This is a genomic window from Zhongshania guokunii (genome assembly GCF_040892635.1).
In the GTDB taxonomy this organism is placed as follows: Bacteria; Pseudomonadota; Gammaproteobacteria; order Pseudomonadales; family Spongiibacteraceae; genus Spongiibacter; species Spongiibacter guokunii.
On sequence record NZ_JBFRYA010000015.1, the window covers coordinates 1 to 57671 of the forward strand.

Consider the following 57671-nt stretch of genomic DNA (forward strand, 5'->3'; position numbering starts at 1 on the left):
GGGTTTTGATGTCCGCTTAAGTTGTTACCCTTAAGCGAGGAGGCGTATTATATACATCTTAGCCTCGGTAGCAAGTAGTTTTTTAAACTTTCTTACCACCTCAACCGCTTCGTTTTGCTGCTTCCCTCACCTCGGTGAAGTCCGCGTCAGCAGTTGAGGAGGCGCATTATAGAGACGCCAGCTTGGGAGTCAACACTCTTTTGTAATCATTTTGAAATACTTACAAAGACGCACATTAAGCGAACAAATTGACTAAAAATCATACACTTAATCCCTGAATCTGATCATTTAAAGACCAGCATTTGATATTTCTTCTTACCGAGCTTAATTACATAGTACTTCTCAAACAATGCACAACTTGCCGCAAACACCGATTCAGCGGCCATATTGTCAGCCAAACCCACAGACGCACCATTTACCTGCACCGCATTGCGCCCCAAGGCATCTTTAATTTGCTTACCCGCGCCCATTCCGATATCAGCCAAAAGCTGAGTAAGCGGCCGGTCTACGAGCTCACTCCTATCTAATATCGCCGTAGGCAAGCCATCTAACTGCAGCTGCGCAAGATCACTTGCCGATAATTCCGCTAAATCGCCAGAGAATAACGCCTCGGTAATACGCTGCGCGCCAGCCAACTCTTCATCACCATGGATGAGACTCGTCATCTGCTCCGCAAGAATTCGTTGCGCACCAGGGCGCCCCGCCTCTTTGTCTGCCTGCTCAATCGCGTCGATCTCAGCCAGCGACAAAAAAGTAAAGTACCGAAGGAATTTATACACATCAGCGTCAGCCGTACCCAACCAAAACTGGTAAAAAGCATAAGGCGATGTTTTATCCGCATCTAGCCAAACCGTACCCGACTCAGTTTTGCCAAATTTAGCACCATCAGACTTGGTCACCAACGGCATGGTTAATCCATGAACAGCGGCGCCGTGCTGGCGACGAGCAAGATCCACCCCCGCAATTATATTACCCCACTGATCTGAACCACCTAACTGCAATGTGCAACCGTTACGCTTATACAGTTCGGAAAAATCCATACCCTGCAATAAAGAATAGCTAAATTCTGTAAAAGAGATTCCAGAGCCCTCTCTATTAAGTCGCTGCTTAACGGACTCTTTGGCGATCATATTATTAATCGTGAAGTGCTTGCCTACATCGCGCAAAAACTCCAGCGCCGACATAGCACCAAACCAGTCGAGGTTATTAACGACCTCTGCGGAATTTGCTCCGCAATCGAAATCAATAAAGCGCGAAACTTGGCCTTTCAGGCGACCAGCCCAGTTAGCCACGATATCAGGGGTATTTAGCTGACGCTCCTGCGCCTTAAAACTTGGATCACCTATCAAGCCTGTTGCACCACCAACCAAAGCTATTGGTTTATGGCCCGCTTGCTGAAAACGGCGGAGCGCCAACAACGGAACCAAATGGCCGATATGCAAGCTATCTGCAGTGGGGTCAAAGCCGCAGTACAGGGTGCGCATTTCACCGGACAAGTATTCGGATAGCCCGTTTTCACCCGTCATTTGCGCCACGAGCCCTCGAGCCTCTAATTCCGTGAGCAATTCTGCATTTACCGCTGTCATACCGTCGACCTTCATCATCTGAGAAGCGCAAACCGCCACCATACAAGGCGTTTGCTACATTAGGAAACCGATTAAGAAGGCGGCAAGATACAACAACCCAAGCGAAATGCAAACCGGGAAAAGCTGACAGCTTAACGCCTACAAGCTAGAATCTACTTTAACATTCGGTTTATACGGGCTTTAGCGGCTCTGTACATTTGTTATACTGAGTAACAAATCACCAGCAAGGTATGAAGTAGCGAAATTATGCAGAACTGGATCCCCAAAAGGCATGCCGTACGTAGATCCAATAGCGGCAAATTTCCTCGTCGTCACCTAGCACTGGCGGCCTCGACCTTAATTGCCCTAGGATTGGCCCTACTTCTGCTGCCCGGTGAAAATGCCGAGGCAAAACGTACCGCTATTCCACTGAACCTCGAATTAACACCGAGCAGGGTCAGCACAAGCGTCAGCGCACCAGAAGAAGCCCCCATCGAACAAGAAAAACCATGGAAAGAAATTCCCGTCGAAAACGGCGACTCACTATCTGCTATTTTCAGCCGAGCATCTCTAACCCCGCAGGACCTTCACGAGTTAATCACCAGCTCAGCGGAATCCAAAGCACTCAACAAAATTCAGCCTGGCCAAAAACTGTCGTTTAAAATCAGCGACGCAGGACAACTCGATGCAATGAGCTTTCAAATAGACAAGCTGAACAGCCTTGTCTTTGAGCGCGGCGTCACCGGCTTTACCACCACCAAACTGACCGAGACCCCAGAAATTCGCCAGCGTGTTGCCAGTGCAACTATCACGTCATCCCTTTATAAGGCAGCACAGGACGCGGGCGTAAACCAAAGTATTATCATGGAGCTGGCCAATATCTTTGGCGGGGTTTTAGACTTTGTTTACGACGTTCGCAAAAACGACTACTTCATCGTGATTTACGAAGAGCTTTATTTGAATGGCGAGATGCTTGGCAGCGGTCAAATTCTCGCGGCACAGTATTTCAATCAAGGTAAATCATTTGAAGCCTATCGCTACGTAAACACCCACGGAGAAGTTGACTACTTTTCAGAAAGCGGCGAAAGCATGCGCAAAGCTTTTCTGCGCGCACCACTGGACTTCACCCGGATTAGCTCAGGCTTTAACCCCAAACGACTGCACCCAGTTTTTAAAACTGTACGCCCCCACCGAGGCGTCGATTACGCCGCGCCCCGAGGCACGCCAGTGTATGCTGCCGGCGATGGCCGCGTAGCAGATGCTGGCTATTCAAAAGCCAACGGCAACTACGTGTTTATCAAACACGGAGAAGCCTACATGACCAAATATCTGCACTTACACAAGCGTGCGGTATCAAAGGGTGATCGCGTTCGCCAACGGGAAACGATTGGCTGGGTGGGCTCGACCGGCTACGCCACCGGCCCCCACCTACATTATGAATTCTTACTTAATGGTGTGCATCGCAACCCTGCAACCATCGTTAAGCAACTGCCGGCACCAAAGAAAGTCTTGCCTGGCGCAATGCCCGAATTCAAGTCCCAGATTGCTGGCATGCAACTGCAACTGAGGACCTACGCAGCACAGCGCAGCTACACCAACGGCAACGATGCCGGCTAATGAGCACTCACCACTACATCGGCTTAATGTCTGGCACGAGTCTAGACGCCGTAGATGCGGCCCTGATCAGCATAGGCAATGAACAAATTCGTTTAGAGCACGCGCTTTCGACACCCCTGCCGGCAAACCTTAAAGCACAGATTCTAGAACTCTGCGCAGGCACCAGCAACGAAATCGAGCTACTCGGTCAAGTCGATCGAGAGCTGGGCAGCCTGTTCGCCAGCGCCGCCCTTAATCTTTGCCAAGCCGCTGGCGTTAGCCCTACCAACATCACCGCCATTGGCAGCCACGGCCAAACCGTCCGCCACCGGCCACCAGACAAACAGCGCGCTGCGGACGCCGCCTTTAGCCTGCAAATCGGCGACCCCAATACCATTGCTGAACTCACCGGCATCACCACCGTTGCCGACTTCCGCCGCAGAGATATTGCTGCAGGCGGCCAAGGTGCGCCACTGGTACCCGCGTTTCATGCCGCAGCGTTTAGCCAAATAGGCCACGAGCGCGTCATTGTAAATATCGGCGGTATGGCGAACATTAGCTTACTTAAAGCCGATGGCGAAATTTTTGGCTTCGATACCGGCCCCGGCAACGTATTAATGGACAGCTGGATTAACCATTGCCACGGGCAGGCTTTCGATCGCGACGGGGAATGGGCGCAGAGCGGCACTCTGAATCAACAACTATTAGACACCCTGCTCAACGACCCTTACTACGCCGTACTCGGCCCCAAAAGCACCGGCCGCGAGCAATTTAATTTAGCTGGTTTACTAAGTATTTTAGAGAAATTAGACGATATTTCGCCAACAGATGTCCAAGCGACCCTGCTAGAGCTTACCGCTCACAGTATTTGTGCAGCCATTGATCAGTGCAGCCAAGGTCGCGGGGAGGTTTTTATTTGTGGCGGCGGCAGCGCAAATCGCGCACTTTGCTCGCGAATTCAAAGCTTGCTGCCTAACCAAAAGCTAGCGACAACAGACATGCTAGGCATCCACCCCGACTGGGTCGAAGCAGCAGCCTTCGCCTGGCTAGCAAAGCAGAGTATTGCGGGGTTAGCGGGCAATGTGCCTGCCGTCACTGGCGCGAAAGGAGCCCGAATTTTGGGCGCTATTTATCCAAGCTAGCCACCAATACAAACCGATAAGTCAAACCGAAAAAGAAGAACCGCAGCCACAGGTAGTACTGGCGTTAGGATTACTTACAATAAAGCGTGAACCTTCCAGACCTTCCGTGTAATCAACCTGAGCACCGTCGATATACTGATAGCTCAGCGGATCAACGAGCACAAACACCCCATCTTTTTCCACTAAAGTATCGTCTTCTTCGGCCAGCTCATCAAAGGTAAAGCCGTACTGAAAACCAGAACAACCGCCACCCGTCACAAACACACGCAATTTCAGATCTTCATTCGCCTCTTCGGCCACTAAATTTTTTACCTTGGCCACAGCCCGATCCGTTAAGGTCAGCACTGTAGGGGTAAATTGCTCAACTGCAGACATAAGCCCACCTCACAAACTAACGGCACCGCTTGGCACCGTAAATAGGGTGATTATCCAATTCCCGACTAAATCAGTCAAGAATTAACCACGACTGTCTTTACTAGGGCGCCCTTTAGGGCATTAGAGCCAAACCCTGCAAACCCATGGTTTCCGGCAAGCCGAACATCAAGTTCATATTCTGGATTGCCTGCCCTGAAGCACCTTTCACTAGGTTATCAATTGCCGACAGCACCACAACCGTGTTGCGATTCTGCGGCCGATGCAGCGCCAGCCGGCACATATTGCTACCGCGCACGGTCCGCGTCTGAGGAGTACTACCCAGAGGCATTACATCAACAAAGGGCGCATCGGCGTAGCGCTCTTCAAACAAAGACTGCAACTCATCTAAAGATACGGTCGGGTCCAGCAACTCGGTATACATCGTGGCGTGAATGCCGCGAACCTGCGGCAAAAGGTGGGGCGTAAACGTTAAATTGACTGGACCGTTTGCCGCGAGCGCCAACTCCTGCTCAATCTCAGGCAGGTGACGATGCCCCCCAACTCCATACGCCTTAAAACTTTCAGACAACTCAGTGAACAAATTATCAATCTTAGCCTGACGTCCTGCACCACTCACCCCTGAAGCAGCACTAACAATCAAGCGGCTTGGATCAATCAACTTCCGCTCAAGCAAGGGAATCAAGCCCAGCTGAACTGCTGTGGGATAACAGCCCGGGCAGGCAATCAACTTAGCATCGCGAATTTTTGCGATATTGCGCTCAGGCAAACCATAAACTGCCGTTGCCAAAACATCCGGGCAAACATGCTTTTCGTGATACCACTTAGACCACAAGTCGGCATCGGTGATACGAAAATCGGCCGACAAGTCGATAACACGGGTTCCCGCCGCCAGCAGCTCGGGCACCATATTCATTGCCACATTATGGGGTGTAGCAAAAAACACCACATCACAGCTAGCCAGAGCCGCTACATCTGGCGTTGAAAAACGCAGATCCATCGCACCGCGTAAACTTGGAAATAATTCATCCACCGCGACGCCATCTTCCGCCCGCGAAGTAATCATCACCACTTCGGCCTCAGCATGGGTCGCCAATAAACGCAGCAATTCCACACCGGTATAACCCGTACCACCTACAATACCAACCTTTAACACGCCGACTCTCCTTCGCTTATTCAATACTATTCAGCACTTAAAAATCGTGCTTTAAAATTAGTAATTTAAATTAATGAGCAGAGCCATTACGCTCAGCCTCTTCCAACTTCGCCGCCGGCGCTGACTCCTCTTTATCACGAAGAAGATGCTCCCAGCCACGCAGTAAATCCTTCGCCAGTACATGATAGACCGGTTCCGGCATAATTAATTTCGACACCGCCGTTGCGGTGAGCGCACTTACCATCAAGGCCGGCAGTATATCGTGGTTATTACCGGTTAACTCCAGCACGATAACAAAAGCGGTAATCGGTCGTTGGACAACGCCAGCAAAGTAACTCGCCATCCCCACCAAGATCAAGGACACCGTAGGTACCTGCGGAAACAATGGGCTCATGGCCGAACCCAGCTCGGCCCCCGCAGCCAAGCTCGGGGAGAAAATACCACCAGGTATGCCACTAAAATACGTCAACAAAGTGGCCAACATCTTACCAACCGCCGTCAGCCAATTCGCTTCATCCTCGCCCGCCAGCAACATTCGAGCCTCAGCATAACCGCTACCCATCGTTAAACCATCCGACAAGATCGCCATTACCGCCAACAATAAACCCACAACCAAAGCCACCCGCAGCGGCCAGCGCTGCACCAGCGGCGCTACCGCGCGATTACCTTGAACCAAAAAAACGCTAAACAAGCCCCCCAATAAACCACAGGCCGCACTTACGCCAATAATATAGGGGTAATAAGCAAAGGGCATGGCGCTGACTTCAGGCACGCCAAAGTAGCTGTAATGACCGGCAAAGGCCAACACCACCACCCCCGACAGAATAATCGCCATGATAAAGGTACCTGTGGTGCGCGCCTCCATCGACTGTTGCAGTTCTTCAATGGCAAAAACAATACCCGCCAAAGGCGCATTAAAGGCCGCAGACACCCCTGCCGCACCACCCGCAACAATTAAACTGCTTTCAACTTGGCGCTGTTTGAGTTTTGCCCAGCAGCCAAACTTATACATGATTGCCGCGCCAACGTGCACGCTCGGACCCTCACGCCCCACCGTTGCGCCCACCAGCAAGCCTGCACAGGTGAGCAAGACCTTTAAAGTTGCCACTCGCAAAGACAAAAACGGCCCCCGCAACCAGTGGTAACTCTGCTTATGGGCAAGCAAGACTTGGGGAATACCACTCCCCCGCGACGCCTTACCACCATTATTCATAACCCACACAATAGCGGCCAAACCCAAGGGGGTTATCAACAAAAATAAATAGGGGTCGTAGGCAAAAATGGCTTCCGTTAGACCGTAGCTCTCTTCAGACAACCACGCAAAGCCCTGAATCACTAAACCCACCGTTAAGGCGCCCACCCAAAAAACCCCTCGGGTTTTCCAGTCTTCAAGGGTGCCGAACTGACGGCGAGTGTGGCGGTTACCCAAAACCCACCACAGACGAAGCCTGCGAGCAGTTCGGGCACGTTTACTATTGGCGGTCATTATATAAGCGGCCTGTACAGGCAGTTGAGCGAAAACAAATGCCCAGAATGAAAATCAGCACGAAAAAAACCTGCGGCGGGCCGCATTTGGCTATGGGATATTGTATGCTAAATCCCCTATCACACCCAGCACCGACACAGTAATTTTAGCGTCCCAATAGGATAACGCCCCATGCTCTGGCTTAAAGCCTTCCACATTATTACGGTGATCTGCTGGTTTGCCGGCATTTTTTACCTGCCCAGATTATTTGTTTACCACGCCATGAGTGAAGACCAAGCGACTCGCGACCAGTTCAAAATCATGGAGCGTAAGCTCTATCGCTTTGTCACTCCATTTGCCATTTTAACCGTGGTCTTTGGCGCACTTATGATTTATCAGCAGCCCAACTATTATCTCCAAGCCGGCTGGCTACAGTTAAAACTGGTGTTTGTTGTCGGGCTGATCGCCTACCACCTGTATTGCGGTCACCTTGTTAAAGTTTTTGCCAGCGACCAAAATCAGCGCCGACATGTTTTTTATCGATGGTTTAACGAAGCACCGGTATTCGCCTTGTTTGCCATTGTGCTACTCGCCGTGCTGAAACCCTTTTAAGCCAGCGCTCGGCGCGGGATAATAACCCGCCGATATCGCCGAATTTCATTTATTCATTACAAGAAGCCTTTTTATGAGCAGCTCAGAACAGTTATTTGAAGTCGCCCGCCAATTTATCCCCGGCGGTGTTAACAGCCCAGTTCGCGCCTTTAAAGCCGTCGGTGGTATCCCGCGCTTTATCGATCACGCCAAAGGCCCTTACCTCTTTGACGTCGACGGCAAAAAATACATCGATTACGTACTGTCATGGGGGCCGATGCTGCTCGGCCACGCCCACCCCGAAATCATTGCTCGGGTGACGGAGCAACTACAAAAGGGTCTTAGTTTTGGCGCCCCCACCGAAATCGAAACCCAACTCGCCGCCAAACTCTGCGGCATCATGCCCGACATGGACATGGTGCGCATGGTGAACTCCGGCACCGAAGCGACCATGAGCGCCATTCGCTTAGCCCGGGGCTACACCGGCCGCGACAAAATCATTAAATTTGAAGGCTGCTATCACGGCCACTCAGATTCCCTGCTCATTAAAGCAGGCTCTGGCGCGCTTACCATGGGCGTACCCAGCTCACCCGGCGTGCCCGCCTCGCTCGCCGAGCACACCATCACCCTCACCTACAACGACATTGAGGGCGTACAAGCGGCCTTCAAAGAGTTTGGCGAGCAAATTGCCTGCGTCATCGTGGAACCGGTTGCCGGCAACATGAACTGTGTGCCGCCGATTCCCGGCTTTTTAGAATGCCTGCGCGAATGCTGCGACCACAGTGGCAGCGTATTCATTATTGACGAAGTAATGACCGGCTTCCGCCTTGGTCTGCAAGGCGCTCAAGGCTATTACGGCGTCACCGCCGACATCACTTGCCTAGGTAAGGTCATTGGCGGCGGTATGCCTGTAGCAGCCTTTGGCGGCAAACGCGAGATCATGAGTCATATCGCACCCAGCGGGCCGGTGTATCAGGCGGGAACCTTATCTGGCAACCCTATCGCCATGGCCGCAGGCCTGTGTATGTTAGAACACATCGAACAAGCCGGTTTCTACGAGCCACTGTTCAAGCAAACTGACAAATTAGTTGCTGGCCTTCGCGAGCGCGCGGCAGCGGCAGGCATTCCCATGACCAGTAATCACGTCGGCACCATGTTCGGCGTGTTTTTTACCGATGCCGAGCACGTCACCAATTATCAGCAAGTCATGGCCTGCAACATCGAGCGCTTTAACCGCTTTTTCCACGGCATGCTAGAAGGCGGCGTCTACCTTGCCCCTGCATCCTACGAGGCGGGATTTTTATCAGCCGCCCACACCGACGCCGACATTGCCGAAACACTGGCAGTGGCCGAAACAGTATTTGCAAACCTAGGCTGAGAACTACTATGAGCAAGTCACTACACCGCGGCGCATTTCCAGCCACTCGGCTGCGTCGCCTACGCGCTAATGATTTTTCACGCCGTCTAATGCGCGAAAATCAACTTAGCGTTAACGACCTTATTTACCCCATGTTTGTTTGTGAAGGCCGCAATGAGCGCCAAACGGTTGGCTCCATGCCTGGCATTGAGCGCTTAAGCATCGACCTGATCACCGCCGAGGCCAAGCAGCTTGCCGCCCTCGGCATTCCGGCCATCGCTTTATTTCCCGTGGTCGGCGCCGACAAAAAATCGCTCTTCGCGGAAGAAGCTTACAACCCTAATGGCCTTGCCCAGCAAACGATAATGGCCATAAAAGACGCGGCCCCCGAGCTCGGTATTATCACCGACGTCGCCCTCGACCCCTACACGACCCACGGCCAAGACGGCATTATTGATGCTAGCGGCTACGTACTTAACGACCGCACCGTCGAAACCCTTTGCAAACAAGCCGAGGCGCAAGCCAAAGCCGGCGCAGATATTGTCGCACCATCAGATATGATGGATGGCCGCATTGGCGCCATTCGCCACACGTTAGAGAGTAACGGTCATATTAATACCTGCATACTCAGCTACGCGGCCAAATATGCCTCAGCCTATTACGGGCCATTTCGCGACGCGGTCGGTTCTGCAGGCAACCTCGGTAGCGGCAATAAATACACCTACCAAATGGATCCGGCCAATAGCGACGAAGCGCTGCACGAATGCGCACTGGATTTAGCCGAAGGCGCCGACATGATTATGGTCAAACCCGGCATGCCCTATTTGGACATTGTGCGCCGAGTCAAAGAGGAGCTAGCCGTTCCCACCTACGCCTATCAAGTGAGCGGTGAATACGCCATGCACTGCGCCGCCTTTCAAAATGGCTGGCTAGACAAAAATACGGTGATGGCCGAATCCTTACTGGCATTTAAGCGCGCTGGTGCCGATGGAATCCTCACGTATTTCGCCAAGGACATGGCATTATTACTGAACAACTAGTATTTACCCTGTCACAGACAGGGACTATCGTTGAGTCAGCGCCAAATAATTAAAGCATTAAACAAAAATCCAAGGGGGATAAACCATGCAAAAAAGACTTATCGCACTGGCAATACTTGCCGCTAGCGTATCAGTGAGCAGCCAAGCCGACATCATTGGCGCTACGGCTGGCGCCTATATGTGGAAACAGAGCTGGGAAGGTGATGTTAAAGCCGGCTCACAAAGCATCGACATGAATGACGACCTTGGTTACGACGACGAAACCGGCAAAAGTTTTTACGTTGCCCTAGAGCACCCAGTACCCGTGTTACCCAATATTCGTTTACAGCACACCAGCCTCGACATTTCAGAAACGAGCCAATTATCACGCACCTTTACATTTGACGGCGACACTTACACCAACGCCGACTCTGTAAACTCTACGACCGACCTGAGCCATACAGACGGCACCTTGTACTATGAAATTTTAGATAACTGGGTGAACTTAGACGTCGGCTTAACCGTGCGCATGTTCGACGGCGAAGTTCGCTTAGCTGCCACAGGCCGCGACAGCTCTATCGATATTGACGCACCAATTCCGATGGCCTATGTAAACGCCCGCTTTGAATTGCCACTCACCGGTCTTTACGCCTCTGGTCTTGGTAATGTAATTGCCTATGGCGACAATAAAGTTACCGACATGACCCTTGCCCTAGGGTATGAGCTTGGCGTGCTTGGCCTAGAAATCGGTTATCGCAATTTTGACGTTCAGCTCGAAGACGACAACGAAGAAACCAACGTCACCGTTGACGGCTACTTTATCGGCCTCGTTCTCGACATCTAAATATCGGCTAAGCAAGCTGCCAAAAAGGGTGTAGCACTGGCTACGCCCTTTTTTATTGCGGCCATTAAAATAGCGTTCTAAGCAGTATATGATGACCCGCTAACGAACCTGACCAACACCATCGAGCATAATGAGGAAAACCATTGAAAATTGCGCTCATCCTTATCAGCCTGTTCTTTAGTGCAACCACCCTCGCCTGCGAGTGCCTTTGGCAGGGACCGTTTAAAACAGTTTATACCGAAGCCGACCTCGTTGTTTACGGAGAGGTGGGGCGCAGCCAAGGCAATGGTTTTGATTTAAGTATTAAGGAAATCATTCAGGGCAGCGAATACCGTGAGCAAATTCGAATTTGGGGAAAGAAAGACAATTTATGTCGACCAGAAGCCAAGGAGTTTCCCTCAGGCAGCCAATGGATAATGGCCCTGCACCGCATAGACAATCCACCGGCAGATGCCTTCAATCCCTTTAAAGCCAATATCAGCTTTGGCCGCCAAGACGATTTCAGTTTATCTAGCTGCGGGGTTTACTGGCTGCCCGTAAAAGAAGAGCGGGTGTCTGGCAATATTCTTGATGGCTCACGCTGGCAATATATCGACCCGAAGAAAACCCCTGTTATCATGGCGGTGTTTAAAGCTTGGTTGCAAAAATTACTCCCCGACGAAGCTCTTGCGGAAGCCGCTAGACCGCAAAGCCAAGCGCGAAAACTGCTCAACGAGACCAAAATGTTTCTGTGGGAAGATCAGCGCAACTTGCTACCCGAGCCGGAGCAAAGCAGTGACGAGGAGTTTGGTCCGATACGCCCCAATTTGCGACCGGGCTTAGAGGCCACGCGAGCTGAAGATGAATCGGCGAAGCCAGCCGAGAAATCGGAATCCAACTCAAATCAGACCCAGTAACTCGTCGAGCATTCGTAGCGACATACCCCAGATACGACGCTTCTCATAGAAATAGCAGGGCAAGTTCATTTGCAACTTGCCACGCCCCCACGTCATCGTCTCGCGATTACCGCGATCCATTAAAAACCGCAGCGGCACCCACACCGCTTCTGCCACTTCGTGATTGGCCTCGATGCTCACCGCGGTATGCAGGCGAAAAACATAGGGCGTTACTACCATCGGTTGCCGGCCGGAATGGGGCCGACTCACAATATCGGACAGCCGGCCAATACAGTGGCCAGCTTTGTCTAAAAAAATGCCGGTTTCTTCTTCCGTTTCACGGATTGCTGTGCGCAAACCCGTCACATCTTGGCGATCCATTCGTCCACCAGGAAAAGCCATATGCCCAGACCATGGATCACCCTCGCGGTCGGCGCGCTTAATCATAAGAACTTCGATATGATCATCTAGCTCACGCAAAATCAGCGCTACGGCCGAACGCTTTACCCAACGCCGCCACCAGCGCTGACGCGGTTTAAAGCCATCTAGTCGCGTGATGATTTGTTGCAGAGCAAGCGCTTCTTCGCTTGTTTTTTTCAATGCTTACTCCTTCCCGCACTGCCTAAGTTTACTGGCCCCGATAATCAGCCTTGCAGCTCAGCCGTGCTAATATTAGTGAACATGCATAATACCCCATACCCACCGTGCTTCGCATAGTTGCAATATATGACCACCACCAGCAAACCCGACATCCGCAATCGCGGCGATATAGAAACCCTGCTCAGGCATTTCTACGAGCAAGTGCTCAGCGACGACATTATTGGTTTTTATTTCACCGACGTAATGGTCTTCTCACTCGAAGATCACCTGCCGAAGGTCACCGATTTCTGGGTGCAGCAATTGCTGTCTGAACGGGTTTATCAAGGCGAATTATTTAAGCGCCACCAAGAACTCCATCACCGTGCCGCACTGAGCCCACACCACTTTCACCGCTGGCTGTATTTACTCAACAACAGTATCGACCGCTTATTCTACGGCCCGCGCTGCGAGGCAATGAAACAGCGCGCCCAAGCAATTGCGCAATCCATGGCAAGTGCCCTCGCTGCACGCGCCGATGACAGTAGCGGCGAGCTTGGTGTGCAAATTTACAGCAATCCTCAGCCGTAAAGCTTGCGCAGCCGCGCCACACCCTCGGCTAAACGGTCCATACCGGTGGTGTAGGCAAAGCGCACATGCTCATCGGCTCGGTAGCGACCAAAGTCTTCACCAGGGGTAATGGCAATGCCGTGGTCTTCCAGCAATGAGCGGCAAAATTCTGGACTACTCATGTTAAAACGCTTAATACCGGCGTAAAGATAAAGCGCGCCGGCTGGACAGTGGGGAATTTCAAAACCCAAACTCCGCAGTTCCGGCAACAAATAATCGCGGCGCTGGGCAAATTCATCGCGGCGAGCGTTTAGGATAATGCGGGTCTCTGGCGCAAAGGCAGCCAGCGCCGCGTGTTGCGCCATCGTCGACATAGAGATAAACAGATTCTGAGCCAATTTTTCTAATTCCGGCACCGCCTCTTCTGGCGCCACCAACCAGCCTAGACGCCAGCCGGTCATCCCAAAGTATTTAGAAAAACTATTAATCACAAAAGCCTGATCGGTAATCGACAAAATACTCGGCGCATCTACCCCGTAATTCAGGCCGTGATAAATCTCGTCCACAATCAAGTGACCGTGTTTGCGCTCACAGAGGCTGTGTAAATCGCGCAATTGCGGCGCGGTGAGAATTTCGCCGCTGGGATTCGCCGGTGAGGCCACCATAACCCCCTTGGTATTGGCCTGCCAGTGCTGTTCAGCTTTTTCTGCACTGAGCTGAAAGCGGTCCTCTGGCCCCACCGGCACTAGCTGCCCCTCACCTTCGACCAAACGCAGAAAATGGCGATTGCAGGGATAACCGGGGTCGGTCATCAACATGCCGTCACCGGGATTAATTAATAAACCCGCCACCAACAACAGCGCACCCGAGGCGCCTGGAGTTATCATGATTCGGTTCGGCGATATATTTAGCCCATAATCCTGACGGTAATAATTGGAGATTGCCTCGCGCAACGCGGGGATACCCGCGGCGGGGGTATAGCTAGTTTCACCGCGGTCTAACGAGGCCTTTGCCGCGCGAATAATCGGCTCGGCACTGCTAAAATCCGGCTCACCAGCCTCCATATGAATAATATCTCGGCCCTCCGCCGCAAGCGCTTTGGCGCGAGTGAGCACTTCCACTACACGAAACGGCTCTATATCGGCTAAACGACGCGCAAAGGATTTACTCACCTATACTATTCCTATGATCCAAAAACAGGAGTGTAACTTTATCCGCGGGGCCTTAACATCATCACATCAACCCGCTGAATATCCGCAACAGGGCTTTAAGCGTAATTTCGTGTGGCGCAACAGCCTCATATCTGGTAGTTTTGCCGATTTGGCGGCACAGCGTCGCCGCGCATGCCCGCGGTTTGCGGTTAACGGCTTGTAAAAAAGAGGGCCAACCATGCCTGCACAACAGAGCACACCTGAAAACTTGAAAACCTTCGTCCCGTATGTAGAAAAAAAGGGCGAAGAATATATGAACGACAAACAGAAGGAACACTTCCGCCAAATTCTGCTTAACTGGAAGGCAGAGCTAATGGAAGAAGTAGACCGCACTGTGAGTCACATGAAAGATGAAGCGGCCAATTTCCCTGATCCAGCCGACCGCGCCACACAGGAAGAAGAGTTCAGTCTTGAGCTTCGCACCCGTGATCGCGAGCGTAAATTGATTAAGAAAATTGATTCAACCATCAATCTGATCGATGAAGACGACTACGGCTACTGCAATACCTGCGGCGTCGACATTGGCATTAAGCGCTTAGAAGCGCGCCCCACAGCAACGCTGTGCATAGACTGCAAAACCCTAGACGAGATCAAAGAACGTCAAGAACGCGGCTAAAATCTTGCTGGGCGGCACGCCGCCCACAAATACCCCCAATGTCACTCCCTAGCACCCCTTATATCGGCCGATTTGCCCCCTCGCCCAGTGGTCCTCTACATATTGGCTCCCTTGTTACTGCTTTGGCCAGCTATTTAGACGCCCGCGCCAACCGCGGCCAATGGCTGTTGCGCATGGAAGATATAGACCCGCCTCGGGAGCAGGCCGGCGCGACGCAAATCATCCTTAACAGCCTAATAAACCACGGCCTACTGTGGGATGGTGACGTGTTTTGGCAAAGCCAACGCAGCGCCGCCTACGACCAGCAACTTGACCAATTATTAACTAATGATCTCGCCTATTGGTGCGACTGCTCCCGCCGACAACTCGGCCCCGCTAAGGGGCTCCACACTGGCTCGTGCCGCCACCCAGGAGAACCTGAGCAATCCGCTATCCGCCTGCGTATTGGCGACCGGCCGGTGGAGTTTAACGACCGCCTGCAGGGCAAGCAAATTCGCCACGGCGCGGATATTGGCGACCCCATACTCAAACGCAAAGACGGCCTATATGCCTATCAACTCGCGGTGGTAGTTGATGACGCGGCTCAGGGTATTACCGATATTGTGCGTGGCGTCGACCTGCTTGACGCCAGCGCCTGGCAAATTCACCTGCAAAATGCGATCGGTCTTCCCCCCGTACGCTATGGCCATATTCCCGTGATTGTCGGCGAGGACGGCCACAAACTCAGCAAACAGAGCTTTGCACCCGCACTGGATGACAGCAGCGCCTATAACAATCTCTGTTTGGCGCTGCGTTATTTACAGCAAACCCCAGCCCCGGATCACATCGACACCATTCCCGCACTACTGAACTGGGCCACCGAACACTGGCGCCTCCAGAACATACCCACCGGCAGGCAAATTTGCCCACGTTAATCTACCCACTGCGCGAGCCAACCTTGCAATTCAATATCACTTTTCGACACATTCTTTGCAGTTTTGCCGCGCGTCCAGTAACATCAAGCCGACAGTGAACGCGTTTCGGTCGCCATGCAAATTCATTCCCCCCTGCTCCTATTAGTTACCTTTGCCTTTGTCTACGCACCCAGCTTGGGGCGCTGGCTCGATACGGGTAGCAACCTCTGGTATCGCCACCATTTGGTGTGGCTGGCCATTATTCTTTTTGTGTTTTTTAGCCTTCGCCAGCAACGCCGCAATGACCTTTGACATCAATACCCTATTATTTATCGGTATCAGCTACCTGCTGTTACTGTTTGCCATCGCCTATGCAGCCGAGCGCCAATTACTCCCTGCCAAGCTAGTTAACCATCCAGCCACCTATGTTTTATCGCTGGGCATATACGCCAGCGGCTTTGCTGTTTACGGTGCAGTCGGCTTTGCCCAGCACTACGGCTACAGCTTTTTGAATTACTATGTGGGCCTGTCCGCTGCGATGGTTTTACTCCCCATATTACTGGCACCACTGCACCGAATCTGTAAAAGCTATCGCCTGAATTCGCTTGCCGACTTGCTTAGCTTTCGATTTCGCAGCTCGTGGGTGGGTTCGCTTGTTACCGTATTTACCGCCGTCGCGGCATGGCCGCTACTGGCCATTCAAATTCAGACCGTATCGGAATCTACCCTTATTTTAAGTCTCGGCCGCTCGCTAGAAAGCGGTGGCGGTGATTACCGAAATCTTACGGGCTTTTTGTTTTGCGTCATTATCACGGTCTTTACTATTTTATTTGGTTCACGCAATCTCGCCTCAAAAGATAGCCATCGCGGCCTTGTTACGGCGCTGGCTTTTGAATCATTGGTGAAAGTGTTTGCCGTGCTGCTGGTCGGCATAATCAGCACCTACGCGGTATTTGGCAGTTTTGATGGCTTACAAGCTTGGCTAGACAGCAAACCTGAGGCCCTAGCGCTGCTTAACAAGCCCCAAGACGGGGATGTTAACCGCTTAATGCTAATCATGTTTTTTGCCGCCGCAGTGTGTATGCCGCACATATTTCACATGCTTTTTGCAGAAAACCCCAGCAGTAAAAACCTAGCAACCGCAAGCTGGGGGCTACCCTTATTTCTGCTGGTAATGAGCCTCCCTATTCTACCGATTCTGTGGGCGGGGAGCGCTAGCGAACTCAGTCTTCCCGCCGACTACTACGCGCTAGGTTTATCCTTGGAAATTGGCAAGCCATGGCTAAGCGTATTAATTTACCTAGGCGGCCTGTCTGCGGCCAGCGGCGCGATCATAATCACCACCCTCGCCCTAGCATCCATGAGCCTAAACCATATCGTTCTGCCAATGCTGCGCCCCAAAGGTCGCAATATCGATATTTATCGCTGGCTACTAATGACCCGCCAGCTATTAATATGCGTGATCATTCTGATTGGCTTTGTCTTTTATGAGTTGATCGGTGAATCCCAAAGCCTGACCAATTTAACCATGACCTCGGCCAGTGGCTGCATCCAGTTTTTACCTGGAGTACTGGCCGTTTTATATTGGCCTAGAGCCAATCGCAACGGTTTTATTAGCGGCCTCTGCGCCGGTTTTACGGTGTGGACAATTGGCCTCGTCGTGCCAATGTTTACGGGAATCCAGCCCAGCTTTCTAAAAGAGATGTATATCTACCCGGTAACGGACGATCAATTTTGGGTCGTGGTAACCAGCCTCTCGCTAGCACTAAACGGCTTGGTATTTATTGTTGTATCCCTACTCAGCGATGTATCTCCCGAAGAGCGTCGCGCAGCTGAAGCCTGCACCCTAGACGACCTGAATAGGCCCACCAGACAAACTCTAAATTTACATTACGCCAGCGAAATTCGATTGCGCCTGCAGGAAGTTTTAGGTGACAGCGCCGCCGCTCAGGAATTTAAACGCGCCCTCGATGAGCTAAAGCTCAACGAGCTAGAAACGCGACCATACGCCCTGCGCCGGATCAGAGATCGCATTGAAATCAACCTCTCATCACTAATAGGGCCGTCCAGCGCCCGCCGAGTAATCGACCGCGCCCTACCCTATACCGACAATCTTATTGGCAGCAGTGAAGACATCACCTACATAGAAGAACGCCTAGAGCGCTACCAAGCCAATCTTACCGGCTTAGCGGCTGACTTAGACAGCCTCCGCCGCTACCACCGCCAAACCCTAGAAGACCTCCCTATTGGCGTCTGCGCGCTAGGCCGCGACCAAGAGATACTGCTGTGGAATACCACCATGGCAGACATCACCAAAATAAAAGCCAATACCGTTACCGGCTCGCGACTAACTGGACTGCCCGAACCCTGGTCTAACTGCCTACTTAGCTTTTTGGCTAGCAGCGACTTACACCGTAGTAAATTCAGCGTTGAAACCAATAAGGGCCTGCGCTGGCTAAACCTGCATCGCACCGAATCGCAAATGCTCGGCCGCGATGAATTGATCGTGGTGGTGGAAGACATCACCGACACCCAACTATTAGAGCACGAGCTAACCCACCAAGAGCGCCTAGCGTCAATTGGCCGCTTAGCCGCTGGCGTCGCCCACGAGATTGGCAACCCGGTTACCGGCATTGCCTGCCTTGCCCAGAATTTGCGCTTTGAGAGCAACAACCCCGACACCCTAGAAGCCGCCTCGCAAATTGTAAAACAAACCCAACGCATCAGTAGTATTGTGCATAGCCTAGTCAACTTTGCCCACACCGGCCGCGAAGATCCCACCCAAGCCTTTGAAGCTGTCACTGTGCGTGACTGCGTAATGGAGGCCGTACAATTACTCAGCTTAGATCAGCAAGCCCGCCATATTCACTACAACAATAATTGCCCCAGCGACATTGTCGTAGCCGGTGACAATCAACGTTTGATGCAGGTATTTATTAATCTGCTATCCAATGCCCGCGACGCCAGTCCCGAAGACAGCATGATCACCATTGATGCCCAACGCGACAATGGCAGCGCCCATATTATGGTTACCGATCAAGGCACCGGTATCGACGAAAAGCTGCACGACCAAATCTTTGAGCCTTTCTTTACGACCAAAGAGCCGGGCAAAGGCACCGGCCTCGGCTTGGCACTGGTCTACAGCATTATTGGCGACCTCGGCGGCGACATCAGCATTGAGAGCCCAGTCCCCGAATTTGGTAGCAATGGCACCCGAATCCATATTCACCTCAAACTAATCAGCGATGAGGCGCCTTAGATCGTCCACCCAGCCCACCCTAGAAATAATCGGCTGATCGCGTTATGTTGTCCGGCTAAGCAAGCCGACGCGCTGGCCGTATGCAAGCAACGGAGAGAATTATGCCCAAGATCCTTTTAGTCGAAGACGAAGACGTCATCCGCGTGGCACTGCGTCGCCTATTAGAGCGCCATGACTATCAGGTAGACGAGGCCGATTCAGTTCAAAAAGCACTGAGCACCTACAACGTTAACGACTACGCTCTGATTATTAGCGACCTTAGACTCCCCGGCGCACCAGGCACTGACCTCATCAGCAAAACCGACGCTCCAGTGCTGATCATGACCAGTTACGCCAGCCTCAAATCAGCTGTCGACTCCATGAAAAAAGGTGCCATTGACTACATAGCCAAGCCCTTCGACCACGACGAGATGCTCGAAACCGTAGAGCGCATCATTCAAAACACAGCTAGTGAAAAACCCCCAGCCGGAAGTAGCCCAGAACCCAGCAGCAGCCAACGCAAGCAAATTGCCGATGCTAACGGTATGATTGGCAGCTGCAAAGCCATGCAACAGCTCTACGACCATATTCGGCGCGCCGCGCCCACCGACGCCACAGTCCTAGTCCATGGTGAAACCGGCACCGGTAAGGAGCTAGTGGCTCGAGCTATTCACAATCAAAGTACACGGGTAAACAAACCCATCATTTGCGTAAACTGCGCAGCAATACCCGAATCATTAATTGAATCCGAGCTGTTTGGCTATGAAAAAGGTGCATTCACCGGCGCCAACAGCAGCCGCATCGGTTTAATTGAAGCCGCCGATGGCGGCACCTTGTTTTTAGACGAAATCGGCGAACTGCCCTTAGAAGCTCAAGCGCGATTACTGCGCTTTATACAAGAAGACGAAATACGTCGTATCGGCTCGGTTGAGTCGAGCAAGGTTAATGTTAGGTTGATTTGCGCGACCCACCGCGACCTAAAAGAAATGGCTCATGCAGGGCACTTCCGAGAGGATCTTTACTACCGCATCAATGTAATGAAGCTTGAGCTGCCGCCACTGCGCGAGCGCGGCAAAGACATTCTCGAACTAGCAGAAACCCTGCTCAAGCATCGCTGCGAAAAAATGAAAAAACCATTAATGCATTTCAGCCCCAAAGCAATTCAGGCCATCACCACCTATATCTGGCCAGGCAATATTCGGGAATTGGAAAATGCCATTGAACGCGCAGTCATACTCTGTGACAGCAAAGAAATTGATAATGAGCTCCTCGATATCGACCTCGAACTAGTTGACATCAGCCAAATTCGCGGCCGCGGCAGTGAATTTAACAATCGCTCCAGCAATAACAACACCACCGGCATGGAGCGCAAAGACAGCCGCAGCAAACCCAGCCGCAGCAATAATGATCCCAGCGAAGACCTGTCCTTAGAGGACTATTTCCAACGCTTTGTTTTAGAACACCAAGACTCAATGAGCGAAACCGAGCTTGCCCAGAAACTTGGAGTCAGTCGCAAATGCCTGTGGGAACGTCGTCAGCGCCTAGGGATTCCGCGCAAAAAGGTAGCCACCAGAAGCAATGCTTAAGTAGCATTTAAGCATTACGCCCATCGTTACCCCACGCAAGGAATTGTAACAAAGGGCGTATAGTAAGGTAACAGTTCACAAATATGTAAGGGCTTTCCACAATAGGGTAAATACCTAAATCATTGAAAAACAAAGAATTTAATAACTTGGCACGGCATATGCTCTCTTTACTGTCAAACAACAATAAGAAAACAAAATAATAATAAAAAAAGAGAAACAATAATAATAATACAACAGCAAAGAGACCTGGGTGGGGAAGACATTGTTTTCCCCTTCTTCATTTTAGAAACACCGAAAATTCCCCCTGAGCATTTCCCGCACACTCTAAATCCCTGTGCTAGAATACTGCCTTTCCAACTAACGGCCGACCCCCAAATTCAATGACATCAAGCTCCGTTACCGGGCTGTGGAAAAAGCTGACCGGCAAATTTTCCAAATCCAGCCAAGGCTCCGCACATCAAGTGGCTATAATCTCCCGCGATGAACACTGCGTGTCTCGCAAGCACATCAGCGATGCCGCATTGAAAGTCATCCGCAGACTCAACGAAGAAGGCTTCGAAGCCTTTCTGGTTGGCGGTGGCGTTCGCGACCTACTCCTTGGCGGCCAGCCCAAAGATTTTGACATTGCCACCGACGCCACCCCCGAGCAAGTTCGCGGCGTCTTTCGCAACAGCCGCATCATCGGCCGACGCTTTCGCATTGTTCACGTTCGCTTTGGCCGCGAAATTATCGAAGTCACCACTTTCCGTGGCAGCCACGACGCCCCAGCCAGCAATCCCCAGCGCAGCAAGCACTCCGCGCAAACTGAATCGGGCATGCTGACCAGAGACAATGTTTACGGCTCCGTTGACGAGGATGCCGCGCGCCGCGATCTCACCATCAATGCACTGTATTACTCTAGTCGCGACTTCAGCGTTTACGACTTTGTCGGCGGCATGCAGGACCTCAACGACAAACTCATCCGCATTATCGGCGACCCTGAGACCCGCTACCGGGAAGATCCGGTACGCATGCTGCGCGTGGTGCGCTTTGCAGCCAAACTCGACTTTGATATTGAGCGCCACAGCGAAGAGCCGCTAAAGCGCCTTGCGCCACTGCTCTGCGATATCGCTGCGGCCAGAATGTTTGACGAAGTCATCAAACTGTTTATGTCAGGTCAAGGCCTACACACCTACGCCCTAATGCAGCGCTATGGCTTATTTGCGCCACTCTTCCCTGCCACCCAAAAAATGCTCAACCAGCGGGAACCTGCGGCAGAAGAGATTATTAAGCAGGGCTTGATCAACACTGACGCCCGCATTGCCGATGGCAAACCCGTCACCCCTGCTTTTATCTACGCAGTGATCTTATGGCCGATGGTAAAACACCTTCACCAAGAAATTATGGCATCTGGCACACCTGAGATTGCCGCGCTGCACCAAGCGGCAGAGCGGGTGCTTCACAAGCAACAGCAAACCGTTGCCATACCCAAGCGCTTCTCGCTGCCCATGCGCGACATCTGGGAACTGCAGTGCCGCCTAACCCGTCGCTCTGGCAAACGGCCCGAGCAACTATTAGAGCACCGCTACTTCCGCGCCGGTTTCGACTTTCTATTACTCCGCGAGCAAGCTGGCGAAATAAAACCCGAACTCGGACAGTGGTGGCTGGCATTCCAAGAAGCCCACGTCGACACCCGTGGCGCCATGCTCAGCCAAGTTCCCGCTAGCGAAAAGCCCCGCAGCAACCCTCGCCGCCGGCGCGGACCTCGCAAACCGCGATGATTCGTTGCTATATAGGCCTAGGCAGCAATCTCGAAAATCCGCTGCAGCAAGTTTTAAGTGCACTCAATGAATTGGCAGCGCTGCCTGACTGCCAATTCATTGAAAGCTCACAACTCTACGGCTCACAAGCCGTCGGACCGGGCCAGCAAGACAACTACGTCAACGCCGCGGCCGCTATCGACACCAATTTAACGGCCGAGCAATTGCTGCTCGCCATGCAAGGTATTGAAGCCCAACACCAGCGCCGCCGCGAATTACACTGGGGGCCACGCACCCTCGACCTCGATCTCTTGCTCTACGGCCAGCAGCGCATTGCCAATGAATTACTGTGTGTGCCCCACCCACGCATGCATCAGCGCGACTTTGTGCTGCGTCCGCTATGCGATATTGCGCAAAAAAAACTGTTACAGTCAGTCTTCGGCGACAGCTTAAACCTAGACTTTAAAGACACTGATACTCTGTGGGTTTTAAACAGCAATGACGAATCACAATCTCGTTAACGAGCCGATTATCAACCCTCACAAACCGCCACGCTTTATTGCGGTTGAAGGTCCAATTGGCGTCGGCAAAACCACCCTAGCGCGCCGCCTGGCCGACTCCCTAGGCTTTCACCAACTACTAGAAAAGGCTGACGACAACCCTTTCCTAGCGCGCTTTTACGCAAATCAGCGCCACGCAGCCCTATCTGCCCAGCTGTTTTTTTTATTTCAGCGCGCCCAGCAACTCAGCGACTTGCGCCAAAGCGATTTATTTGAACAAACCCACGTCGCCGACTTTGTTTTTCAGAAAGACCCGCTATTTGCCCAAATCACCCTTGATGCTAACGAGCTTGAGCTCTACCGCAAGGTTTACCAGCAGGTTCAAATCGATGTGCCAACCCCAGACCTAGTAATCTATTTACAGGCACCGGCCAAAACCCTGCGCGAGCGCATCCATCAGCGCGGCGTAAATTTTGAGCGCAATATCGACATAGACTACCTAGAGAAAATTAACGGCGCCTACAGTGAGTATTTTCACTCCTACCAAGACTCGCCACTGCTCATTATTAACGCTGCAGAAATAGATTTTGCCCATAACGACCAACAATATGAGCAGTTATTGCAATATCTGCTGGAAATTCGCAGCGGTCGCCATTACTTTAACCCCACTTTTTTTTAAGCACCGTCGAGGCGCGCTATGAGTAAGGTCAACATCCTCAGCTTGCTTGCCAAAAAGCAAAGCCAGCAAAAATTTGCCGTCGTCACCTGCTATGACGCCAGCTTTGCCAAATTAGTCGAAAAAGCCGGCATTGACGCCATTTTGGTGGGCGACTCACTAGGCATGGTTCTACAGGGGCATGACTCCACCCTCCCTGTCACCGTTGACGACATGGCCTACCACACCGCTTGCGTAAGCCGCGGCTGCCAGCGCCCGCTAATCATTAGCGACATGCCCTTTGGCAGCTATAACACACCCGAGCAGTGCCTAAACAATGCCACCCAACTGATGCGCGCCGGAGCGCAAATGATCAAACTTGAGGGTGGCAGCTGGCTCTGCACTAGCATTACGCAACTCAATCATGCCGGCATCCCTGTTTGCGGCCACCTGGGCCTGACCCCACAATCCGTCAACGTTCTCGGCGGTTACCGCGTGCAAGGCCGTGAAGACAGCCAAGCACAAGCCATCCTTGACGATGCGCTTGCGCTAGAAGCCGCCGGCGCTGCAATGTTAGTACTCGAGTGCGTGCCCCGAAAATTAGGCGCCGAAATCAGCAACGCCTTAAAAATTCCTGTTATCGGCATTGGCGCAGGCAATGAAACCGACGCCCAAGTACTCGTCATGCACGACCTACTGGGCGTGACCGAGAAAACTGCCCGCTTTGTCCGCAACTTTGCCGAAGGCAGCAGTAGCATTGGCGACGCGCTAGGCCGCTACAATGACGCCGTAGCCGACGGCAGCTTTCCGGCCGATGAGCACAGTTTTGACTGATAGCAAAAAGGTGTAAACTGTTACCTTGAGGAACAATTTACGAGGTAACAATCTCGTGAATTTTTTGTTACCAAAGCATTGAACGGCCATTCCGATTCGGGCATACTTGCCCGCCACTGGCCAAACTGATCAGATTATGAACAATCCATCAGTGCTTTTAAAAGGCTTTATGCCAGTGTTTTGGTCGCCAGCCCGCGGTGTGCGCGGACTGACTTCACAGCAAACTACCTTCGCAACCGGCGAAGTATGAGATTGGGAAGTTAGGGGTATGAAAACTTACAGCACAGCCGCAGCATTAAGGGCCGCCCTTAATTCGGGAAAACGCGCCGGAAAAACCGTCGCCTTTGTTCCGACTATGGGTAATTTGCATGAAGGCCATTTGCGCTTGGTACGTCGAGCGCGCCAACATGCCGATATTGTGGTTGTCAGCATTTTCGTCAATCCACTGCAATTCGGTGCCAACGAAGATCTGAGTAACTACCCGCGAACGCTCGCCGCAGACAAAGAAAAATTGTTTGCCGAAGGCGCGCAGTTTTTATTCCTTCCTCAAGTAGACGAAATCTACCCCGAGGGAATGGACAGCCACTGCAAGGTCTCAGTGCCCGAGCTGTCTAATGAGCATTGCGGCGCAAGCCGACCCGGTCATTTCACCGGTGTTGCCACCGTTGTGGCCAAGCTTTTGAATATTGTGCAGCCAGACACCGCGGTGTTTGGTGAAAAGGATTTCCAGCAGCTTAGCGTTATCCGTAAAATGGTGCGCGATTTATGTATGCCTATCGATGTGGTTGGTGTTGCCACCGCCCGCGCCGACGACGGCCTTGCACTGAGCTCTCGCAACGGCTATCTCAATGCCGAGCAGCGCCAAATTGCACCCGTTTTGCACAAGGTATTACAGGAGTGTCGCGAGGCGATTGCCTGCGGCTTTGACAGTTATTGCAAACTAGAGCAGCACGCCAAAACCAGCCTTAACCAGGCCGGCTTAGAGGCGGACTACTTCAGTATTTGCGATTCCCGTACCCTGCGTCCGGTAACAGCGGACACCGAGGAAGTTGTAATTCTGGCGGCGGCCAAGCTTGGCACTACCCGCCTGATTGACAACGTCACCCTGAACGTTAACTCCAGCGCCGACTGGGGAATGCTGGCCAGCAATTAAGCCAGCAGCGACCGAAGAGAAAGGAACAGCGTTATGCAGTCCGTTATGCTGAAAGCGAAACTCCATAAAGCCTGCGTTACTCACGCGGTGCTCAATTATGAAGGCTCCTGCGCGATAGACGGTAAATTGCTCGATATGTCGGGCATCCGTGAGTTCGAACAGATTCAGATTTACAACGTCACCAATGGCGAGCGCTTTACCACCTATGCTATTCGTGGCGAAGACAATAGTGGCATTATTTCGATTAATGGCGCGGCGGCTCACAAGGCCAATGTCGAGGACATTATTATTATCTGCGCCTATGCTACATATTCCGAAGTTGAACTTATCAACTTCAAACCACGCTTGATCTATATGAATCCAGACAATACCGTCAGCCACGCCAGCAACGCTATCCCCGTTCAAGTCGCCTGACCCCGAGCGGGAGCTCGGCCACAAGCCAAAACTCCCGCACACCCCATTGTTCCGCCACTTGCCAGTAAGTTATGGCTAGGCACCCCTTCGCAATTTTCCCCAACATCTCCGTGAATACGCTCAGCAAAATCCTTACCCGACTTTAGTCGTAGGGGGCTTCAATCGCTGTCGCCAAGCCGTTATCCTGCAAGTTGAAAATCCGCAATTTGACGCGCCACGCCGTCCAACGATAACAATCGCGCATTTGAGAGTTCTGCTATGAGTAAAGTCAACGTACACCCCGTGCCAAGCAATTTCGCGGCCGATGCCCATATCAACCGCGAGCAATACAATGCCATGTATGAACAGTCCCTCGCAGACCCAGATACTTTCTGGTCCAACCAGGCAAAGACCTTTTTGAGCTGGGACCAAGACTGGCACACCGTCAACAGCTACGATTTTAGCAAGGGCGAAGCCAGCTGGTTTGAAGGCGGCGAGCTCAATGTTGCCTACAACTGCATAGACCGACACCTTGGAACCCGCGCCGAGCAGACTGCCATAATATGGGAAGGCGACGACCCCAGCGAATCCAAACATATTAGCTACCGCGAATTACACGGGGAAGTATCCAAGCTCGCCAATGTGCTAAAGGCCCGCGGCATTAACAAAGGCGACCGAGTTTGTCTTTATATGCCGATGATTCCCGAAACGGCTTATGCAATGTTGGCCTGCGCCCGCATTGGCGCCATCCACTCGGTAGTATTCGGCGGTTTTTCACCCGAGGCTTTAAAAGACCGCATTCAAAACGCCGATTGCAAAATGCTGATCACCGCCGACGAAGGCCTGCGCAGCGGTAAAAAAATCCCTTTGAAAGCCAACGCAGATAAAGCACTTGAACACTGCCCAGGCATTGAAAGCTGCCTAGTGGTTAAGCGCACCGGCGGCCAAGTAAACTGGCAGGATGGCCGCGACCTTTGGTATCACGACGAAATGGCCAATGCGAGCACCGACTGCCCAGCCGTCGCCATGCCCAGTGAAACGCCACTCTTTATTTTGTACACCTCCGGCTCCACCGGTAAACCCAAGGGCGTAATGCACACCAGTGCCGGCTATTTACTGCAGTCGGCCATGAGCCATAAATACGTTTTCGACTACAAAGACGGCGAAGTGTTTTGGTGTACCGCCGATGTCGGCTGGATCACCGGCCACAGCTATATTGTCTACGGCCCACTGACCAACGGCGCCACCACCCTACTTTTTGAAGGCGTGCCCACTTACCCCGACGCCTCGCGGTGCTGGCAGGTGGTCGACAAACACAAGGTAAATATTTTCTACACCGCGCCTACCGCGCTGCGCGCTTTAATGGGCGCTGGCGACGAGTACGTGGACGGTACCGACCGCAGCAGCATGCGTGTGCTTGGCACGGTGGGCGAACCAATAAACCCAGAGGCCTGGGAGTGGTATCACCGCGTAATCGGCGAACATCGCTGCCCGATCGTCGATACTTGGTGGCAGACTGAAACCGGTGCCCACATGCTTACACCCCTGCCTGGCGCCATCGACATGAAGCCCGGCTCGGCAACCAAACCCTTCTTTGGCGTTGAACCAGCACTGCTCGATAATGATGACAAGGAAATCGTCGGCCCAGGCGAAGGCCTACTCGTTATTAAGCGTTCTTGGCCCGGCCAGATTCGCAGTGTTTATGGCGACCATCAGCGCCTGATCGAAACCTATTTCAGCACCCACCCCGGCTACTACTTTACCGGCGACGGCGCCCGCCGCGATGCAGACGGTGATTACTGGATTACTGGGCGGGTAGATGACGTATTGAATATATCTGGGCACCGCATGGGCACCGCTGAGATTGAAAGTGCGCTAGTACTCCATGAAGCAGTTGCCGAAGCGGCTGTGGCGGGCTACCCCCACGACGTTAAGGGACAAGGTATTTACGCCTATGTGACGCTGATGCACGATATTGAAGGTAGCGAAGAATTACTTAAAGAATTAACGGCACTTTGCGTCAAGGAAATCGGCCCCATTGCCAAACCAGATTTGGTGCAGTGGGCTCCAGGTTTACCGAAGACTCGCTCAGGAAAAATCATGCGCCGGATTTTGCGCAAAATTGCCGCCAATGAGCTCGACAACCTTGGCGACACCTCGACGCTAGCCGACCCGAGCGTGGTTGACGAGCTTATCGAGCACCGCCTAAACCGCTAAGCGTCCCTTAGCGGCTATCGCCACCCGACGCTTGGAACCAACAATAGGCGTAGGGTGGCAACTTAATACTGCCCACATCCCCCATTACCTGGCCGCCGCTGAGTAAATCCGTCCACTCCAGCCGTGGATCGAGGTTCAACTCTGACAGGGGAATCGCCTGCGCCTCAGCGCTAATATTATACAAAGCAACGATAGTTTGCGGTGCGCGTAAATCCTTGCTTCGTGTCTCGCGCCGAATACCAAATATTTGATCGCCAAGATGCAGCGGGTATTGCGCGGCATTTGGATGAAATGCGGCCTGCGTTGAACGCAGTGCGATTAACTCTTTAAGCACGCCGAAAATTCGCGCGTGATGGCTCGACGTCGCCAGCTGCTCCTCTAGATCATCCGCCGACCACTGATGGCGATTAATTGAACGATTATGACTGGTGTGCAAAACCCGATTCTCATCGTTTTCAGTGGCCAGCAAGCTGTGAATGTAGAACGCTGGCACCCCTTGCACCGCCAACATCAGGGCGTGAGCACAGATAAACCGCTGCTCCTGATAGCCATCCTCGCCACCATTGTCACTTTCACTGCCATCAAGCCGCCGACGCATGGCGTCGAACAAACTAATATTGATTTCATAAGGCCGATTTTCGCCATTGGCCAAGGCCCGCCACGACACTCTGCCGCCGCTTTTTTGCATCACACCAACAAGGGCCTGAATCTCATCGTCGCCGAGTAAACCTTCCGCCGGACGCAGGCCGATGCCGTCGTGGGAGGCAATAAAATTGAAATAGGTGGTGCCATCTTGAGCTGCTGGCATACCCATCATCCAGGTTTTTAAGGCGCGGCTGCTACCGGTAACTAAGGTGTTAATTAATAGCGGCGGCAGCGAAAAGTTGTAGACCATATGCGCTTCATTGGCATTACCGAAATACGCCAGATTCTCCCGCAGGGGAATATTGGTTTCGGTAATAATAATAGCGTCTGGCACCGCGTGCTCAATCAAGCTACGTAGCAAGCGCACCGCCTCGTGGGTCTGCTCTAAATTTAAACTGCTGGTGCCCGGAATTTTCCAGAGAAAAGCCACCGCGTCGAGACGAAAAATCCTAACCCCCATATCGAGATAATGGCGGATAATCTTGATGAACTCCAATAACACCTTGGGATTCTCAAAATTAAGGTCAACTTGGTCATGACTAAAAGTACACCAAACATGGCGCTTGCCGTCGAGGGTTTGCACCTCACTCAACAACGGACTAGTGCGGGGCCGTACCACGGCACTTAAATCGACACTGGGATCGACTTCTACAAAATAATCTTGGCCGGGGTCGCGGCGCTGCTTGAAGTTTTCAAACCACAGACTGCGGCTAGAGCAGTGATTTATGACTAAATCGGCCATTAAATCAAAATCACGGGCAATCGCACTCACGTCCTGCCAATCACCGAGCGAAGGATTCACTTCCACGTAGTTAATCACCGAGAAACCATCGTCGGAACTATAAGGGTAAAAGGGTAAAATATGGACGCCGCTCAACACCCCACGCAGCTCCCTGCGCAGAAAATCGTGCAGGGTGTGCAGCGGCCATTCCCCTTCACGCAAAATTGAGTCGCCGTAAGTGATGACCAATGCATCACTTTCGTCCCAGTGGTTTTTATGGGCCTCAGGCATAAAACAGCGCTGGTCTAGCGCCATTGCCCCCATCATCTGATCAATTAATACCTCGCCATCCAGGTCTGGATATAAAACCTGCAAATGGGCGGCTAAGCGCGTGCGTAAATGCTGCTCGGGGCCTAATTCCGTCATTACTGTGCGAATTCCTCGTTGTCAGCCTCCACCGCGGCCAGCATATCGGCCAGCAAGGTCGGCTCGGCGCTGCCTACCCGATTCCAGCTCGGTATAAACGGTGTTTCCATGGGGTTCTCTAAAAACATATTGCCGGCTTTCACAATATTCTGGGCGAATAGCTCTACCGCTTGTTCTTCGCGGTGTAAATCTAGATCAAGGCCGTTCATCACCGCGTCGGCGCGATAGCTGTCGACAAAATCTAGGGCAACTCGGTAATAGGTTGCCTTGATGGTGCGGAAGGTTTCGCTATTAAAAACCACGCCATTAGTGGCCAGCTTGCGAAAAATCGCTTTGGATATATCAATCGACATTTTCGACAGACCACTGCCGTCATCCGCCGCCGACAAGGACTGGTGCTTATGATCGTAAACATCCGCAATATCGACCTGACACAGCCGGTTGGTGGAGTAATTGCGGTACATCTCCGACAGCACGCCAATCTCTAAGCCCCAGTCACTGGGAATACGCAGATCATTTAACACATCCATGCGCATTGAGAACTCCCCCGACAAGGGGTAGCGATAGCTGTCTAAATACTCGAGATAATCCGAACCACCGAGAATTTTCTTTAAGGAGCGAATCAGTGGCGTGACCAATAAACGACTCACTCGGCCATTAATTTTGCCGTCGGCAACTCGCGCGTAATAGCCCTTACAAAACTCGTAATTAAAGGCCGGATTAGCCACGGGATAAAACAATTGCGCAAGCAGGCGACGGTCATAGGTCAGAATATCGCAATCGTGTAGGGCGATGGCCTCGGCGCGACCCGAGGCCTGAATAAAGCCAAGGCAATACCACACATTGCGGCCTTTACCTGGCTCTTCGGGAGAAAGACCGCGCTTTTTCAGCCGAGCATCAATGGCTCGCAGCCGCGGGCCATCATTCCACAGCACGCGGTGACGCTGAGGTAGCCGACTAAAGAATTTCAAGGCGTAGCGATACTGAGCCTCATCTGCTTGATCCAAACCAATAATAATTTCATCGATATAATCGACCTTGGCAATTTCATCAATGATCGCAGCCAGTGCCGGACCTTCCAACTCAGAAAACAGCGAGGGCAACATCAGCGCCATTGGCCGCTGCTTAGCAAACTGCTTCAATTCAGCCTCGATATCACTCACCGGCCGGTCAATTAAATTGTGTAAGGTAGTAATAATGCCGTTCTGGTAAAAATCGCCCATAACTTTCCCTATATTATTGTCATACGTTCGTGGTGGTGGCCCGACTTAATCACCGGCGCCAAAAATATCCAACAAGGCTTCATTCCAGCCCACCGGACCAAAACCTTCGGTAATACGCAAGTCTCCCTGTGGTGCCACTATTTGCGGCGGCGAATGATGTGGTGAACGCACCAGCACAGCAATATCGGCTCGCTCTAACATGGCAATATCATTGCCGCTGTCACCCAGCGCGATCAGCCGCGGCGCGGGCCCAGATGGGTATAAGCAAGAAGCCAGCCACGCCATCGCCCGCCCCTTATCTGCGGCGCCCATAATATGGATAAAACGCCCGCCTTTTAGTGCCTGCAAGCCCTCCGCAGCCAGCAGCACCGCAAACTCCTGCCAGCGTTCGTCACTGTCTTCCCAGCGAATAGGCTCAGAATATTCACGCTGCAGAGCTAACTCTGCCTCTTGTAAACTTAAACCCGTTATTTTGCACAAAGTTGGTGCATCACAGTCTGCAAAACCGGAAAACTGATAGCCGTACTGTGTTCGCCACCCGTGCAATAGCGTTAAAATCTGTTCGCGGCGTGGCGCAAATTCCTTTACCCGCTGGCCATTTACTACGCTCAAATCAACATCGGCCAGCAAATCACAGCCGGCGGGCACCACCACCGCCGCGCCATTTTCAATAATAAAGGGATAGGGATTATTCAGCTGCGCCGCCAACTGATGCAACTCCGCTTGGGTCTTGCTGGTATTGAGTACCCAAATCACCCCCAATTCAGCTAAACGCGCCAAGGCTGGCAATGCTGCGCTAAAAGAGTAATTGTCGTGATCGAGCAGGGTGCCGTCTAAATCACTAAACACAAGGCTTGGGCATGTCTCAGCAGCATGGTCATCGCCTTGCCGTGGGTAGTACGCAGCGCTAATCTGACGATCCGCCGCCATCGTCATTACGCAGTCTGCGCGCAGGGGCAGCGCTCGCAAACATTGCTCGGTAATGCGCTGGTAGTGCTGAATAAAGCGCTGAATGGCCGGCGCATCCATTAACGCCGAGGCGGAACCCGCATCCACCTTCGCCGCCAATTTTTGCTCTTGCTCAAGCCGCCAGCCCTGCACACAGCCAAAACTGGGCGCCGCCAGCATTAGCAAGTAATCAATTTGAGCAAAAAGGTCGCGGTACGGACCAGCGAGCGCGGCATTCACATAACGACGCCAAGCCCCGTCGCTATCCTCTGCCGACTCTAAAGCATTCACCGGCGCCAGCAGTGCTGAGGGCTCGCAAGCCTCTGCACCCAAACACCAGCCTTCAAATATAACGAGGTCAATGGGCCCACTGATTCGCGGCCAAACTGACCGCTGAGCGCGGTCGTCGCAGGATTTATCAAAGCGCGGCAAATCCATCGACTGCCCAGACTTGAGGGCCAGTAAGGCCGTCAAGGCCTGTTTGGCAAGCGCCACGTCGTGGCTGCCTGGCACACCGCGGGTCAGGAGCAAAGGGTGTTCGGTTTTCGCCAACACCTCTCGCTCAGTCCGACGCAGATAAAAGTCATCGATGGACACCACCGCGACCGTCATCCTGTACTCACACTGTAAATACCACTGTAAAAACGCGGCCAAGGTCGACTTACCGCTGCCCTGAGCGCCATGAATACCCAATACACGCAAATCGCCAGCGCGAATACGCGGCAATACACCCTCTATAAACGGGATGAAATAGGCATGAATCTGCTGCCGATACTGCTCCGGCAAACGCTCCTGCAATAAAAACGCTGCGAGGTCCGCGTTAGACAAAGAAACCCCCTTATAACCTATAGAATTACTTCTTAAGTCGTTTGTTAAAGAACTTAGTTATAGCGCAACCGTAAGTAAGCCTTGTTAGCTAAGTATGCCAATATGACTAAGCAGGTTTCTTGCCACCTAAGGTGGGACAGGAGAAAGTAGTTCAGAGAGGTAAAATAATAGGCAAAAAAAAGAGGCCCTTAGGCCTCTTTTAAAACACATTCGCAATCAGTGCTGATGACCGCCGGCGCCGTGAACATGGCCATGGCTAAGTTCTTCTTCGCTGGCAACACGCACTTCTTCAATGCTGACATCAAACTGCAATACCTGACCAGCCAAAGGGTGGTTGGCATCAACAGTAACAGACTCGTCATCAACCGCTTTAACGACAACAGTCTGCACTTGGCCTTGGGCACCCGAGGCTTGAAACTGCATGCCGACTTCGATTTGATCGACGCCTTGGAATGCTTCACGAGGTACCGCTTGGATCAATTCAGGGTTCAGCTCACCGTAGCCATCTTCTGGCTGAACAGTCACTTTCATCGCGTCGCCGGTAGTTTTACCGGTCAGCTCACGCTCTAAACCTGGGATAATACCACCGTGACCATGCAGATAGGCCAGTGGCTCTTGACCTTTAGACGTATCAATTTCAACGCCAGCTTCGTCGGTCAGGGTGTAGTGAAAAGCCACTACGCAATCGTTAGCAATAATCATGGGAGCCTCCCGTTAAAATAAGCCGACAAGCATGACAGTTTTGACCCGCGAGGTCACGCCACGGGGCCAATTTATTGCTTATTTGCCGAGATTCGACGATCAGTCACCGATATTGAGGAAGTTATCACGGACTCAGGCGCGACCAGAGATTTCCTCACCCACCTCAACAATTCGACGCCGCAGCCAGATGTGGCCTGGGTCGTGCTGCAAGAGCGGGCTCCAAGCCAATTTAAGTTCGATGGGAATAATCATAAACGGCGGCTTACGCACTGCTAAACGCGGATCATCGGTATACAAATTGGCCACTTGGGTTGGCAGGGTGGCAATAAGATCGGGGTGCTTTGCCAATAAAGCAGCCACTTGATAATGACGGGTAAACACCCGAATTTGGCGCTCGTGCCCACATTCGGCCAAGGCCTCGTCAACCCATCCCAGACGCTGGCTGTCGCGCTGACTCATGCCTCGCCCCACCCCCATGCCAGTCTTACTAACCCAGATATGGGGCGCAGCCAAAAATGCGTCCATATCAAAGTTTTCAAGCGCCGAATTGCCGCTACTCATCAAACACGAGAAGCTATCGCGCCACACCGTGGCCTGGTGAAAAGACTGAGGCAAACGATCGAAGCGATTGATCGCCATATCAATTTTGCCTTGCTCTAAATCCTGAAAGGTCACATCACTGGGCGTGAGGATATCTAGGGTAATATTCGGCGCCTCATCGCGCAGCTTAAATAGCAGCGGCATTAGCAAAGTAGACTCCGCGTAGTCGCTGGCCATAATCCGAAACACCCGCGAACTCTCCGTCACCTCAAACTCAGAAACAGGAAGTACCGCCTGTTCTACCGCCGACAAAATAGTCCGCACCTGGGGCTGTAGCTCCACGGCTCGCTCGGTAGGCGTCATGCCTTCGCTGGTGCGCACTAACAGAGGATCATTAAACAAATCCCGCAATCGCCGCAGACCATTACTCAAGGCTGGCTGGGTAATACCCAACTGCTCCGCGGCGCGCGTAACATTCTTCTCTCGCAGCAACACGTCGAGATAGACCAACAGGTTTAGATCGATTCGCGATAGATTCATACTAAGAATAACTCCGCAGGGCTTAATAGTTTGGGGTGATTATGGGCGTTTTTTAAGCGCTCTGCCAGCAGAGACACGGGAGACGCTATACGGCAGACGGTTAACGCTTTTGCATCTCCCGTTTTCCGTCACGCATCTCCCATAATAAAAAAGGCCCGGATAAATCCGGGCCAAGCCTCACTGACAGGAAAGGAATCGTTTAAAAACTTAAGCCTTAGCTTGAGCCTTGTATTCAATACGACGGCGATGCAGAACAGGCTCGGTGTAGCCGCTAGGCTGTTCGCAGCCCTTAAAGACCAGCTCACAGGCAGCCTGAAAGGCCACGCTGTCGTCGAAGTTAGGTGCCATTGGCGTATAGCTCGGATCGCTGGCGTTTTGGCGATCAACCACCGCAGCCATGCGCTTAATGGTTTCCATTACTTGTTCTTTGGTACACACACCGTGGTGCAACCAGTTGGCGATATGCTGGCTGGAGATCCGCAAGGTGGCGCGGTCTTCCATCAGTCCAATATCGTTGATATCTGGCACTTTAGAACAGCCAACACCAGCATCAATCCAGCGCACAACATAACCGAGCATGCCCTGAGCGTTATTATCCAATTCTTGCTGAATGTCTTCGGCACTCCAATCGGGGGTTTCCGCAACAGGAATAGTCAGAATATCGTCTAGTGCAGCGCGTTGACGGCTCGCCAACTGCTCTTGAACTGACTTCACGTTCACTTGATGGTAGTGCATAACATGCAAGGTAGCGGCTGTGGGTGATGGCACCCAAGCGCAATTAGCACCAGCCTGCGGATGGGCAATCTTTGCGTCCATCATCGCCGCCATCTCGTCGGGCATGGCCCACATACCTTTACCGATTTGAGCGCGACCGCTTAAGCCACACGCCAAGCCGATATCAACGTTCCAGTCTTCGTAGGCGTTAATCCACGCCTGTTGCTTCATATCCGCCTTGCGCACAAACGGCCCGGCTTCCATGCTGGTGTGAATTTCGTCACCGGTACGATCCAAGAAGCCGGTATTAATAAAGATAACGCGCTCAGGGACCGCAGCAATACAGGCTTTAAGGTTAACCGTGGTGCGGCGTTCCTCATCCATGATGCCGATTTTCAAGGTGTTGCGCGGCAAACCAAACGCGTCTTCAACCCGCGAGAATAATTCGCCAGCAAAAGCCACTTCTTCAGGGCCATGCATTTTGGGCTTAACGATATACACACTGCCAGTGCGCGAATTGCGCAGCGAGCCAGTTTGCTTAAGATCGTGCATCGCCGCCAATACGGTGACCATGGCATCCATAATGCCTTCGGGTACTTCAAAACCATCTGCATCAATAATGGCTTCATTGGTCATCAAGTGACCAACATTACGCACCAATAACAAACTGCGGCCGTGCATAACTTTTTCGCCGCCATCGGCTGCGGTAAAGGTACGGTCACCAACTAAGGTACGAACTAGCTCTTTACCGCCTTTATTGAGCTTTTCCTGAAGATCGCCCTTCATTAAGCCCAGCCAATTGCGATAAACCTCAACCTTGTCATCGGCATCTACTGCGGCTACCGAATCCTCACAGTCTTGAATAGTGGTCAGTGCCGACTCCAGCACTAAATCTTTAACTCGCGCCGGATCATCCTTGCCAATAGGGTGCTGGTCGTCTATTTGAATATCGATGTGCAAACCATTATTTACTAGCAAAATATTGCTAGGGCTGGCGGCATCACCAAGAAAACCGACAAACTGCTCAGGCTGCTGCAATTCGGTAATCGAGCCGTCTGCCAAGCTAACCGCCAATGCGCCATTTACAACGCTATATAGGGTGGCATCTGCATGACTACCACTGGCCAAAGGCGCACTGCTGTCCAAAAATTGGCGAGCGTAAGCGATAACTTTGGCGCCGCGCACAGGGTTGTAGCCCTTACCTTTGTCAGCACCATCGGCCTCAGAAATAACATTGGTGCCATATAGTGCATCATATAAGCTACCCCAACGCGCATTCGCAGCGTTCAGGGCGTAGCGAGCATTCATTACTGGCACAACAAGCTGAGGACCGGCCAGATTGGCGATTTCCTCATCAACATTCACGGTGCTAACCGCAAAATCAGCAGGCTCAGGGAGCAGGTAATTAATTTCAGTTAGAAAGGCTTTATACTTAGCCGCGTCGAACTGACCGCGATTAGCGCGGTGCCACTCGTCGATTTGCGCTTGGATCTGCTCGCGCTTAGCTAATAAGGCGCGATTTTTAGGGGCGAGATCTTTGATCACTGCCGCCATTGCATCCCAAAATTGGGCGGGATTAATACCGGTGCCAGGAGCGACTTCATCGTTGACCAAACGATAAAGTACATCGGCAATCTGTAAGCCTGCGTGCTGCACCCTAGAATTGGCCTGCGAAGACATAATCACTCCTTATGAATTTAATACGTTCTATTTAAGAAATAGCCACTTACGATTAAGCGCAATATAGGGAGACATCCTAGCAGCTGAGGATAATTCTGCAAATTTATCCATATTATCACTGCTATTCTTTGCATGAATGCAAAGACCAAGCTGGATCTCCGCAATGACACGCCATAACAGCTATTTAATTTGCACTTATTTTGTTATGTAGCTATATAGCTCTTTAAATACCATCAAGCAAACAGCATTCGCAAAAAAAATACTCGTCATAATAACTATAAATTAGAAAAATTTAGCCACTGAGCGTAGACTTGCCAGCAATAAACCACCAAACCCGCAACAAAATAGGGACCACATATGTCAACTCTACAAGCAGACATCCAGGCAGTTGCCGCACTTAAGGAACAAGCCGGCAGCAGCTGGGACGCGATTAACCCAGAATCAGCAGCGCGCATGCGTGCCCAGAACAAATTCAAGACGGGTTTAGACATCGCCAAATACACTGCCGACATCATGCGCGCAGACATGGCAGCATTCGACAAAGACAAGACTAAATACACTCAGTCTCTGGGTTGCTGGCACGGTTTCATTGGTCAGCAGAAGATGATTTCTATCAAGAAACACTTCAACGGTAAAACTGACCGTCGCTACTTGTACCTGTCTGGCTGGATGGTTGCCGCGCTGCGCTCTTCATTCGGTCCCCTGCCGGACCAATCAATGCATGAAAAAACCGTTGTTGCCGACTTGGTACGTGAGCTTTACACCTTCCTGCGTCAAGCTGATGCACGTGAATTGGGCGGCTTGTTCCGCGCTCTGGATGCTGCCCGCGAAGCTGGCGACACCGCTGAAGAAGCTAAGATTCAAGACCAAATCGACAACCATGTTACTCACGTAGTACCCATTGTTGCCGATATCGACGCTGGCTTCGGTAACGCTGAGGCGACTTACCTGATGGCAAAGCAAATGATCGAAGCCGGCGCTTGCTGCTTGCAGATCGAAAACCAGGTTGCTGACGAGAAGCAGTGCGGTCACCAAGACGGCAAAGTAACCGTACCTCACGCCGACTTCCACAATAAGCTGCGCGCATTGCGTTACGCTTTCTTAGAACTGGGTGTCGACAACGGCGTAATCGTTGCACGTACTGACTCTGAAGGCGCTGGCCTGACTAAAGAAATTGCTGTTGTTAAAGAGCCAGGCGATCAGGGCGATGTTTACAACTCTTTCCTAGACGTTGAAGAAATCGACGTAGCTGACATGGCTGAAGGCGATGTTTGCTTCAACCGTAACGGCAAGCTGGTTCGTCCTAAGCGTTTACCTTCTGGCCTGTACCAGTTCCGTGAAGGCACTGGCCACGAGCGTTGCGTATTCGATTGCATCGAAGCCATCAATGCCGGCGCTGACCTGCTTTGGATCGAAACAGCGGTTCCAACTGTTCACGAAATCAAAGGCATGATGGACGAAGTTCGTAAAGTTCACCCAGATGCGAAGTTGGTTTACAACAACTCTCCTTCTTTCAACTGGACGCTGAACTTCCGCCAGCAAACTTTCGATACTTGGACTGCTGAAGGTAAAGACGTATCTGCTTACGATCGTGCGAACCTGATGTCAGCTGAATACGACGAAACTGAATTGGCCGCAGTTGCTGATGAACGCATCAAGACCTTCCAAGCAGATACTGCCCGTGAAGCGAACGTGTTCCATCACCTGATCACTCTGCCGACTTACCACACTGCAGCGCTGTCTACTGACAACCTCGCAAAAGAGTACTTCGGTGAGCAGGGCATGCTGGGTTATGTTGCTGGCGTACAGCGTAAAGAAATTCGCCAGGGTATCGCCTGTGTTAAGCACCAAAACATGTCTGGTTCAGACATGGGTGACGACCACAAAGAATACTACGCTGGCGAGCTTGCACTGAAAGCAGGCGGCGCGAAAAACACTTCTAACCAGTTCAACTAAGTTGAATTAAGGTGTAAGTGACGTGCCCTGGCGATTGCATACGCAGGCGCAGGGCACCGTTCAGCGCAGTACAAAAAGGCGACCCTTGCAAAAGGTGTCGCCTTTTTTGTGAATAGAATATGATTGCTCCCTACTATTTCGGCAAAAGCAGAGAATGGCTTTTAACTCAGCATTCCCGCTACTTGCTATCTCAATCTGACTAAGTGACTTCGAATATGACTGATACACCTACTTTTCTTAAAGACGCTAAAAATGTATTAAGCGACCAAGGATTTGCTACGAGTAACGTCTGGTATCACGGCACTTCGTCGGCGCTGGTTGACTCAATCAAAACGCAAGGCCTAAAGCGCTCCGGCGACAAAGCGCTAAAGAACGCCGCAAAGCAAACCATGGCAACAATCGGAAATAGCTATACCGAATCGATTGAACCGGTCTTTCTGACCCAAAGCAAAGAGCTCGCCTTTTACTGGGCCAAGCAAACAGTAAGAAACCGCAGCGTGCGCATTGAAGGCGACGAACAAGCCGTCGTGTTTGGCGTAACACTGCCAGAGGCGCTAAATGCTAAAGTAAAACCCGATGTCGGTGCGGCAAGCTTACTGCTACTAAAAGAGGGCGAAGACTTTATGGCCTACCTAGCCGCCATCTACCAGGAAAACGGTTTAGGGACACCCGAAATAGACCTAATGAAGGCAGATCGATTAGCGTACTTAAGCGTATTGGGAATGGCATATATCAACGTGGATATTGAGGCCTCATACCTAAACCTTATTACCGGCTAAACACCAACCTAGAAGGCTGCTCAACGGGAGACGCGAGATGCAAAAAAGGGCATAGTAATGCTCCACTCTCACCTCTATGACTCTAATTAAAGGACCCATTATGGACACTATATCCACCCCAGACTTATGCGATGAACATGGTGATAAGGTTCGTGTACTAGAAGGTAATTTTCGCCACTACGGTGGTAAACAACATTTTGGGGGCGAGATCGCTACCATCAAATGCTTTGAAGACAATTCCAAAGTAGCTGAAATGGTTAAAGAACCCGGTAAAGATAGAGTCTTAGTGATTGACGGTGGCGCTTCGCCACGGCGCTCACTACTAGGCGACAACCTCGCCCGCGCTGCGGCTGACAATGGCTGGCGCGGCATCGTAATTTACGGCTATCTGCGCGACGTTGAAGAGCTGGCCAATATGCCGATCGGCATCATGGCACTGGGTAGTGTACCCCGTAAAACCGAAAAACTCGGTGACGGCCGCTGCGATATAGCACTCGAGTTTGGCGGCACCACGCTCACCCCAGGAGAGTACCTCTACGCCGACCTAAGCGGCGTTATTGTGGCCGCCCAGTCCCTGACAAACAGCCAATAATCTACTAGGGTCTAATGAGACCTTCGACTGTCGAAAACCAATAAAAAGGAACAGACAATGAAACTTGGATTATTACTGGGCTACTCTGGCGCAAAGCTGGCGCTACCCATGGACACCGTCCGGCAAGCCGAGTTGCTCGGCTTCGACTCCGTATGGACAGCCGAAGCCTACGGCTCCGACGCAGTTACCCCTGCTGCATGGATTTTAGCGCTCACCAACAAAATCAAGGTCGGTACTGCCATTATGCAAATGCCGGCGCGCACCCCTGCGATGGCCGCAATGACAGCGATGAGCTTAGACCAGCTCTCCGGCGGCCGCTTTATCGTCGGTCTCGGCGCCTCTGGCCCACAAGTGGTAGAAGGCTGGCACGGGGTGCCGTACGGTAAACCCGTTACCCGCACCCGCGAATACATAAAAATCATGAAGCAAATTTTCGAACGTAAAGGCCCGGTAGAATTCGACGGCGGTATGTACCAAATGCCCTATAAAGGCCCTGGCGCCACCGGTTTAGGCAAACCCCTTAAGTCCATTCTGCACGGCGACCCTAATATTCCCATTTACACTGCTTCAATCACTCCCGCTGGAGTGAGCGCTTCCGCTGAAGTGGCGGACGGCGTGTTTCCAGTGTGGATGAGCCCAGAAAAATACTCAGTTTTGGAGCCCAGTATTGAAAAAGGCCTGCAAAAAAGTGGCCGCAGCAAAGCTGACTTCGACGTCGCGCCCTTTGTTGGCGTCATTATGGATGACAACCTCGACGGCTGCCGCGCCTTTGTTAAAGACTTTCTCGCACTGTATATTGGCGGCATGGGCGCCAAAGGCAAAAACTTTTATACCGACTACGCAAGCCGGATGGGTTACGCCGATGACGCAGAGAAAATTCAGGACCTGTATTTAGCCGGCAGAAAAGAGGATGCACGAGCTGCCGTCCCCAATGCCCTCGTCGACGAAGTTGCCCTCGTTGGCCCAGAATCGCGAATTCGCGAACGCGCCAAAGACTGGAATGCCGCATCTAGCCGAGGCGAAATTAATACCATGCTGCTAAACTGTCAGCAGCCCGACGCAATGGAAGTCATGGCGGATTGCTTCCTTTAGTGGAAGTGGGAGAGGCTTGACGGGAAACGCAAAGACCTCGCGAAAATCTGACAGCATTTACATCTGCCGTCTCGCGTCAAGCGTCTCCCTGCCATACCAAGCAACCAGTAATACACCTAGGAACCACAAATGACCGCAGTAACCCGCCGCCTTGCCATGGCCATACTCAATGGCTTTGACGCTTTTTTTGCCGAATACAAAAACATCACTCTTGGCGCCCAAGCGCGCTTCGAGGCGGCAGACTGGCACGGCGCCCAAAAAGCCATGCGCGACCGCTTGGACTTGTGGAAGCAAAAACGCGCAATAGTCGCCGAAGCCGCCTACACAATTACCGGCGGCAGCGTCGAAGATCGTAACAACTGGCAGATTGCAAAACAGGAGTATGCTGAGCTAATCCAAAACCACGACAACTTCGAAATAGCCCAGTCGTTCTTTAACTCCATATACTGCCATGTCTTTAAACATGAAAAAATCCGAGACGCCCACACCTTTGCCCTCAGTTCAGACGAGCACTGCACCCCAGCCTCGACCGAGTCCATCCTCCGCCGCTACCTTTTTGACGGCGATAACGCCGCCGACATCGCCCGCTCACTATTAAACGACTGCGAATTTAATATCCCCTGGGAAGATCTCGACCGTGACATTGGATTCATCATGAACGTGGTCAACGCAGAGTTAATTCCCAAAATCCGCGACCGCAGCAAAGAGATTTACGTTGAAACGCTCGAATCATTATTTTTTCGCAACAAGGCGGCTTATTTGGTCGGCCGCATCGTTAGCGGTGATTTCAGCATGCCCTTTGTTTTGCCCATTTTACACAGCGAAAACAAATCAATTTTTGTCGACACCGTGCTCTCCGACCCCGACGATATATCGATTTTGTTCAGCTTTAGCCGCAGCTATTTTATGGTGGACACCTCTATTCCATCCGAGTATATCGCCTTCTTACACCGCTTAATGCCACACAAAGAAATCTTTGAGCTCTATATCGCAATCGGCATGCCCAAACACGGCAAAACTGAGTTTTTCCGCTTTGCCGTGGACGAAACCGCCAATAGCGAGTCTCCCTATATTATAGCGCCCGGCATTAAGGGCATGGTCATGCTGGTATTCACCCGCCCCGACTTTGGCTATGTATACAAGGTTATAAAGGATCGCTTCACGCCCCCCAAAGACATGACCCAAGAGCATGTACGCAAATGCTATAGCTTGGTAAAACGCTGGGACCGTGGCGGGCGTATGGCCGACACCCAAGAGTTTAATAATCTCGCCTTTGATCGTCGCCGCTTTTCCGACGAACTCATTGCTGAACTAGAGAAAGAAGCGCCGTCAAAAGTGAGCGTAAGCGGTAACGCACTATTGCTAAAGCACGTCTATGTAGAGCGCAAGATGGTTCCTCTCAACCTCTATCTCAAAGACTGCGACGAACAACAACTTGAAAGTGTGATGGGCGAATACGGCAATGCCATTAAACAATTGGCTGCCGGTAATATTTTCCCTGGCGATATGCTACTGAAAAACTTCGGCGTTACCCGTCACGGCCGGGTGGTATTTTACGACTACGATGAAATCTGCCCTCTCACCGACTGTAATTTCAGAAAGCTCCCCGAGCCCAAAAATGACGAGCAAGCCATGGCAACTCAGCCTTGGTATGAGGTTAATCCGGAAGATGTTTTCCCTGAGGAGTTTCGCTTGTTTTTCTCTGGCAATCAGCGCGCCAAGAAAGTATTTGATTCACTGCACAGCGAGCTTTACGACCCCACTTACTGGCAGGGCCTGCAAGAGACCATTCGCAATGGCTATGTTGCCGATGTATTTCCCTACCGGAAGAAACAGCGCTTTCAACAGCGCGCGATGCTGTGATCTGACCCAGGTACCAAATCATGGCAATTTACTCAGTGTAAGCTTCGGAAGCTCCTCAATACCGTATTCAAAAAGTAGTGCGGATTTTTCGTTTGACGGCGTCAGTGGGGAGGCAAAGCCCACCAATTGCAAAAACATGCCCTCTTGGCTCGCAGGCCGCTCTAATACAGTAACAATTCATGCCGCCTCCGACACTGCCTTAAAGTTGCACCAAACAAAACATTCCCTATGTACTTAGTCAAGATCCGTTCCACATCATATAGCGGAACTGACTGTATCAATTATCCGAGGGAATAAATCGGATTACACCTCACTCCAATCAAATACTACCTGAAAGGTTAGAGCGGCCGCGGGCACCAGTATCAGCTTAATACGCTCCTTATAATAGGAGTTGAAGTCCCAGCCAAAAACTAACACTGGGTGACGCCGAGATTTAAGCACGAGCACCTGCTATGTTTATATCACCACTAAGCTAAGCCGTTTTCATTGTGAGCAAGCTATATTTGTTTGAGGTGCAAACATTTGACACTGCACAACAACCCTATAAAGTGTCATTGCCATTTTTTGATGAACCGCGCGGCCAGTTAGCGCACAGAGGAGAGTTCCAGTGAATAATAAAATACTCGCTATCGCGGCCACCTTAATGCTGGCCGCCTGCGGTGGCAGCAGCAGTTCAAGCAGTAGCAGCCACGCCCAGCCTCCTCAAGAGGGCCCGGCGAACGATCGAGCCACCGTGCAGGTGCTCTCGAACCGCCCCGACCTCGTTTCGGCCGGTGATGTGTTGATTGAGGTCATATTAAAAGACGCTCAATCCGCCGAAGACCTCATCTTGCGCCTCAACAATGTTGATGTAAGCAGCGCGCTACAAGCCACTCCAAACAACCCGCTGCGCCTACTAGGCCTAGTGGACGGCTTAAGCCTTGGCGAAAACACCATCAGTTCCAATATCGGCAATAGTATCACCGTGATCAACCACCCCTCGGGCGGACCAGTTTTTACCGGCCCTCATATCCAGCCTTGGGAGTGCCAAGATGGCGCTGCGGACGAGGATTGCAACCAGCAAGTAGAATATCTCTGGCTGTACAAGTCGAGCAACCCGACGCTAAGCGGCTTGCAGCCATATGATCCCGAAAACCCAGCCGACGATGTCGCCACCACCACGACCGATACCGGTGAGACACTGCCATTTATTGTGCGCCAGGAAAATGGCTATCAGGCCCGCGATCAGTACAGTATTTTCACCCTGCACAAAACCGGCGAAGACTGGACCCCAATTCAGCCACAATCCCAGTGGAATCGTCGCTTATTAGTTACCCACGGCGGCAATTGCCGAGGCGACCACGACACCAGTTCGCCCCGCACAGATGACTACGCAGGTACGATCCCAGGAAATCCGCTCATCGAGCAGTCGTATATTACCGCCCTGAGCATGGGCTGGTCGGTACTCTCTACTGCGCAGTTAAACTTGGGCCACAACTGTAATTTAAGCTATCAAGCAGAATCGCTAATGATGGCCAAAGAGCATTTTATTGAACAGTATGGCGAGCTGCGTTACACCGTAGGCACAGGTTGCTCTGGCGGCGCAATTACCCAAAACATGATCGCCAATGCATACCCTGGCTTGTATCAGGGCTTGTTAACCACCTGTACTTACCCAGATGTAATGAGTACCGCAACCCAGTTTGCCGACTACCATATGCTGCTGCGCTACTTTGGTATTACCGCCGATAACCCTGTGGCGCCAACCTCCCGCGATGGCACTGTCTATGCGATACCTCAACAAAACGAAATTTACGGTCACGTGAACGGTATTGTTAATGCCACGGTAGCTGACACCGCGCTGTTTGGCGAGGCAGTAGACCCCGCATCTGCCTGCGGCGGCGTGAGCGCTGAAGAGCGCTTTGATCAAGACACCAATCCCGGCGGCGTGCGCTGCGATGTAATTAGCTTTATGGAAAATATGGTTGGTGAGCGCGAGCGCGTCCCTGCTGCCGATCCGCTGAGCGACCGCTGGTCACAAATTGAAAAAGATCTTGGCTATGGTTTTGCCGGATTCCCACTGGGTAACGAAGGCGTACAGTACGGCTTAATCCCTCTGCAAGAAGGCACTATCAGTCCTGCACAATTTTTAGCCTTGAACACAAATATCGGCGGTTTAGACCCTAGCTTGAATGTGACCGCGGGCCGTATGAAAGCAGATTACCCAGCGCTGCCCAATGCCTACCGGACCGGCATTTTGAATACCATAGTGAATATGGATACTGTGCCGATTATAAATATGACTGGGCCTGATCCAGGTGCGGCACACGACGCCGTGCACGGCTATTGGGTGCGCTGGCGTCTTGAACGTGAATTTGGTCACCGCGACAACTTTGTACACTGGGGCGGCCTTACCGCCTTGGTCGGTGATCTCAACTATATGAATCAGTCACTGGTCGCAATGGCGTCTTGGTTAGACGCCATTGAGGCAGATACTAGTGTGACGCCACTGGCCCAGAAAATCATTACCAACAAGCCCGCCGACGTGCAAGACCAGTGTAGCGGCGTACCCGGCGAAATGTGTCCAGAGGAGTTGATGACGGTATTTGGCACGCCTCGCACCCAAGCCGGCGCTGACAAATACGGCGATCAAATACAGTGTCAGTTAAAACCCTTTAGCCGTGCGGATAATTACGGACTGGGTAATACCGTTTGGCAGGAAGCAGACTGGCTGCTACTGGAGCAAACCTTTACAACTGGCGTTTGCGACTGGTCTAAGCGGCCATTGGAGTGGCAGCGCACGGTGACATGGCTAAAGTATCAAGATGATAAAGGCGACGTGATTACCGGTGGCGAGCAGATGACACCCGCTGATTTCCCAGCGGGCTGGGCAAGCCCCGCCTTTTCTAAAACATGGGAACCCGGCTGGCAGCAACCCTGAAACCTAATTAGCTAATGACTGAGGTAATAGCGCTTTGCGCACAAACTGCCCACCTTGAACTCAGTGAGATGATAAAGCACAGCAATAAAAAAGGGCGCCGATGGCGCCCTTTTTTATACATAGCCGCTTAATTAAAACTGTAAGCGGGCATTTACGCCGATCTCATCAGTATCTAAATCGCCGATAAAACTGCGGCTTATATTGGCGCCAACTGAAAACTGCGGCACCACATAAACTCGAATTCCCGCACCTAAAACGGCACCGGTATCTGAGTCACCGTAATCTGCATCTTGGTAGGCCAAGCCACCCATCAAATTACCTTCAATATTATTGGTCAACCAGGTTCTGGTCATGGCGCTACCCGTCAGCGTATCGACATCCACATTATCAAAGGCAGGATTTTTGCTATCTGACTCGGCAAAACTATAGTCCAGCGCCAAAACCAAATCACTGCGTTCCGACATTCTCATGGGGTGACCGACACCAATGCTGACCGTATCGAACTCCAAGTTTTTATTAACATCGAGATTACCCAAGGAGCCTCGAATGAAAATATTTTTATCCAGCGCTAGAGAGCCGCCACCATAAATATAATCGGCGTCTTCATTGTCGATATCCACATCAGCAAAACCGCCCTCAACATAGGTGTAGCTAAAGTCTTTGGCGTATAGCGGGCTTGCGCCAATAACACCTAAGATACCTACGGCTAGTAATACTTTTTGCTTATTTAACATCATCATCTATCTCCGTTGCGTTGATACCGGATTTAGACTGGAGATTAAGACACAGTTCCTAGATTTCAGAGAGAGTGTGACTTATCTACATAAACAGTTGAAAACAAAGACATTAAGGGAACTTAGTTACAATTGGCCTGCCCAACTACGCTTCCAACAAAAAAGTGACCGGGCCGTCATTAAGCAAACTGATCTGCATATCAGCGCCAAACTGACCACTGGCAACCACACCATGCTGAGCTCGCAATTCAGTTAGCGCAAACTCATACAGCATCTCTGCACGAACCGGTTCTGCTGCTGTCGAGAAGCCTGGCCGCCGGCCTTTTTTAGTATCCGCTGCCAAAGTAAATTGGGAAACCAATAACACCCCCCCGGCAACGTCGACCACAGACTGATTCATTTTACCGTCGCTATCGGAAAACACTCGATACTGAAGCAAACGCGTCATCATTTTACTTATCGCGGCTTCGTCATCGTGCTTTTCTAGCCCTAAAAAAACCAACAAACCCTGCGCAATCTCACCAACACACCCACCATCAACTTCCACGCGGGCAAATTTAACCCGCTGCAATAACGCTTTCATTGAAACCTATATTATAAATTTACAAAAAATTGATTAGCCGTAAAGCCATGCGGCGCCCCAAAGGCCTCAGCGCTCACCGCCCCCCGTCAAACACCGATCAATAACTCAATTCACCATTGCTAAGCAACTTGGCAATATCGTTACTGGCCTTAATTAAAGCATCAGTAATACTTGGTTCAAACGCCGAGTGACCGGCATCGCGAACAATGTGCAACTCGGCATTAGGCCAACGCTGATGTAGCTCCACGGCACTCTCTAAAGGACAGATCATATCGTAGCGCCCCTGCACAATAATACCGGGAATGTCTTCTATTTCGGGCATGGCCACTAATAACTGGTTATCCTCCAAAAAGCCCTCGTTCACAAAGTAATGGGTTTCAATATGCGACATCGACACCGCGGTATGCGCATCCATGAGATGATCTTCAACATCGTGATTCGGCCGCAGCGTCGAGCAGCGCGCCTCCCAAAGCGACCACGCCTTGGCCGCTGACATCCGCGCCAATTCATTTTCACCATGCAATACGCGGTGATAAGCCTCTATCCAATTCTCACCTTCGCGACGTAACACGGACTCACTAAAATCTCGCCAGTAATCGGGAAATACACGACTGGCACCACCCTCGCTATAAAACCAGCTCAACTCCTTCGGACGACACAAAAAGATTCCTCGCAAAATCATCGCCAACACCCTCGCTGGCTGCGCTTGCGCATAAGCTAAACCCAGAGTCGATCCCCACGAGCCACCGAACACCACCCATTTATCAATCGCAAGAAACTCGCGAATACTTTCCATGTCAGCGATCAAGTCTTGGGTGGTATTGTTTTGTAAACAGGCGTGGGGCTCTGAATGACCACAACCCCGCTGATCGAACAAAATAATGCGATAGCGCTCTGGGTCAAAAAAGCTCCGCGCCTTTGGACTGCAAGCAGCGCCAGGGCCACCGTGCACAAAAATCACCGGAATACCATCGGGGTTACCAGACTCTTCTAAATACAGAATATGAGGCGCCTGAACCGGCAGTTGATGGGTTTTATAGGGCTTTATATCGGGAAATAAGGTGAGCATAGCGTTGACCACATCCAATTAATGCACTGGATTAGTGTAGCGCAGACTGCGCCTTAACGCTCAGATGAATAATTCGGCGGCCTAGAACAGACCGCCGAGGAGCCACCTACTTAGACAGTAAGCAGCTCTTTACTAAATTACTTAGGAGCGCGTTTACGCTCGTTTTCTTTCAGTAGTTTTTTACGCAGACGGATGCTTTTTGGCGTTACTTCGACCAATTCATCATCTTCGATGAATTCTAAAGCTTGCTCCAAAGTGTGTTTGATGTGCGGCGACAGAGTCAGCGCTTCATCAGTACCCGAGGCGCGAACGTTAGTCAGCTGCTTGGCACGAGTCGGGTTAACCACTAGGTCGTTAGCACGGTTGTGCAGACCAATGATCTGGCCTTCATACACTTCAGCGGCGTGGCCCATAAACAAACGACCGCGATCCTGAAGGTTAAACAGACCGTAGCTCAGCGTTTTACCACCAACCATCGACACCATTACACCGTTCTGACGGCCAGCTAATTCGCCGCCCTTCACTTCGCCGTAGTGATCGAAAACGGTAGTCATAATACCGCTACCAGAAGTCATAGTCAGGAATTGACCACGGAAACCAATCAGGCCACGTGCAGGCGCGAGAAACTCAAGTTTTACGCGACCTTTACCATCAGGCTCCATATTGGTCATCTCGGCCTTACGCAGGCCAAGCTCTTCCATAACCGAACCTTGGTGCTGCTCTTCAACATCGATTACCACGTGCTCAAAAGGTTCTTGAACTACGCCATCAACCATTTTCGTTACAACTTCAGGGCGGGAAACACCCATTTCGAAGCCTTCGCGACGCATGGTTTCGATCAGTACCGACAAATGAAGCTCACCACGGCCAGATACTTTGAATTTATCAGGAGTTTCGCCTGGCTCAACACGCAGTGCCACGTTGTGGATCAGCTCTTGGTCTAAGCGATCGCGAATATTGCGCGAGGTAACAAACTTACCTTCTTTACCAGCAAACGGTGAATCGTTTACTTGGAAAGTCATGCTTACGGTTGGCTCGTCAACAGTCAATGGCGGCAGCGCTTCTGGGTGACCTGGCGCGCACAATGTATCGGAGATATTCAAACCTTCAATACCGGTTACACAAACGATTTCGCCAGCCTTGCCTTCAGGTACTTCAACCCGTTCCAGACCGTAGTAGCCCATAACGGTGAGCAGCTTACATTTACGAGATTTACCGTCAGCACCAACCACAACCAGCTGGTCATTGGCTTTCATGGTACCGCGAGTAATACGACCAACACCGATAACGCCAACATAGCTATTGTAATCAAGCGCCGAGATTTGCATCTGCAATGGACCAACAGCATCAACTTCAGGCGTTGGCACCTTGTCGACAATCATTTGGAACAAGGGGGTCATATCTTCAGCAAGATCATTAAAATCTAGACCAGCAACACCATTAATGGCCGAAGCGAAAATAATGGGGAAATCTAACTGCTCGTCGGTAGCGCCAAGACGATCAAACAGGTCGAACACCTGATCGACAACCCAGTCTGGACGTGCGCCAGGACGGTCAACTTTGTTAACAACCACAATCGGGTTCAAGCCTTGCTCAAACGCTTTTTGAGTTACAAAGCGGGTCTGCGGCATGGGACCATCAACAGCGTCAACCAGCAGTAATACGCTGTCTACCATAGACAATACGCGTTCAACCTCACCACCAAAATCGGCGTGCCCAGGGGTGTCTACGATGTTAATACGGTAGCCGTTCCACTCAATAGCGGTGTTTTTGGCAAGGATGGTAATACCGCGCTCTTTCTCCTGGTCGTTGGAGTCCATGATTCGCTCGGAATCTTGGTTACGGCGATCAAGGGTTCCCGATTGACTCAACAGTTTATCCACTAGCGTGGTTTTACCGTGGTCAACGTGGGCGATAATGGCGATATTGCGCAGCGTATCAATCATGGAGGGGCTTCGTTGTTGGATAAAATGGCCGCGCATTATACAACAAGCCCGCCCCTCATAGCAGCATGAAGTCACATATCTTCTTGGCAAAATCTACTAATTACGATTAAAAGAACAAAATCAACGTCTTGGGCATCCACCAGATACCCGCTACAATCAATCCACGCCTAATTTTCCCTCTTCTTGAAGGATAGCACTGCAATGACCACAGCAAATGTGACCTGGAAAAGCCGCTGGACCTTTATTTTGGCCGCCACAGGCTCGGCAGTGGGTTTGGGCAATATCTGGAAATTCCCTTATATCGCCGGTGAATACGGCGGCGGCGCCTTTGTGTTGGTCTATCTTGGCTGCATATTATTGATTGGGGTTCCGGTCATGATCGCCGAAATCATGGCTGGCCGCGCCGGCCGCAGCGACCCTGTACACAGTATGGCCAAGCTCGGCCGCGAAGCGGGCAAGTCCTCATATTGGGGCGCCGTGGGCGCCGCCGGTATTATTGCCGGCCTTATGATCATGATGTTTTACAGCGTAGTTGCTGGCTGGGCACTGGAGTATGTCGCGCAAAGCGTGATGGGGGCCTATAGCAATGCCTCTACCCCCGAGATAGAAGCTAACTTCAGCAACTTACTTAGCGACAACACCCAGCAAACTATATGGCATTCACTGTTCACCCTAATCACGGCAAGCGTCGTTGCTGCCGGAGTTGCCAATGGAATAGGTAAAGCGGTGGAGATACTCATGCCAATTTTGTTTGGCTTTTTGCTGCTATTACTCGGTTACAGCTGGCTTAATGGCGACTTTAGCGCGGGCCTGCATTTTATGTTCGACACCGATTTTAGCAAACTAACCGGTGAAGCCGTATTAGTGGCCATGGGCCACGCCTTCTTTACATTGAGTTTGGGCATGGGCGCAATCATGGCCTACGGCGCCTACTTTCCAGGCCAATCATCGATTGGCAAAACTGTACTCGCCATCGCCGCCCTCGATACCATTATCGCGCTAGTTGCCGGCATGGCGATGTTCCCCCTAGTCTTTGCCAATGGCCTCACTCCAGGCCAGGGCCCAGGCTTAATGTTTGTCACCCTGCCCATCGCCTTTGCCAATATGAATGGCGGCCTATTTTTTGGCACCATCTTTTTCAGTTTAGTTAGTATTGCCGCACTCAGTTCGTCAATATCCTTGATTGAACCCGGTGTGGCCTGGCTGGAAAAATACGGTGTAAAAAGACCGCTATCAACATTCGGGCTGGCGGGTATCGCGTGGCTTGGCGGTTTAGCGTGTATTCACTACGGCGCGGTGTTTGATGCACTGGACTATATTACCGCCAATATCATGTTACCCATTGGCGGCTTATTAATTGCGATATTTGTCGGCTGGGTACTACCCGTCAGCACTACCGCGGCCGAAGTAAGCATGGGCCGCGGCTTTGTCTTTAAAGCCTGGCGAATAGCGCTGCGCTATATCGCTCCAGCGGGTATCCTGCTGGTCTTTTTAAACAGCCTTAAACTCATTTAAATAGGATCCCTATCTGTGCGCAACCCGCTATTAAATACTTTTATTATTGCCAGCTTAGTTCTGTTTGGCGGCCTCTATTATTACAGCGGCCAAGTGGAAGACCACTACAGCGACAACGCCGCCCGCTATTTAAATGCATCGCTAGGAAGTATTTCAAGCTGGCAGGTGGCAGATCTAAAAGCCCAGCTATCGGCCGAGACCCTAGCCAAAGTCGACGATGAGCAGCTAGCCAAGCTTTGCGCTGACTATGCCCACCTTGGTCAGTTTCAATCTATGGAACAGCCCTTGTTCTCACGTTTAAGCGGCGCACTGTCACTATTTAGCGAGCCACCGAAGCTTAGCTACAGCAGCAATGTTCACTTTGAACACGGCAATGCGGTAATGACCGCTACCCTGACCTTAGAGCAGCAGCGCTTCAAACTGTACAACCTCAACCTCGGCAAGCCTGAACAAAACGCGACCAACTAAGTAATTTCACACTGGCAATAAATGCGGCTGCAGATGAACGCGAGCGGATTTCGGCAGCGGTATTGGCCGGTGCTCGCTATTGACACAAACGAGGGTCGACTCCCCCTCGGCAACCAGCTCGCTACCCTCTTCCGAGTAAAGACATTGCCGCAAGCTAAAACTGCTGTTACCAATATGCAGCACCCACGCCTTACCGCGCAGCATACGGCCATGATGCCACTCTCGGCGAAAATTTAAGCCCACCGCAGCCATAATCAAGCCAAAGTTATCCGCACCCTCACCTTCTCCAAAGCCCGATTGATCAAGCCAATCGACCCGCGCTTCTTCTAAATAGCGAAAATACTGCACGTGATTAATATGACCCATACTGTCTTGATCTGCCCAGCGCGGCTTAATTAACACATCAAACAAAGGCGCAATTGTAGTTTCACTCATGATGGACGGTACACCTTTACGTTTTCAAAACCCTGCTCCACCAAATGCGAGGCATGGAGACGACTCATTACGCCCTTATCGCAATACAGCATATAAGTGCGCGCTTGGTCGAGCTGGGCAAAGCGGCTATGTAGCTCGTAAAAAGGGATGGCCTGCACTTCGCTTGTCATTAACTTCAATGGTTTGCGATCAACCTCATCAGGGTGGCGCACGTCGACAATAACTGCATCTGGCAATGGAATCGGTAAAGACTCAACGGCGGCTACCGTCAAATCCTCGTCGGCAAGCGCGTCAATATTGATGTAATTTGCCGCGGCAATCGCCCGTTCTAGCACCGCAAAATCAAAATTCGCCTCTTGAGCCGCAATTTTTTCGGGCTTGGCGCGGGTGGTCGGCTTAACCGAAATCACCCCGCAGTACTCAGGCATATTGGCCGCGAAGGCCTCGGTGCCAATTTTGGCAGCAATATTGATGATATCGAGCTTGTCAGCACAGATTAGTGGACGCAGCACCAAGGTGTCGGTGACTTGATCGATGACCGATAGGTTCTGCAAAGTCTGACTGGAAACCTGGGCCACCGCCTCGCCGGTAACCAAGGCCGCCACCTCCAACTCAGCTGCGACTTGCGATGCGGCACGCAGCATCATGCGTTTGAGAATAACGCCCATTTGCGAGTTCTCAACATTTTTCAGGATTTCACCAACCACATCTTCAAAGGGCACACTAACAAACTTCACGCGATGGGAGGCGCCGTATTTAAGCCACAAATACAAGGCGACCTCTTTTACTCCAACCTCATGCTCGCGCCCGCCAAGATTAAAAAAGCAAAAATGCGTACGCATGCCGCGCTTCATGGTTAGATAGCTTGAAACTGTCGAATCAAAGCCACCCGAGATAAGCGACACAGCTGCATCGATCGTGCCCAGCGGAAACCCCCCAAGACCTTCAAGTCGCCGATTCACAATATAAACCAGATCCTGACGCACCTCGATACGCACCGTCACATCGGGATTGTGCAAATCCACACCCGCTGACTCAACGTGCTGATTCAGCCCCCCGCCCACATAGCGCTCAACTTCACTAGAATTAAAGTCGTGTTTACCCACCCGTTTACAACGCACCACAAATCGCTTACCGCGCAGGCTATCGCCAATGGCAAGGCGAGTTTTTTCGTAAATATCGTGCACATCCACCAGAGGATATTCCAGCACTTCAACAAAGTGTGAAATACCTGGCGTATTACTGAGTACCGCAACAAAACCAGCGATGACCTCGGGGTCCTCACTAGCGGTTTCAATAGTTATCCTGTCCCAATCGCGAATAATCTCTAGGTTCGGGTCTAGCGGCAGCAGTAACTTACGCAAATTGTCGCGCAGCTGCCGAGTAAATTTCTTGCGAACCGGTTTACTCTTGATGATGATTTCAGGAAATAATTTAACGAGGAATTTCATTTAACGACCGAAAAAATTGGAGGGCCGCCTATTATACCCCCTCAGCCTTACAGGGGGCAGCCCGCCTTTAACGCACAAAAATAGTGCTAAATTTCAACACAAGCACCAATATGGCGCAGGCTTTTTAGCTTCATGCACAAGCTTTAAGCAAAACGATTAAACGCCATTGCGAAGTAATACTATGAAATAGCCTAATATCGGCATGTTTATTGCCTTTTCAGTTCGCAGATTGCGTCGCTATGCGGCACAATACAATGCGAATATAATCAACACTCCTCGGCGATGCCGAATTCAAACTTACTCTCTCTATCTGGAGGACGAACATAATGTCAGAGAACACTCTGCAGTTAATCGCCGAAAATGACGTGAAGTGGGCGGACATGCGCTTTACCGATACCAAGGGCAAAGAGCAACACGTCACTATTCCGGCAACAGACGTCGATGTAAGCTTTTTTGAAGACGGCAAAATGTTTGACGGTTCATCCATTGCCGGCTGGAAGGGCATTAACGAATCCGACATGATCCTGATGCCTGACGACTCCGCATCGGTTCTTGATCCCTTTACCGAAGAATCTACTATTATCATCCGCTGCAATATCGTAGAGCCATCTACTATGCAGGGCTACAACCGCGATCCACGCTCTATCGCCCAACGCGCCGAAGACTATATGCGCGCATCTGGCATTGCCGATAACGCACTATTTGGCCCCGAGCCCGAGTTTTTCATTTTTGACGATGTTAAATGGAAAGTTTCAATGGAAGGCGCTAGCTATGCGATTGCCTCTGACGAAGCGGCCTGGAAATCAGGCGACAACTTTGAAGAAGGCAACACCGGCCATCGCCCAGGTGTTAAAGGCGGCTACTTCCCCGTACCACCAGTCGACAGCCTCCACGACCTGCGTGGCGCCATGTGTAATGCCATGACCGATATGGGCCTGACCATTGAAGTACACCACCACGAAGTAGGCACAGCTGGTCAGTGTGAAATCGGCGTTGGCCCAAACACCTGCGTTAAAAAAGCGGATGAAGTACAGATCCTCAAGTACTGTGTACACAATGTTGCCCACGCCTACGGCAAAACCGCAACATTTATGCCTAAGCCTATCGTTGGCGACAACGGCAGCGGCATGCACGTTCACATGTCTCTGAGCAAAGACGGCACCAACCTATTTGCTGGCGACGTATACGGCGGCCTGTCTGAAACCGCCCTGTTCTACATTGGCGGTATCATCAAGCACGCTCGCGCTATTAACGCCTTCACCAACGCCTCTACCAACTCGTATAAGCGTCTGGTTCCCGGTTTTGAAGCACCGGTAATGCTGGCTTACTCAGCACGTAACCGCTCTGCCTCTATCCGTATTCCTTTTGTACCAAACCCCAAAGCGCGTCGCGTTGAAGTTCGCTTCCCAGACCCGTCAGCTAACCCTTACCTCGCGTTTGCGGTAATGCTAATGGCTGGTCTTGACGGCATTCAAAACAAGATCCACCCCGGCGACGCTGCAGATAAAGATCTGTACGACCTACCTGCAGAAGAAGCCGCATCAATCCCAACCGTTGCTTCTAGCCTAGACCAGGCCCTGCAGGCACTGGATGCGGATCGTTCATTCTTAACCGCCGGCGGCGTTTTTGACGACGATACTATCGATGCTTACATCGCCCTTAAGTCTCAGGAAGTTGAGCGCCTAGCCATGACAACTCACCCCGTTGAGTTCGATATGTACTACAGCGTTTAAACCATACTGCGCTTAAAAAGCCCGCTTCATGCGGGCTTTTTTGTACCTACAACCTCCCTTTATTCATTCCCGCTACACACCTACCACACCATTCGCAAAGCTTGCACTCCTCCGCGCTTCACCACATCATAGAGCCATTAAATACCGAGGTGCTGTATGGCTCGCTACCTACTCCTAATTTGTTCCATGCTGCTTAGCAGCCTTAGCTTTGCCACTGAAATTTACCGCTCTACCGACCAATACGGCAACACTGTGTTTTCTGACAAAGCGCCAAAGAACAGCACCCCAGTGAAACTCCCACCCACCAATACCACCCCAGCAACTGACGTTAGTAATCGCCCCAACCACCGCCCCACTAGCATTAACGTAAGCCCCGACAACCGAATCACAATTCAATCCCCCAACAACGGCGCCATTATCGCCAATGGACTCATCGCCACCACCGTTAGCACTAGCACCCAAAATCCACTAGATCCCTCACAGCGCATCGTCTTTAGCCTAGACAATGACACCCTCACTCGCTCCAGCAGTACCCAATACACCATCCCCCGCCTAAGCCGTGGCCCCCATCGCATAGGCGCAAGCATCATCGACGAGCACGGCAGGCAAATTAGCAAAGACGCCGTCGACATCATGGTGTATCTGCCAGGAAACTAAGCAAAGCCTATAATTTACGCACCAATTTGGAGCTTAACCCTCTATACTAAGGGCAGGAACGCCCGCAAATATTGCGCGCCACCACCGCTGGCAACGCACTAAATTGGGACCCTCATCACATGAGCCCCTCGAAAGCCGTCGATATTGCCAGTTGAACCACCCAAACTCGCTTGGCCTAGAAATTGCTTTGAGCTAATGCATTACGAACATAATGGCGACGCTATGCCCCCGAGTAATATCCACCATCAAATTCTCGACAACCTTAAAACGGCGATCTTATTGGTAGAGCCGAACCTGACTGTGAGCTATATAAATCCCGCGGCAGAGGCTTTATTGGCGGTGTCAGATCAACGTATTCACGGCGAAGCGATCACCAAGCTATTCCACGAGCAAGAAGACACGCTTGTAAAATTACTCGACGCCATTAACAACTGTGAGGCTTATACCAAACGCGAGACTGTTCTAACCTTGCGCTCAGGCATTGAAATTACCGTCGATTACGCCGTAACCCCAGTTACTGAAAATCGCCGCACCTCGCTCATCATCGAATTACAGCCGCTGGATCGACTTATTAGAATCAGTCGCGAAGAAGGCCTATTGTCGTCACAGCAAAATAGTCAGGCGCTAATACGCGGTATTGCCCACGAGGTTAAAAACCCCCTTGGCGGCCTCCGCGGTGCAGCGCAGCTATTAGCAAGAGAGCTCAGCGACCCCAAACTCCATGACTACACCAATATCATCATTGAAG

The 57671-nt window shown here is 51.6% G+C and carries 49 protein-coding genes (1 of these 49 running past the window's edge); 31 read left to right on the plus strand and 18 right to left on the minus strand.

Going from position 1 to position 57671, the window contains the following annotated elements; genetic code table 11:
* Window positions 1-284 precede the first annotated feature (284 nt).
* Window positions 285-1586 carry a tyrosine--tRNA ligase gene (gene tyrS / locus AB4876_RS15235; RefSeq protein ID WP_368382611.1) on the minus strand — a complete coding sequence of 434 codons (1302 nt, stop codon included), beginning with the start codon at window positions 1584-1586 and terminating at the stop codon, window positions 285-287.
* A 246-nt stretch (window positions 1587-1832) separates the two neighbouring features.
* Here tyrS and AB4876_RS15240 point away from each other — a divergent pair, with 246 nt between their 5' ends.
* Both AB4876_RS15240 and AB4876_RS15245 read left to right on the plus strand, forming a co-directional pair.
* A complete protein-coding gene (locus AB4876_RS15240; RefSeq protein ID WP_368382612.1) occupies window positions 1833-3182 on the plus strand; it encodes a peptidoglycan DD-metalloendopeptidase family protein in 1350 nt (449 codons plus the stop codon).
* Complete coding sequence (locus AB4876_RS15245; RefSeq protein ID WP_368382613.1) at window positions 3182-4303, plus strand: anhydro-N-acetylmuramic acid kinase; 1122 nt, start codon at window positions 3182-3184, stop codon at window positions 4301-4303. Before AB4876_RS15240 ends, AB4876_RS15245 begins: the two co-directional genes overlap by 1 nt.
* Before the next feature lie 21 nt (window positions 4304-4324).
* Here AB4876_RS15245 and erpA read toward each other — a convergent pair whose 3' ends face one another.
* The 3 genes from erpA to AB4876_RS15260 all read right to left on the minus strand — a co-directional run bounded on the left by erpA (window position 4325) and on the right by AB4876_RS15260 (window position 7317).
* On the minus strand, window positions 4325-4678 hold the full coding sequence (erpA, locus tag AB4876_RS15250; protein ID WP_368382614.1) for an iron-sulfur cluster insertion protein ErpA: 354 nt from the start codon (window positions 4676-4678) through the stop codon (window positions 4325-4327).
* Between the two features lie 112 nt (window positions 4679-4790).
* Window positions 4791-5831: an N-acetyl-gamma-glutamyl-phosphate reductase gene (gene argC, locus AB4876_RS15255; RefSeq protein ID WP_368382615.1), complete on the minus strand. Its 1041-nt coding sequence runs from the start codon at window positions 5829-5831 to the stop codon at window positions 4791-4793.
* 70 nt (window positions 5832-5901) lie between these two features.
* Window positions 5902-7317 carry a chloride channel protein gene (locus AB4876_RS15260; protein ID WP_368382616.1) on the minus strand — a complete coding sequence of 472 codons (1416 nt, stop codon included), beginning with the start codon at window positions 7315-7317 and terminating at the stop codon, window positions 5902-5904.
* 171 nt (window positions 7318-7488) lie between these two features.
* On the opposite strand from AB4876_RS15260, the gene hemJ reads away from it, so the two are divergent.
* The 5 genes from hemJ to AB4876_RS15285 all read left to right on the plus strand — a co-directional run bounded on the left by hemJ (window position 7489) and on the right by AB4876_RS15285 (window position 12003).
* Window positions 7489-7908 (plus strand): protoporphyrinogen oxidase HemJ, encoded by a 420-nt coding sequence (gene hemJ, locus AB4876_RS15265; protein WP_368382617.1) that lies wholly within the window; start codon window positions 7489-7491, stop codon window positions 7906-7908.
* A 73-nt stretch (window positions 7909-7981) separates the two neighbouring features.
* A complete protein-coding gene (gene hemL / locus AB4876_RS15270) occupies window positions 7982-9265 on the plus strand; it encodes a glutamate-1-semialdehyde 2,1-aminomutase (RefSeq protein WP_368382618.1) in 1284 nt (427 codons plus the stop codon).
* Window positions 9266-9273: 8 nt separating this feature from the next.
* Complete coding sequence (hemB, locus tag AB4876_RS15275) at window positions 9274-10284, plus strand: porphobilinogen synthase (RefSeq protein ID WP_368382619.1); 1011 nt, start codon at window positions 9274-9276, stop codon at window positions 10282-10284.
* 85 nt (window positions 10285-10369) lie between these two features.
* Window positions 10370-11107 carry a TIGR04219 family outer membrane beta-barrel protein gene (locus AB4876_RS15280; RefSeq protein ID WP_368382620.1) on the plus strand — a complete coding sequence of 246 codons (738 nt, stop codon included), beginning with the start codon at window positions 10370-10372 and terminating at the stop codon, window positions 11105-11107.
* A gap of 143 nt (window positions 11108-11250) precedes the next feature.
* The gene (locus tag AB4876_RS15285; RefSeq protein WP_368382621.1) at window positions 11251-12003 is read left to right on the plus strand and encodes a hypothetical protein; all 753 of its coding nucleotides are present in this window, start codon (window positions 11251-11253) and stop codon (window positions 12001-12003) included.
* On the opposite strand, the gene AB4876_RS15290 is transcribed toward AB4876_RS15285, so the two are convergent.
* Window positions 11986-12582, minus strand: coding sequence for an NUDIX hydrolase (locus AB4876_RS15290; protein WP_368382622.1), 597 nt, complete (start codon window positions 12580-12582; stop codon window positions 11986-11988). The genes AB4876_RS15285 and AB4876_RS15290 overlap by 18 nt on opposite strands.
* A 126-nt stretch (window positions 12583-12708) precedes the next feature.
* Here AB4876_RS15290 and AB4876_RS15295 point away from each other — a divergent pair, with 126 nt between their 5' ends.
* Window positions 12709-13149, plus strand: a complete 441-nt coding sequence (locus AB4876_RS15295; protein ID WP_368382623.1) for a group III truncated hemoglobin — start codon at window positions 12709-12711, stop codon at window positions 13147-13149.
* Here AB4876_RS15295 and AB4876_RS15300 read toward each other — a convergent pair.
* Complete coding sequence (locus AB4876_RS15300; protein WP_368382624.1) at window positions 13140-14300, minus strand: pyridoxal phosphate-dependent aminotransferase; 1161 nt, start codon at window positions 14298-14300, stop codon at window positions 13140-13142. The two genes, AB4876_RS15295 and AB4876_RS15300, sit on opposite strands and share 10 nt — an antisense overlap.
* A gap of 217 nt (window positions 14301-14517) precedes the next feature.
* On the opposite strand from AB4876_RS15300, the gene dksA reads away from it, so the two are divergent.
* From dksA to acs, 12 genes are all read left to right on the plus strand, one after another.
* Window positions 14518-14955 carry an RNA polymerase-binding protein DksA gene (dksA, locus tag AB4876_RS15305; RefSeq protein WP_008251300.1) on the plus strand — a complete coding sequence of 146 codons (438 nt, stop codon included), beginning with the start codon at window positions 14518-14520 and terminating at the stop codon, window positions 14953-14955.
* Between the two features lie 38 nt (window positions 14956-14993).
* Window positions 14994-15869 (plus strand): tRNA glutamyl-Q(34) synthetase GluQRS, encoded by an 876-nt coding sequence (gene gluQRS, locus AB4876_RS15310; protein ID WP_368382625.1) that lies wholly within the window; start codon window positions 14994-14996, stop codon window positions 15867-15869.
* 114 nt (window positions 15870-15983) lie between these two features.
* Entirely contained in the window at window positions 15984-16160 is a 177-nt protein-coding gene (locus AB4876_RS15315) for a hypothetical protein (RefSeq protein WP_368382626.1), read from the plus strand.
* Complete coding sequence (locus tag AB4876_RS15320; protein ID WP_368382627.1) at window positions 16150-19107, plus strand: sensor histidine kinase; 2958 nt, start codon at window positions 16150-16152, stop codon at window positions 19105-19107. Before AB4876_RS15315 ends, AB4876_RS15320 begins: the two co-directional genes overlap by 11 nt.
* Window positions 19108-19208: 101 nt before the next feature.
* The gene (locus tag AB4876_RS15325) at window positions 19209-20672 is read left to right on the plus strand and encodes a sigma-54-dependent transcriptional regulator (RefSeq protein ID WP_368382628.1); all 1464 of its coding nucleotides are present in this window, start codon (window positions 19209-19211) and stop codon (window positions 20670-20672) included.
* 461 nt (window positions 20673-21133) lie between these two features.
* Complete coding sequence (pcnB, locus tag AB4876_RS15330; RefSeq protein ID WP_368382629.1) at window positions 21134-22432, plus strand: polynucleotide adenylyltransferase PcnB; 1299 nt, start codon at window positions 21134-21136, stop codon at window positions 22430-22432.
* Entirely contained in the window at window positions 22429-22932 is a 504-nt protein-coding gene (gene folK / locus AB4876_RS15335) for a 2-amino-4-hydroxy-6-hydroxymethyldihydropteridine diphosphokinase (RefSeq protein WP_368382630.1), read from the plus strand. Before pcnB ends, folK begins: the two co-directional genes overlap by 4 nt.
* Window positions 22910-23590, plus strand: a complete 681-nt coding sequence (locus AB4876_RS15340; RefSeq protein ID WP_368382631.1) for a deoxynucleoside kinase — start codon at window positions 22910-22912, stop codon at window positions 23588-23590. The genes folK and AB4876_RS15340 overlap by 23 nt, the downstream gene beginning before the upstream one ends.
* An 18-nt stretch (window positions 23591-23608) precedes the next feature.
* Window positions 23609-24400, plus strand: a complete 792-nt coding sequence (gene panB, locus AB4876_RS15345) for a 3-methyl-2-oxobutanoate hydroxymethyltransferase (protein WP_368382632.1) — start codon at window positions 23609-23611, stop codon at window positions 24398-24400.
* 268 nt (window positions 24401-24668) lie between these two features.
* On the plus strand, window positions 24669-25553 hold the full coding sequence (gene panC, locus AB4876_RS15350) for a pantoate--beta-alanine ligase (RefSeq protein ID WP_368382633.1): 885 nt from the start codon (window positions 24669-24671) through the stop codon (window positions 25551-25553).
* Between the two features lie 33 nt (window positions 25554-25586).
* Window positions 25587-25967 (plus strand): aspartate 1-decarboxylase, encoded by a 381-nt coding sequence (gene panD, locus AB4876_RS15355; protein WP_368382634.1) that lies wholly within the window; start codon window positions 25587-25589, stop codon window positions 25965-25967.
* A gap of 258 nt (window positions 25968-26225) precedes the next feature.
* Window positions 26226-28163, plus strand: coding sequence for an acetate--CoA ligase (acs, locus tag AB4876_RS15360; RefSeq protein ID WP_368382635.1), 1938 nt, complete (start codon window positions 26226-26228; stop codon window positions 28161-28163).
* 7 nt (window positions 28164-28170) lie between these two features.
* Here the strand turns inward: acs and AB4876_RS15365 are convergent, their stop codons facing one another.
* The 6 genes from AB4876_RS15365 to AB4876_RS15390 form a co-directional block, all read right to left on the minus strand.
* Window positions 28171-29955 carry an alpha-amylase family glycosyl hydrolase gene (locus tag AB4876_RS15365; RefSeq protein WP_368382636.1) on the minus strand — a complete coding sequence of 595 codons (1785 nt, stop codon included), beginning with the start codon at window positions 29953-29955 and terminating at the stop codon, window positions 28171-28173.
* Window positions 29955-31178 carry a glycosyltransferase family protein gene (locus tag AB4876_RS15370; protein ID WP_368382637.1) on the minus strand — a complete coding sequence of 408 codons (1224 nt, stop codon included), beginning with the start codon at window positions 31176-31178 and terminating at the stop codon, window positions 29955-29957. Before AB4876_RS15370 ends, AB4876_RS15365 begins: the two co-directional genes overlap by 1 nt.
* Before the next feature lie 45 nt (window positions 31179-31223).
* Entirely contained in the window at window positions 31224-32954 is a 1731-nt protein-coding gene (locus AB4876_RS15375) for an HAD-IIB family hydrolase (RefSeq protein ID WP_368382638.1), read from the minus strand.
* 216 nt (window positions 32955-33170) lie between these two features.
* Entirely contained in the window at window positions 33171-33656 is a 486-nt protein-coding gene (locus tag AB4876_RS15380) for an FKBP-type peptidyl-prolyl cis-trans isomerase (protein ID WP_368382639.1), read from the minus strand.
* A gap of 132 nt (window positions 33657-33788) precedes the next feature.
* Window positions 33789-34736 (minus strand): LysR family transcriptional regulator, encoded by a 948-nt coding sequence (locus AB4876_RS15385; protein ID WP_368382640.1) that lies wholly within the window; start codon window positions 34734-34736, stop codon window positions 33789-33791.
* A 207-nt stretch (window positions 34737-34943) separates the two neighbouring features.
* Window positions 34944-37130 carry a malate synthase G gene (locus tag AB4876_RS15390; protein ID WP_368382641.1) on the minus strand — a complete coding sequence of 729 codons (2187 nt, stop codon included), beginning with the start codon at window positions 37128-37130 and terminating at the stop codon, window positions 34944-34946.
* Between the two features lie 357 nt (window positions 37131-37487).
* Between AB4876_RS15390 and AB4876_RS15395 the strand changes: the two genes are divergently transcribed.
* The 6 genes from AB4876_RS15395 to AB4876_RS15420 all read left to right on the plus strand — a co-directional run bounded on the left by AB4876_RS15395 (window position 37488) and on the right by AB4876_RS15420 (window position 46332).
* On the plus strand, window positions 37488-39086 hold the full coding sequence (locus AB4876_RS15395; RefSeq protein WP_368382642.1) for an isocitrate lyase: 1599 nt from the start codon (window positions 37488-37490) through the stop codon (window positions 39084-39086).
* A 215-nt stretch (window positions 39087-39301) separates the two neighbouring features.
* Window positions 39302-39865 carry a hypothetical protein gene (locus tag AB4876_RS15400; protein WP_368382643.1) on the plus strand — a complete coding sequence of 188 codons (564 nt, stop codon included), beginning with the start codon at window positions 39302-39304 and terminating at the stop codon, window positions 39863-39865.
* A gap of 100 nt (window positions 39866-39965) precedes the next feature.
* A complete protein-coding gene (gene rraA, locus AB4876_RS15405) occupies window positions 39966-40457 on the plus strand; it encodes a ribonuclease E activity regulator RraA (protein WP_368382644.1) in 492 nt (163 codons plus the stop codon).
* Between the two features lie 57 nt (window positions 40458-40514).
* Window positions 40515-41549 carry an LLM class F420-dependent oxidoreductase gene (locus AB4876_RS15410; RefSeq protein WP_368382645.1) on the plus strand — a complete coding sequence of 345 codons (1035 nt, stop codon included), beginning with the start codon at window positions 40515-40517 and terminating at the stop codon, window positions 41547-41549.
* 129 nt (window positions 41550-41678) lie between these two features.
* Window positions 41679-43412: a bifunctional isocitrate dehydrogenase kinase/phosphatase gene (gene aceK / locus AB4876_RS15415; protein ID WP_368382646.1), complete on the plus strand. Its 1734-nt coding sequence runs from the start codon at window positions 41679-41681 to the stop codon at window positions 43410-43412.
* Between the two features lie 607 nt (window positions 43413-44019).
* The gene (locus tag AB4876_RS15420) at window positions 44020-46332 is read left to right on the plus strand and encodes a DUF6351 family protein (RefSeq protein WP_368382647.1); all 2313 of its coding nucleotides are present in this window, start codon (window positions 44020-44022) and stop codon (window positions 46330-46332) included.
* A 131-nt stretch (window positions 46333-46463) separates the two neighbouring features.
* Here the strand turns inward: AB4876_RS15420 and AB4876_RS15425 are convergent, their stop codons facing one another.
* The 4 genes from AB4876_RS15425 to typA all read right to left on the minus strand — a co-directional run bounded on the left by AB4876_RS15425 (window position 46464) and on the right by typA (window position 50664).
* Window positions 46464-47072: an outer membrane beta-barrel protein gene (locus tag AB4876_RS15425; protein WP_368382648.1), complete on the minus strand. Its 609-nt coding sequence runs from the start codon at window positions 47070-47072 to the stop codon at window positions 46464-46466.
* A gap of 139 nt (window positions 47073-47211) precedes the next feature.
* Window positions 47212-47649 (minus strand): D-aminoacyl-tRNA deacylase, encoded by a 438-nt coding sequence (gene dtd / locus AB4876_RS15430; protein ID WP_368382649.1) that lies wholly within the window; start codon window positions 47647-47649, stop codon window positions 47212-47214.
* Window positions 47650-47746: 97 nt separating this feature from the next.
* Window positions 47747-48718 (minus strand): prolyl aminopeptidase, encoded by a 972-nt coding sequence (gene pip, locus AB4876_RS15435; RefSeq protein WP_368382650.1) that lies wholly within the window; start codon window positions 48716-48718, stop codon window positions 47747-47749.
* 137 nt (window positions 48719-48855) lie between these two features.
* Window positions 48856-50664, minus strand: coding sequence for a translational GTPase TypA (gene typA, locus AB4876_RS15440; protein ID WP_368382651.1), 1809 nt, complete (start codon window positions 50662-50664; stop codon window positions 48856-48858).
* A gap of 201 nt (window positions 50665-50865) precedes the next feature.
* On the opposite strand from typA, the gene AB4876_RS15445 reads away from it, so the two are divergent.
* Together AB4876_RS15445 and AB4876_RS15450 are read left to right on the plus strand one after the other, a co-directional pair.
* Window positions 50866-52179, plus strand: coding sequence for a sodium-dependent transporter (locus tag AB4876_RS15445; RefSeq protein WP_368382652.1), 1314 nt, complete (start codon window positions 50866-50868; stop codon window positions 52177-52179).
* A 15-nt stretch (window positions 52180-52194) separates the two neighbouring features.
* Window positions 52195-52647, plus strand: coding sequence for a hypothetical protein (locus tag AB4876_RS15450; protein ID WP_368382653.1), 453 nt, complete (start codon window positions 52195-52197; stop codon window positions 52645-52647).
* A 6-nt stretch (window positions 52648-52653) separates the two neighbouring features.
* On the opposite strand, the gene AB4876_RS15455 is transcribed toward AB4876_RS15450, so the two are convergent.
* Window positions 52654-53082 carry an acyl-CoA thioesterase gene (locus AB4876_RS15455; protein WP_368382654.1) on the minus strand — a complete coding sequence of 143 codons (429 nt, stop codon included), beginning with the start codon at window positions 53080-53082 and terminating at the stop codon, window positions 52654-52656.
* Window positions 53079-54533 carry a tRNA uracil 4-sulfurtransferase ThiI gene (gene thiI, locus AB4876_RS15460; RefSeq protein WP_368382655.1) on the minus strand — a complete coding sequence of 485 codons (1455 nt, stop codon included), beginning with the start codon at window positions 54531-54533 and terminating at the stop codon, window positions 53079-53081. Before thiI ends, AB4876_RS15455 begins: the two co-directional genes overlap by 4 nt.
* 326 nt (window positions 54534-54859) lie before the next feature.
* On the opposite strand from thiI, the gene glnA reads away from it, so the two are divergent.
* From glnA to glnL, 3 genes are all read left to right on the plus strand, one after another.
* The gene (glnA, locus tag AB4876_RS15465) at window positions 54860-56266 is read left to right on the plus strand and encodes a glutamate--ammonia ligase (RefSeq protein WP_368382656.1); all 1407 of its coding nucleotides are present in this window, start codon (window positions 54860-54862) and stop codon (window positions 56264-56266) included.
* 156 nt (window positions 56267-56422) lie between these two features.
* Window positions 56423-56923 carry a DUF4124 domain-containing protein gene (locus tag AB4876_RS15470; RefSeq protein WP_368382657.1) on the plus strand — a complete coding sequence of 167 codons (501 nt, stop codon included), beginning with the start codon at window positions 56423-56425 and terminating at the stop codon, window positions 56921-56923.
* Window positions 56924-57145: 222 nt separating this feature from the next.
* Window positions 57146-57671, plus strand: the beginning of a protein-coding gene (glnL, locus tag AB4876_RS15475; protein ID WP_368382658.1) for a nitrogen regulation protein NR(II). Its footprint extends 551 nt past the window's final position; only the first 526 of its 1077 coding nucleotides appear in the window; the start codon lies at window positions 57146-57148; its stop codon lies beyond the right edge, outside the window.

What these genes read in the sequence shown, in the direction of transcription:
- rraA (WP_368382644.1), top strand. Translation starts at nt 39,966, where the DNA reads ATGGACACTATATCCACCCCAGACTTATGCGATGAACATGGTGATAAG.
- AB4876_RS15260 (WP_368382616.1), bottom strand. Translation starts at nt 7,317, where the DNA reads ATGACCGCCAATAGTAAACGTGCCCGAACTGCTCGCAGGCTTCGTCTG.
- glnA (WP_368382656.1), top strand. Translation starts at nt 54,860, where the DNA reads ATGTCAGAGAACACTCTGCAGTTAATCGCCGAAAATGACGTGAAGTGG.
- tyrS (WP_368382611.1), bottom strand. Translation starts at nt 1,586, where the DNA reads ATGACAGCGGTAAATGCAGAATTGCTCACGGAATTAGAGGCTCGAGGG.
- erpA (WP_368382614.1), bottom strand. Translation starts at nt 4,678, where the DNA reads ATGTCTGCAGTTGAGCAATTTACCCCTACAGTGCTGACCTTAACGGAT.
- pip (WP_368382650.1), bottom strand. Translation starts at nt 48,718, where the DNA reads ATGCTCACCTTATTTCCCGATATAAAGCCCTATAAAACCCATCAACTG.
- AB4876_RS15445 (WP_368382652.1), top strand. Translation starts at nt 50,866, where the DNA reads ATGACCACAGCAAATGTGACCTGGAAAAGCCGCTGGACCTTTATTTTG.
- AB4876_RS15295 (WP_368382623.1), top strand. Translation starts at nt 12,709, where the DNA reads ATGACCACCACCAGCAAACCCGACATCCGCAATCGCGGCGATATAGAA.
- folK (WP_368382630.1), top strand. Translation starts at nt 22,429, where the DNA reads ATGATTCGTTGCTATATAGGCCTAGGCAGCAATCTCGAAAATCCGCTG.
- panB (WP_368382632.1), top strand. Translation starts at nt 23,609, where the DNA reads ATGAGTAAGGTCAACATCCTCAGCTTGCTTGCCAAAAAGCAAAGCCAG.
- typA (WP_368382651.1), bottom strand. Translation starts at nt 50,664, where the DNA reads ATGATTGATACGCTGCGCAATATCGCCATTATCGCCCACGTTGACCAC.
- aceK (WP_368382646.1), top strand. Translation starts at nt 41,679, where the DNA reads ATGACCGCAGTAACCCGCCGCCTTGCCATGGCCATACTCAATGGCTTT.
- AB4876_RS15425 (WP_368382648.1), bottom strand. Translation starts at nt 47,072, where the DNA reads ATGATGATGTTAAATAAGCAAAAAGTATTACTAGCCGTAGGTATCTTA.
- AB4876_RS15340 (WP_368382631.1), top strand. Translation starts at nt 22,910, where the DNA reads ATGACGAATCACAATCTCGTTAACGAGCCGATTATCAACCCTCACAAA.
- AB4876_RS15325 (WP_368382628.1), top strand. Translation starts at nt 19,209, where the DNA reads ATGCCCAAGATCCTTTTAGTCGAAGACGAAGACGTCATCCGCGTGGCA.
- AB4876_RS15315 (WP_368382626.1), top strand. Translation starts at nt 15,984, where the DNA reads ATGCAAATTCATTCCCCCCTGCTCCTATTAGTTACCTTTGCCTTTGTC.
- AB4876_RS15385 (WP_368382640.1), bottom strand. Translation starts at nt 34,736, where the DNA reads ATGAATCTATCGCGAATCGATCTAAACCTGTTGGTCTATCTCGACGTG.
- AB4876_RS15245 (WP_368382613.1), top strand. Translation starts at nt 3,182, where the DNA reads ATGAGCACTCACCACTACATCGGCTTAATGTCTGGCACGAGTCTAGAC.
- hemL (WP_368382618.1), top strand. Translation starts at nt 7,982, where the DNA reads ATGAGCAGCTCAGAACAGTTATTTGAAGTCGCCCGCCAATTTATCCCC.
- AB4876_RS15395 (WP_368382642.1), top strand. Translation starts at nt 37,488, where the DNA reads ATGTCAACTCTACAAGCAGACATCCAGGCAGTTGCCGCACTTAAGGAA.
- thiI (WP_368382655.1), bottom strand. Translation starts at nt 54,533, where the DNA reads ATGAAATTCCTCGTTAAATTATTTCCTGAAATCATCATCAAGAGTAAA.
- dksA (WP_008251300.1), top strand. Translation starts at nt 14,518, where the DNA reads ATGCCTGCACAACAGAGCACACCTGAAAACTTGAAAACCTTCGTCCCG.
- AB4876_RS15390 (WP_368382641.1), bottom strand. Translation starts at nt 37,130, where the DNA reads ATGTCTTCGCAGGCCAATTCTAGGGTGCAGCACGCAGGCTTACAGATT.
- AB4876_RS15380 (WP_368382639.1), bottom strand. Translation starts at nt 33,656, where the DNA reads ATGATTATTGCTAACGATTGCGTAGTGGCTTTTCACTACACCCTGACC.
- gluQRS (WP_368382625.1), top strand. Translation starts at nt 14,994, where the DNA reads ATGTCACTCCCTAGCACCCCTTATATCGGCCGATTTGCCCCCTCGCCC.
- panD (WP_368382634.1), top strand. Translation starts at nt 25,587, where the DNA reads ATGCAGTCCGTTATGCTGAAAGCGAAACTCCATAAAGCCTGCGTTACT.
- hemJ (WP_368382617.1), top strand. Translation starts at nt 7,489, where the DNA reads ATGCTCTGGCTTAAAGCCTTCCACATTATTACGGTGATCTGCTGGTTT.
- AB4876_RS15370 (WP_368382637.1), bottom strand. Translation starts at nt 31,178, where the DNA reads ATGGGCGATTTTTACCAGAACGGCATTATTACTACCTTACACAATTTA.
- AB4876_RS15470 (WP_368382657.1), top strand. Translation starts at nt 56,423, where the DNA reads ATGGCTCGCTACCTACTCCTAATTTGTTCCATGCTGCTTAGCAGCCTT.
- dtd (WP_368382649.1), bottom strand. Translation starts at nt 47,649, where the DNA reads ATGAAAGCGTTATTGCAGCGGGTTAAATTTGCCCGCGTGGAAGTTGAT.
- acs (WP_368382635.1), top strand. Translation starts at nt 26,226, where the DNA reads ATGAGTAAAGTCAACGTACACCCCGTGCCAAGCAATTTCGCGGCCGAT.
- AB4876_RS15400 (WP_368382643.1), top strand. Translation starts at nt 39,302, where the DNA reads ATGACTGATACACCTACTTTTCTTAAAGACGCTAAAAATGTATTAAGC.
- AB4876_RS15240 (WP_368382612.1), top strand. Translation starts at nt 1,833, where the DNA reads ATGCAGAACTGGATCCCCAAAAGGCATGCCGTACGTAGATCCAATAGC.
- AB4876_RS15320 (WP_368382627.1), top strand. Translation starts at nt 16,150, where the DNA reads ATGACCTTTGACATCAATACCCTATTATTTATCGGTATCAGCTACCTG.
- hemB (WP_368382619.1), top strand. Translation starts at nt 9,274, where the DNA reads ATGAGCAAGTCACTACACCGCGGCGCATTTCCAGCCACTCGGCTGCGT.
- AB4876_RS15365 (WP_368382636.1), bottom strand. Translation starts at nt 29,955, where the DNA reads ATGACGGAATTAGGCCCCGAGCAGCATTTACGCACGCGCTTAGCCGCC.
- panC (WP_368382633.1), top strand. Translation starts at nt 24,669, where the DNA reads ATGAAAACTTACAGCACAGCCGCAGCATTAAGGGCCGCCCTTAATTCG.
- AB4876_RS15455 (WP_368382654.1), bottom strand. Translation starts at nt 53,082, where the DNA reads ATGAGTGAAACTACAATTGCGCCTTTGTTTGATGTGTTAATTAAGCCG.
- AB4876_RS15410 (WP_368382645.1), top strand. Translation starts at nt 40,515, where the DNA reads ATGAAACTTGGATTATTACTGGGCTACTCTGGCGCAAAGCTGGCGCTA.
- AB4876_RS15280 (WP_368382620.1), top strand. Translation starts at nt 10,370, where the DNA reads ATGCAAAAAAGACTTATCGCACTGGCAATACTTGCCGCTAGCGTATCA.